This window comes from Streptomyces sp. MMCC 100 (genome assembly GCF_041538145.2).
Lineage (GTDB): Bacteria > Actinomycetota > Actinomycetes > Streptomycetales > Streptomycetaceae > Streptomyces.
This window is the reverse complement of sequence record NZ_JBGORK020000001.1, coordinates 4862651-4917179: the sequence shown is the minus strand read 5'-3', so window position 1 is coordinate 4917179 and position 54529 is coordinate 4862651. Positions and strand designations below refer to the sequence as shown.

The 54529-nt window shown below is 69.1% G+C and carries 57 protein-coding genes and 6 pseudogenes (2 of these 63 cut by a window edge); 23 read left to right on the top strand and 40 right to left on the bottom strand.

Annotated elements, in window-relative coordinates; translation table 11 throughout:
• The 8 genes from ABS735_RS22970 to ABS735_RS22935 form a co-directional block, all read left to right on the top strand.
• On the top strand, positions 1–527 hold the 3' portion of the coding sequence (locus tag ABS735_RS22970; RefSeq protein ID WP_373900699.1) for a hypothetical protein. Its footprint begins 493 nt before the window's first position; the window shows 527 of its 1020 coding nt (coding positions 494–1020); its start codon lies beyond the left edge, outside the window; it ends in the stop codon at positions 525–527.
• Positions 527–1231 carry an ATP-binding protein gene (locus tag ABS735_RS22965; protein ID WP_373900700.1) on the top strand — a complete coding sequence of 235 codons (705 nt, stop codon included), beginning with the start codon at positions 527–529 and terminating at the stop codon, positions 1229–1231. Before ABS735_RS22970 ends, ABS735_RS22965 begins: the two co-directional genes overlap by 1 nt.
• 118 nt (positions 1232–1349) lie before the next feature.
• Entirely contained in the window at positions 1350–1916 is a 567-nt protein-coding gene (locus ABS735_RS22960; RefSeq protein ID WP_373900701.1) for a WhiB family transcriptional regulator, read from the top strand.
• A complete protein-coding gene (locus tag ABS735_RS22955; RefSeq protein ID WP_373900702.1) occupies positions 1913–2977 on the top strand; it encodes a DUF2637 domain-containing protein in 1065 nt (354 codons plus the stop codon). The genes ABS735_RS22960 and ABS735_RS22955 overlap by 4 nt, the downstream gene beginning before the upstream one ends.
• Positions 2978–3079: 102 nt before the next feature.
• Complete coding sequence (locus tag ABS735_RS22950) at positions 3080–3304, top strand: hypothetical protein (protein WP_003972986.1); 225 nt, start codon at positions 3080–3082, stop codon at positions 3302–3304.
• Positions 3301–3966 carry a MobC family plasmid mobilization relaxosome protein gene (locus tag ABS735_RS22945; protein WP_373900703.1) on the top strand — a complete coding sequence of 222 codons (666 nt, stop codon included), beginning with the start codon at positions 3301–3303 and terminating at the stop codon, positions 3964–3966. The genes ABS735_RS22950 and ABS735_RS22945 overlap by 4 nt, the downstream gene beginning before the upstream one ends.
• A complete protein-coding gene (locus tag ABS735_RS22940; protein ID WP_373900704.1) occupies positions 3966–5726 on the top strand; it encodes a relaxase/mobilization nuclease domain-containing protein in 1761 nt (586 codons plus the stop codon). The genes ABS735_RS22945 and ABS735_RS22940 overlap by 1 nt, the downstream gene beginning before the upstream one ends.
• A 106-nt stretch (positions 5727–5832) precedes the next feature.
• Positions 5833–6237 carry a hypothetical protein gene (locus tag ABS735_RS22935; protein ID WP_373900705.1) on the top strand — a complete coding sequence of 135 codons (405 nt, stop codon included), beginning with the start codon at positions 5833–5835 and terminating at the stop codon, positions 6235–6237.
• 71 nt (positions 6238–6308) lie between these two features.
• Here ABS735_RS22935 and ABS735_RS22930 read toward each other — a convergent pair whose 3' ends face one another.
• The 5 genes from ABS735_RS22930 to ABS735_RS22910 all read right to left on the bottom strand — a co-directional run bounded on the left by ABS735_RS22930 (position 6309) and on the right by ABS735_RS22910 (position 7967).
• The gene (locus ABS735_RS22930; RefSeq protein WP_373900706.1) at positions 6309–6542 is read right to left on the bottom strand and encodes a hypothetical protein; all 234 of its coding nucleotides are present in this window, start codon (positions 6540–6542) and stop codon (positions 6309–6311) included.
• A gap of 31 nt (positions 6543–6573) precedes the next feature.
• Entirely contained in the window at positions 6574–6810 is a 237-nt protein-coding gene (locus tag ABS735_RS22925) for a hypothetical protein (RefSeq protein WP_056704972.1), read from the bottom strand.
• Positions 6811–6912: 102 nt separating this feature from the next.
• Positions 6913–7242, bottom strand: a complete 330-nt coding sequence (locus ABS735_RS22920) for an esterase (RefSeq protein ID WP_373901270.1) — start codon at positions 7240–7242, stop codon at positions 6913–6915.
• 76 nt (positions 7243–7318) lie between these two features.
• Positions 7319–7531, bottom strand: a complete 213-nt coding sequence (locus tag ABS735_RS22915; protein WP_030881926.1) for a hypothetical protein — start codon at positions 7529–7531, stop codon at positions 7319–7321.
• A gap of 88 nt (positions 7532–7619) precedes the next feature.
• On the bottom strand, positions 7620–7967 hold the full coding sequence (locus tag ABS735_RS22910) for an SPDY domain-containing protein (protein ID WP_164181804.1): 348 nt from the start codon (positions 7965–7967) through the stop codon (positions 7620–7622).
• A 218-nt stretch (positions 7968–8185) separates the two neighbouring features.
• On the opposite strand from ABS735_RS22910, the gene ABS735_RS22905 reads away from it, so the two are divergent.
• Positions 8186–8449: a hypothetical protein gene (locus tag ABS735_RS22905; protein WP_097930480.1), complete on the top strand. Its 264-nt coding sequence runs from the start codon at positions 8186–8188 to the stop codon at positions 8447–8449.
• Between the two features lie 4 nt (positions 8450–8453).
• Here ABS735_RS22905 and ABS735_RS22900 read toward each other — a convergent pair whose 3' ends face one another.
• From ABS735_RS22900 to ABS735_RS22775, 26 genes and pseudogenes are all read right to left on the bottom strand, one after another.
• Entirely contained in the window at positions 8454–8942 is a 489-nt protein-coding gene (locus ABS735_RS22900; protein WP_373900707.1) for a hypothetical protein, read from the bottom strand.
• Between the two features lie 57 nt (positions 8943–8999).
• Positions 9000–9950, bottom strand: coding sequence for an SPDY domain-containing protein (locus ABS735_RS22895; RefSeq protein ID WP_373900709.1), 951 nt, complete (start codon positions 9948–9950; stop codon positions 9000–9002).
• 115 nt (positions 9951–10065) lie between these two features.
• Entirely contained in the window at positions 10066–10917 is an 852-nt protein-coding gene (locus ABS735_RS22890; RefSeq protein WP_373900710.1) for a winged helix-turn-helix transcriptional regulator, read from the bottom strand.
• 24 nt (positions 10918–10941) lie between these two features.
• Positions 10942–11769: a large ATP-binding protein gene (locus tag ABS735_RS22885; RefSeq protein ID WP_373900711.1), complete on the bottom strand. Its 828-nt coding sequence runs from the start codon at positions 11767–11769 to the stop codon at positions 10942–10944.
• Complete coding sequence (locus ABS735_RS22880) at positions 11766–12431, bottom strand: hypothetical protein (RefSeq protein ID WP_373900712.1); 666 nt, start codon at positions 12429–12431, stop codon at positions 11766–11768. Before ABS735_RS22880 ends, ABS735_RS22885 begins: the two co-directional genes overlap by 4 nt.
• Positions 12428–12904, bottom strand: a complete 477-nt coding sequence (locus tag ABS735_RS22875; RefSeq protein ID WP_373900714.1) for a type II toxin-antitoxin system RelE family toxin — start codon at positions 12902–12904, stop codon at positions 12428–12430. The genes ABS735_RS22880 and ABS735_RS22875 overlap by 4 nt, the downstream gene beginning before the upstream one ends.
• Complete coding sequence (locus ABS735_RS22870) at positions 12901–13680, bottom strand: glycosyl hydrolase (protein ID WP_373900716.1); 780 nt, start codon at positions 13678–13680, stop codon at positions 12901–12903. The genes ABS735_RS22875 and ABS735_RS22870 overlap by 4 nt, the downstream gene beginning before the upstream one ends.
• Positions 13677–14276, bottom strand: a complete 600-nt coding sequence (locus tag ABS735_RS22865; RefSeq protein WP_373900717.1) for a DUF4913 domain-containing protein — start codon at positions 14274–14276, stop codon at positions 13677–13679. The genes ABS735_RS22870 and ABS735_RS22865 overlap by 4 nt, the downstream gene beginning before the upstream one ends.
• Before the next feature lie 93 nt (positions 14277–14369).
• Positions 14370–15275: pseudogene (locus ABS735_RS22860) on the bottom strand (DNA cytosine methyltransferase); the annotation flags it as partial.
• A 121-nt stretch (positions 15276–15396) separates the two neighbouring features.
• Positions 15397–15498 (bottom strand): annotated as a pseudogene (locus ABS735_RS22855) (DNA cytosine methyltransferase); the annotation flags it as partial.
• 152 nt (positions 15499–15650) lie between these two features.
• A complete protein-coding gene (locus ABS735_RS22850; protein ID WP_373900718.1) occupies positions 15651–16823 on the bottom strand; it encodes a DnaB-like helicase N-terminal domain-containing protein in 1173 nt (390 codons plus the stop codon).
• Positions 16820–17050 carry a hypothetical protein gene (locus tag ABS735_RS22845; protein WP_373900719.1) on the bottom strand — a complete coding sequence of 77 codons (231 nt, stop codon included), beginning with the start codon at positions 17048–17050 and terminating at the stop codon, positions 16820–16822. Before ABS735_RS22845 ends, ABS735_RS22850 begins: the two co-directional genes overlap by 4 nt.
• Positions 17047–18835, bottom strand: a pseudogene (locus tag ABS735_RS22840) (type IV secretory system conjugative DNA transfer family protein). The gene ABS735_RS22845 and the pseudogene ABS735_RS22840 overlap by 4 nt, the downstream one beginning before the upstream one ends.
• Before the next feature lie 95 nt (positions 18836–18930).
• Positions 18931–19596, bottom strand: a complete 666-nt coding sequence (locus tag ABS735_RS22835) for a hypothetical protein (RefSeq protein WP_373900720.1) — start codon at positions 19594–19596, stop codon at positions 18931–18933.
• Positions 19597–19687: 91 nt separating this feature from the next.
• The gene (locus ABS735_RS22830; protein WP_373900721.1) at positions 19688–20413 is read right to left on the bottom strand and encodes a hypothetical protein; all 726 of its coding nucleotides are present in this window, start codon (positions 20411–20413) and stop codon (positions 19688–19690) included.
• Positions 20414–20571: 158 nt separating this feature from the next.
• On the bottom strand, positions 20572–21069 hold the full coding sequence (locus ABS735_RS22825; protein WP_200717982.1) for a hypothetical protein: 498 nt from the start codon (positions 21067–21069) through the stop codon (positions 20572–20574).
• Between the two features lie 25 nt (positions 21070–21094).
• Positions 21095–21859, bottom strand: coding sequence for a hypothetical protein (locus tag ABS735_RS22820; RefSeq protein WP_373900722.1), 765 nt, complete (start codon positions 21857–21859; stop codon positions 21095–21097).
• A gap of 97 nt (positions 21860–21956) precedes the next feature.
• A complete protein-coding gene (locus ABS735_RS22815; protein ID WP_373900723.1) occupies positions 21957–22520 on the bottom strand; it encodes a hypothetical protein in 564 nt (187 codons plus the stop codon).
• Between the two features lie 131 nt (positions 22521–22651).
• Positions 22652–23347: a hypothetical protein gene (locus ABS735_RS22810; RefSeq protein WP_373900724.1), complete on the bottom strand. Its 696-nt coding sequence runs from the start codon at positions 23345–23347 to the stop codon at positions 22652–22654.
• 32 nt (positions 23348–23379) lie between these two features.
• Positions 23380–24885, bottom strand: a complete 1506-nt coding sequence (locus tag ABS735_RS22805) for an ATP-binding protein (RefSeq protein ID WP_373900725.1) — start codon at positions 24883–24885, stop codon at positions 23380–23382.
• A 26-nt stretch (positions 24886–24911) separates the two neighbouring features.
• A complete protein-coding gene (locus tag ABS735_RS22800) occupies positions 24912–25364 on the bottom strand; it encodes a DUF6238 family protein (RefSeq protein WP_373900726.1) in 453 nt (150 codons plus the stop codon).
• A 25-nt stretch (positions 25365–25389) separates the two neighbouring features.
• On the bottom strand, positions 25390–26856 hold the full coding sequence (locus ABS735_RS22795) for an SCO6880 family protein (RefSeq protein WP_373900727.1): 1467 nt from the start codon (positions 26854–26856) through the stop codon (positions 25390–25392).
• Positions 26857–26986: 130 nt separating this feature from the next.
• Positions 26987–28396 carry an SCO6881 family protein gene (locus ABS735_RS22790; protein ID WP_373900728.1) on the bottom strand — a complete coding sequence of 470 codons (1410 nt, stop codon included), beginning with the start codon at positions 28394–28396 and terminating at the stop codon, positions 26987–26989.
• 28 nt (positions 28397–28424) lie between these two features.
• A complete protein-coding gene (locus ABS735_RS22785) occupies positions 28425–29105 on the bottom strand; it encodes a hypothetical protein (RefSeq protein ID WP_373900730.1) in 681 nt (226 codons plus the stop codon).
• Entirely contained in the window at positions 29105–29413 is a 309-nt protein-coding gene (locus ABS735_RS22780; RefSeq protein ID WP_142201145.1) for a DUF6112 family protein, read from the bottom strand. Before ABS735_RS22780 ends, ABS735_RS22785 begins: the two co-directional genes overlap by 1 nt.
• Positions 29414–29505: 92 nt before the next feature.
• The gene (locus ABS735_RS22775) at positions 29506–30651 is read right to left on the bottom strand and encodes a C40 family peptidase (RefSeq protein ID WP_373900731.1); all 1146 of its coding nucleotides are present in this window, start codon (positions 30649–30651) and stop codon (positions 29506–29508) included.
• A gap of 580 nt (positions 30652–31231) precedes the next feature.
• Between ABS735_RS22775 and ABS735_RS22770 the strand changes: the two genes are divergently transcribed.
• A complete protein-coding gene (locus tag ABS735_RS22770) occupies positions 31232–31978 on the top strand; it encodes a DNA-methyltransferase (protein WP_373900732.1) in 747 nt (248 codons plus the stop codon).
• A gap of 97 nt (positions 31979–32075) precedes the next feature.
• Here the strand turns inward: ABS735_RS22770 and ABS735_RS22765 are convergent, their stop codons facing one another.
• On the bottom strand, positions 32076–33011 hold the full coding sequence (locus ABS735_RS22765) for a DUF5655 domain-containing protein (RefSeq protein ID WP_373900734.1): 936 nt from the start codon (positions 33009–33011) through the stop codon (positions 32076–32078).
• 552 nt (positions 33012–33563) lie between these two features.
• On the opposite strand from ABS735_RS22765, the gene ABS735_RS22760 reads away from it, so the two are divergent.
• The 8 genes from ABS735_RS22760 to ABS735_RS22725 all read left to right on the top strand — a co-directional run bounded on the left by ABS735_RS22760 (position 33564) and on the right by ABS735_RS22725 (position 42570).
• Positions 33564–34781, top strand: a complete 1218-nt coding sequence (locus ABS735_RS22760) for an acetyl-CoA C-acetyltransferase (protein ID WP_373900735.1) — start codon at positions 33564–33566, stop codon at positions 34779–34781.
• Positions 34778–35536 carry an SDR family oxidoreductase gene (locus ABS735_RS22755; RefSeq protein ID WP_373900736.1) on the top strand — a complete coding sequence of 253 codons (759 nt, stop codon included), beginning with the start codon at positions 34778–34780 and terminating at the stop codon, positions 35534–35536. Before ABS735_RS22760 ends, ABS735_RS22755 begins: the two co-directional genes overlap by 4 nt.
• 74 nt (positions 35537–35610) lie before the next feature.
• Positions 35611–36381, top strand: a complete 771-nt coding sequence (fabG, locus tag ABS735_RS22750; protein WP_373900737.1) for a 3-oxoacyl-ACP reductase FabG — start codon at positions 35611–35613, stop codon at positions 36379–36381.
• Positions 36378–36830 carry a MaoC family dehydratase gene (locus tag ABS735_RS22745; RefSeq protein WP_373900738.1) on the top strand — a complete coding sequence of 151 codons (453 nt, stop codon included), beginning with the start codon at positions 36378–36380 and terminating at the stop codon, positions 36828–36830. Before fabG ends, ABS735_RS22745 begins: the two co-directional genes overlap by 4 nt.
• Before the next feature lie 157 nt (positions 36831–36987).
• Entirely contained in the window at positions 36988–37614 is a 627-nt protein-coding gene (locus tag ABS735_RS22740; protein ID WP_373900739.1) for a TetR/AcrR family transcriptional regulator, read from the top strand.
• A gap of 440 nt (positions 37615–38054) precedes the next feature.
• Entirely contained in the window at positions 38055–39569 is a 1515-nt protein-coding gene (locus ABS735_RS22735; RefSeq protein WP_373900740.1) for an AMP-binding protein, read from the top strand.
• Positions 39570–39597: 28 nt separating this feature from the next.
• Entirely contained in the window at positions 39598–40770 is a 1173-nt protein-coding gene (locus ABS735_RS22730) for a saccharopine dehydrogenase family protein (protein WP_373900741.1), read from the top strand.
• Positions 40771–40923: 153 nt separating this feature from the next.
• A complete protein-coding gene (locus tag ABS735_RS22725) occupies positions 40924–42570 on the top strand; it encodes an amidohydrolase family protein (RefSeq protein ID WP_373900742.1) in 1647 nt (548 codons plus the stop codon).
• A 511-nt stretch (positions 42571–43081) separates the two neighbouring features.
• On the opposite strand, the gene ABS735_RS22720 is transcribed toward ABS735_RS22725, so the two are convergent.
• Positions 43082–44755 (bottom strand): amidase, encoded by a 1674-nt coding sequence (locus tag ABS735_RS22720; protein ID WP_373900744.1) that lies wholly within the window; start codon positions 44753–44755, stop codon positions 43082–43084.
• Between the two features lie 234 nt (positions 44756–44989).
• Between ABS735_RS22720 and ABS735_RS22715 the strand changes: the two are divergent.
• Positions 44990–45345: pseudogene (locus ABS735_RS22715) on the top strand (IS110 family transposase); the annotation flags it as partial.
• Between the two features lie 80 nt (positions 45346–45425).
• Here ABS735_RS22715 and ABS735_RS22710 read toward each other — a convergent pair.
• On the bottom strand, positions 45426–46154 hold the full coding sequence (locus tag ABS735_RS22710; protein WP_373900745.1) for an amino acid permease: 729 nt from the start codon (positions 46152–46154) through the stop codon (positions 45426–45428).
• Positions 46155–46193: 39 nt separating this feature from the next.
• Here ABS735_RS22710 and ABS735_RS22705 point away from each other — a divergent pair.
• Positions 46194–46993, top strand: a protein-coding gene (locus ABS735_RS22705) for an IS5 family transposase (RefSeq protein WP_373901272.1) whose coding sequence is annotated in 2 segments (ribosomal slippage) — positions 46194–46533 and positions 46533–46993 — 801 coding nt in all. Because the reading frame shifts where the segments join, the coding sequence is not laid out codon by codon here.
• Here the strand turns inward: ABS735_RS22705 and ABS735_RS22700 are convergent.
• The 4 genes and pseudogenes from ABS735_RS22700 to ABS735_RS22685 all read right to left on the bottom strand — a co-directional run bounded on the left by ABS735_RS22700 (position 46972) and on the right by ABS735_RS22685 (position 49629).
• Positions 46972–47697 (bottom strand): amino acid permease, encoded by a 726-nt coding sequence (locus ABS735_RS22700; RefSeq protein WP_373900746.1) that lies wholly within the window; start codon positions 47695–47697, stop codon positions 46972–46974. The two genes, ABS735_RS22705 and ABS735_RS22700, sit on opposite strands and share 22 nt — an antisense overlap.
• A gap of 160 nt (positions 47698–47857) precedes the next feature.
• Positions 47858–48124: pseudogene (locus ABS735_RS22695) on the bottom strand (IS481 family transposase); the annotation flags it as partial.
• Positions 48125–48557: 433 nt separating this feature from the next.
• Positions 48558–48953 (bottom strand): hypothetical protein, encoded by a 396-nt coding sequence (locus tag ABS735_RS22690; protein ID WP_373900748.1) that lies wholly within the window; start codon positions 48951–48953, stop codon positions 48558–48560.
• 439 nt (positions 48954–49392) lie between these two features.
• Positions 49393–49629: a hypothetical protein gene (locus tag ABS735_RS22685; RefSeq protein ID WP_373900749.1), complete on the bottom strand. Its 237-nt coding sequence runs from the start codon at positions 49627–49629 to the stop codon at positions 49393–49395.
• Positions 49630–49860: 231 nt separating this feature from the next.
• On the opposite strand from ABS735_RS22685, the pseudogene ABS735_RS22680 reads away from it, so the two are divergent.
• A pseudogene (locus ABS735_RS22680) lies at positions 49861–50190 on the top strand (transposase); the annotation flags it as partial.
• On the opposite strand, the gene ABS735_RS22675 reads toward ABS735_RS22680, so the two are convergent.
• Complete coding sequence (locus ABS735_RS22675) at positions 50187–50792, bottom strand: TetR/AcrR family transcriptional regulator (protein WP_373900750.1); 606 nt, start codon at positions 50790–50792, stop codon at positions 50187–50189. The pseudogene ABS735_RS22680 and the gene ABS735_RS22675 overlap by 4 nt on opposite strands.
• Positions 50793–51856: 1064 nt before the next feature.
• A complete protein-coding gene (locus ABS735_RS22670) occupies positions 51857–52465 on the bottom strand; it encodes a TetR/AcrR family transcriptional regulator (RefSeq protein ID WP_373900751.1) in 609 nt (202 codons plus the stop codon).
• A gap of 63 nt (positions 52466–52528) precedes the next feature.
• On the opposite strand from ABS735_RS22670, the gene ABS735_RS22665 reads away from it, so the two are divergent.
• Entirely contained in the window at positions 52529–53890 is a 1362-nt protein-coding gene (locus tag ABS735_RS22665; RefSeq protein ID WP_373900752.1) for a flavin monoamine oxidase family protein, read from the top strand.
• 25 nt (positions 53891–53915) lie between these two features.
• Positions 53916–54529, top strand: partial view of an aldehyde dehydrogenase family protein gene (locus ABS735_RS22660; RefSeq protein ID WP_373900753.1) — the start only. The gene runs 1117 nt beyond the window's last position; 614 of the gene's 1731 nt are visible here — the first part of the coding sequence; its start codon is at positions 53916–53918; its stop codon lies beyond the right edge, outside the window.

The window sequence follows — 54529 nt, the reverse complement described above, 5'->3', positions numbered from 1 at the left end:
AGGCAGACGGGTCAGCCGCCGGCCGACAGGAGGCCGCCGACGGAGCCATCAGCGCACCCGGGCGGACTGGAGTAAGAAGTGCAGGTCAGAGGGTTGTCCCCGACGGCTCCCCGAACCTTCCGCGAAGCCTCTCCGAAGGCTCGGCGCCTGGATCTAGGATCTTGGATCCTGGATCTCTTGTCCCTACGGGGCGCACAGCGCCCGAAGCCGGCGTCTCCGCCAAGGACCTCGTCGGGGAGTACGTCGCCGGGTGCGACCAGCGCCCCCCGAGCGACGTGATCGGGCACCTCGGGCGGATCATCAAGAAGCTCCTGGACGAGGGCATCGCACCGGCGCACATACGAGCCGGGCTGGCGAACTTTGCGGCCAACCCCAAGCACCCGAGCGTGCTGACCAGCATGGTCAACGAGGCGATGAACGCTCGCCCCGGCGGTTTGGCGCGGCCGGGAATCCGGCCTAACGTGCCCGCCCACCAGGCGTGGACCAACCCGGCCAACGCGTCTGCCGCCTACGCCGAGGAGCTGTGATGCACACCCGTCACCGCGAACCCCAGCTCCTCGGCAACGAAACCGTCCTGGAGCGCATGGCCAGGATCCTGGCCGCCCGCAACATCGACCCGGCCGACGCCGCGCTGCCGGACGACGCCGAGCCCTTCTCACCGCTGGACGCCCTGCTCGCCGGGCTGCCCCCGCGCTATCAGGCGGCTGTCGTCGACCACCCCACGGTCCTGGAGTGGGTCCGGAAGGTCACCGACGCGGCCGTCGCACCCAGCCGAGGAGCCCGACGACAGGTCACCACCGGACCTAGCCTGCTGATGGCCGGGGTCGTCGGCGCGGGCAAGACACACCAGGCGTACGGCGCAGTCCGAGCGCTGGTCAACAGCGGGGTCGGTGTTCGCTGGCGCGCGACCACCGCTGCCGACCTCTACGCCAATCTCCGCCCCCGGCCCGGGGTCGACAGCGAGCGGGAACTGGCGGCGGTCAGCCGCTGCCCGCTGCTGATCATCGACGACCTCGGCGCGGCCAAGGCGAGCGAATGGGTCGAGGAGATCACGTACCGGCTGATCAACCGGCGGTACAACTACGAACTCCCCACGTTGATCACGACCAACCTGGCGATCAAGGACCTGCGCTCCTACCTCGGGGATCGCGTCGCCAGCAGGCTCGCGCAGATGACCACCCGAGTCGAGTTCGAGGCCGTCGACCGCAGACGCCACGGCGCCGCCGCCTGACCCTCCACAGGCCACCCCGCCGGACCGCGCCCTCGTAGCGCCGTCCCCCCGGGCACTTACCGCCAGCGCACCTCTCCGCCGACGCCCCTGCGCGCGGAGAGCGATCGGAGCACCCCGCATGACCAGCACGATGAACAGCCCTGCCCACCACCGTCAGCTCGGCGACCAGACCTGGCAGGCCGACGCCGTCTGCCAGAGCACCGAGTACAACCCAGTGGACCCCGAAGTCTTCTTCCCCGAGCCTGACGAGACCGCCAAGATCGCCACGGCCAAGGCTCTGTGCGGCCAGTGCCCGGTCCGCCGAACCTGCCTGGACGCCGCTCTCGAAGGGGGTGACACCGACGGGATCCGTGGCGGCCTGACAGAGGAGGAGCGCGGGCCGCTGCACGACAAGCTCGCCAGCCGCCTCGACTACAGCCGCGTCAATGCGACCATCGCCGGGCGCGACGTGCACCTCACCCACGCGGAGCGCCGCGCGGTCGAGTACGCGGCCTACCGCCACGGTGTGAGCGAGCAGCGCCTGGCCTGGCTTCTGAAGGTCACCGAGGAGCACGCCAAAAAGCGATACCGCGAAATCCGCCGGGCCGAGCGCAACCGAACCCTGAACCAGCCCACCACGAACACCCCATCCCCCGAGACCACCGGCGAGCGCCTGATCTGCGACGACTTCGGGACGGCGGCATGAACACCGCAAGCGCGCCGAAGACGGCGCACATATCCGGGTGGGACCGCGCGGCTGTCGTGGCCCTCGGGGGCGCGGGATGCGCGCTGTCGTATGACGCCCTGCAGCAGATGGCCGTCGCCATCCATATCCGAGGCTTCCTTACCTACCTGTTCCCCCTGGTGATCGACGGGTTCATCGCCTACGGCATCCGAGCCCTCCTGGTCCTGCGCAACGCACCACTGCGCGCCCGGCTCTACGTCTGGACGCTCTTCGGCACGGCCACCGCCGCCAGCATCTGGGCCAACGCACTCCACGCGGTGCGCATCAACCAGGACACGGTCGCCGGCACCGGCCTCCAGCTCGGTGACGCGGTGGTCGCGGTGCTCTCCACCATCGCCCCGCTCGCGCTGGCCGGAGCGGTCCACCTCTACATCCTCATTGCCCGGGGCCCGGTCGAGGACACTGACCGGCAGAACCGCGGTCAGCCCGGTCGCCTCGGTCAGACCGACCGGGGCGACGCCATCGAGGTCACCCGGACCGACCGAGCCGGTCAGCAGCGGTCAGCGGCCGGTCAGGTCAAGTCCGGTCAGTCGGTCACCGCTCTGACCGACCGGCTGCCGCTGTCCTCGCCCGACGAGGACACCGCCGCCCGGTCAGTGACCGGAGACTCGCCCCCGGCGACCAGCGGCCAGTCGGTCACCGACCACCACAACCACAGCCACGGTGCCCCTGACCTGCCGGGACAGGCGGACAAGGGTCGGCCGGTCGCTGACCGCCCCGGCAGTGCGGCCCCGGTCGGCGATGACCAGGGCAGCCCGGCGGGGGTCAGTGCCCCGCCGGTCACCTCGCTGCCGGTCACTGACCGGGCCGCTCGGCCGACTGGTGACCGGCGTCCTGACCCGGACACCGAGGAGCTGCTGGCGATCGCCCGGTCGGCGGTCAGGGCCGAGGACAAACTGACCCGCAAGGTGGTCGCCCAGGCGATCCGAGGTCAGCAGATCCCGCTGTCCAGCGACACCCTGACCGCGCTGATGGCTCAGCTGCGCGAGCAGCACCGCCAGCCGGTCACTTACCGGCCCTGACCGAACCTCCACGGAGTGGGTGACCGAACCGGTGGCCCCGGCCGGTCACCCACTCCGCATGTCACCGACACACCCCGCCACAGCAGAAGCGGAGAGCACCCGATGCGCACTCACCCGGCCACGCCCGCCGAAGTCGACTCCTGGCTGACCGTCCTGCACCAGCACGGACACCTCCACCGCGCCCAGTCCGGCCCCGACACCACCTGGATCGTGCAACGCGAGCAGCACGACCGGCCCTGGACCCTGCACCACCCCGTCCTGGCCATGGACTGGATCGAGGAACTCGTCCGCGAAATCCAGCAGCAGGACCCGGAGACGAGCCGGTGAACACCGACGACCCGGTGGCCACCTCCGCTGGACAGCAGCGTGACCCCACCACGGCTCCTGGCGGAGCAAGCTATCGCGTACGACGGTCCTACGGCCCGACGTACGCACTTGCCCCCGCCCAGGAGGGCGGGGGAAGCCCGGCTGGTTCCCGAGCGAGGGCGCACGGGGACCAACCGGGCAACCGGCACCAGGGGGCGCCGGTCACCGGGGGAGAAGCCGATCGCGACGACCACCGCGAGCAGCCGAGCCCGAGCACGCCCGCCTACCCCGACCGCAAACCGCGCCGCCGCACCCGCAACCCCAGCGAGCGCACCCGCAAGACGACCACCCGCCTCTCCGACACCGAGAAGACCGAGATCGCCGAGGCCGCCACCAAGCGCGGCGTCACCGTCGCCCGCTTCCTCGCCGTCTCCGGCCTGAGCGCCGCCCGCGGATGCGCCGCTGTGCACAGCAACGACCAGCTCGACACCGCCATCGACGAACTCGCCGCTCTGCGCACCGCGCTGGCCCGCATCGGCAACAACATCAACCAGATCGCCTTCGTCCTCAACAGCGGTGGCCAGCCGCGCGCCGGTGAACTCGAACACGCCCTGGGCGCGCTGACCGGACTTCTCGCCCGCGTCGATGACGCGGCGAACGACCTGGTGACCCGGCGGCTGTGATGGTTCCCGACATCGGACGCGGCTCCCGCACCCACGGCCTCCTCGTCTACCTGTACGGCCCCGGACGGCGCGAGGAGCACACCGACGCACACCTCGTCGGCTCCTGGGACGGCTTCGCCCCCGACCCCGGCCGCGACCCCGACCCGAAGGTCACCCTCGCCCGGCTCACCGCCGCCCTGGACCTGCGGGTCAAGCAGGCCGGCGACCGCGCACCCGCCAAGCACGTCTGGCACTGCTCGGTCCGCACCGCCCCCGGGGACCGGCGGCTGGACGACGAGGAGTGGAACGCCGTCGCCCAGCGCATCGTCCACGCCACCGGCATCGCCCCGGCTGGAGACCCCGACGGCTGCCGGTGGATCGCCGCCCGCCACGCGGAGGACCACATCCACATCGTCGCCACCCTCGTACGCGGCGACCTGCGCAACCCGCGCCTGAACTACGACTTCAACAAGGCCCAGGCCGAATGCCGCCGCATCGAGAAGGATATGGGCCTGCGGCGCCTGAACGCGGGCGACGGAACCGCAGCGAAGAATCCCAGTAGCGCCGAGAGGTTCAAGGCCGAGCGCACCGGCCGCCCGGAGACCTCGCGCGAGACGCTCCGCGAGGCCGTTCGTCGAGCCGTGGCGGGAGCGGATTCGGAAGAGGAGTTCTTCACGCGGCTCCGAGAAGCGGGGGTACGGGTGAGGCTGCGGCACGCACCGTCCGGTGACGCGCTCGGCTACAACGTGGCCCTGCCCGGCGACCGCAACCGCGACGGAGACTCGGTCTGGTACCCCGGCTCCAAACTGGGCCCCGACCTCTCCCTTCCGAAGATCCGACTACGCCTCACCGACGGGGCCGCCGAGCCGAGCGCGCCCGCGGTCGGCGCTGACCGGACGAACTGGTCACCGCCCGCCCGTCAACGACGCAACGCCACCGTCATCGCAGAGCGCTCGGCCACGCTCCTGGAACGCGACGAGGACGGCGAGGCCGCCCCCCAGCTCGTCGGCGTCGGAGAACTCCTCGACGCAGTGGCTCAGACCTCACCGGCCACTACCCGCACCGAGCTGGCCGCCGCAGCTCGCGCCTTCGAACGGGCAACCCGCAGTCATGTCCGCGCCGAACGCGCCGACACCCGAGCCCTCCGCTCAGCCGCCCGAGGCATTGTCCAGGCCGGCGGGGCGCTCGGCCGAGGCGAGGACGGCGGCACCACCGCCATGCTCGTCTCCACCCTCGTCCTCGTCACCCTCGCCGCCGCCCGCTGGCACTCCGCCCGCGGACACGCCCAGCAGGCCCACGCCGCCCGACAAGCCGCCGCGCACCTGCGCACCGCCTACCGGCAGGCCGCCGCCACCCCGATGCGCATGCTGCACGACCAAGGCCGTGCCCTTCCTGACGCCCAGCGCCTCATGCACGAGGCCACCCTTCGCGCCGTCCTGCCCGAGAACGTCGTACGGACGGGAGGCACGGAAGCGAGGACCGACGCCTTGGTCGCCACCCTCGCCCAGGCCGAGCGGGCAGGGCACGACTCCGAAGCCCTCCTGCGCCAGGCCGTCGACATGCGCGAACTCGACAGCGCCGATGACGTGAACGACGTCCTGGTCTGGCGCCTGCGGCGCATCGCCCAGCTCCCGGCACACCCGGGTGACGGTGCCCATCGTCCGCAGGCCGCCACCCGCCAGGCCACCACGCCGAGCAGCCGCACCAGTGAACGAAACGCGACGGCAGCCGTACCGCTTGGGACTGCTCAAGACCCCAACCGCCGCTCGCCACGTCGCTGACCACGTCGAACCGGACGTGGACCACCGTCCGAGCGGACGCCGCGAAATGTATGGACAGCCGGTTCCACCGGCTGTTACGGATGAAGACAGGACCAACAACCGGGAGATGACGCTCGTGCTCAGAACCACTACCCGCACCACGGAGCCGGCACCCGTCCTGCCCGTCGTCCCCACTGGCACCGACCCCCTGCTGCAGGTCCAGGCCGAGATGCGGTCGGCCGACGGCCCCGGGGCAATTCGCTGCGTCGGCCACTCACGCGAACTCGCTCTCGGCGGCATCCCCGTGATGTGCTCCGCCTGCCGTGCCCGACGCGACTGGCTGCTCATCAACCACGGGCGCAACGTCTGGGTCCGGTGCCGATGCGGCAACCAGTGGCTCGAGCCCGAGATCAGTCGCGCCGACTTCGATGCCCTGGTCGGCGGCCCGCACGGGACGACCTACCCGAGTGTCGAGGCGGGCTTGACCGCGCTCGGGTTCGACGGCGTATTCGCCGGCATCTACCTGGAGTAGGCGAGCACCAGACGGAACGCCGAAGGGCGCCACCGGCATGTCGGTGGCGCCCCTTGGCGTGCAGGTGAGGTTCAGCTGCGTGCGCTGTCCTTCGCCAGCCCACCCCGGAAGTCGCACCCCGGGCACTCGTCTTCACCCTGGACGTGTCCCTCGTACCAGCCGTGGACCGCCGCATGCAGGATGGCCTCCTCCACGGTGGCCTCGCCGCTACGGACTGACTCGATGGCTCCGCCGACGATCAACCCGAGTACGGCGTTGTCGGTCGAGGGGAACGGGGGCGAGGACATCTGCGAGTCGGGTGTCATGCCCGCAGCCTACGGGCGAGCACCCGCTCGGTCAGTCGGTCGACGTGGTCTCCTGTCGGGGGGAGCTGTGCAGGTCGCTGCGAAATCCCCGGCCGACCGGCCTCCAGTTCTGGAACGTGGACGGCTTCCAGCGGGGACGGTCCGGAACGCTGTCGTCGTCGGGCGAGGGCAGGCTGCCCCGGCTCTTGCGGCTGCGGGTCGCGCCGACGCTGATACCCAGGTGGGCGGCGACCTCCGGGTATCCCCAGAGCCTCTGGTCGTCGGCCATGGTGTTCTCCTTCGTCAGGTCGAGCGTACGCAACGAACGGGTGGACGCACGACGAGGCCGCCCCTGCCTGAGCGGCATGGGGCGGCCTTCGGCGGTCCTCGGTCAGACTCCGGAGAGCCGGTTGGAGAGGTCGAGTGCGTCGGTCGCGAATGAGAGGGCGGCGCACAGGCCGGTCACCTCGTACAGGGTCGGACGGACCAGGCGTGGCCAGTCGTCCGGGGCGGCGAGCCAGGAACCGAGGAGCACCTCGGTCGTGGTCAGCCCCAGGTACGCCGTGACGTCCCAGCCGCTGCGCGAAGCGGGCTCCCAGCGCAGCCGGATGCGCCCGAGGGGAAGTTGGGGGGTTTCGGCAGCGAGCCAGGTGATGTCGAGGGGGCCGTCGGGGCGGGCGGAGATGCGCTGGAGAAGCGCGCTGTGCACGCCGTACGGCATGGGGCGCACGGCGACATCGTGCAGCGCGGGGCGCGAGAGGGACGAGATGGAAGCCTCCGTGGTGGTAGGGAAGCGATCAAGCCCAGGTGAGGGCGTCGCGCGCCCCCACCGGGAGGTAGTCCTCCTGGCCGTCGTCGGCGATGTACGCCTTGCCGTCGCGGACGACGACTTCGGCTCCGACGAAGTGGGCGAAGGGGAAGTCGGGGTTGATGGCGAGACGGACAGGCAGGTTGGGGTCGAGTTCCTGGAGCTGGCGGAGCAGGTGGCCGACGGTCAGATACTGAGGCAAGGGAAACTCCGAGAGCAGTAGGGGACAGGGCCGGAACCAGCGCGGTGCACGGGGTGGGCCGTCGTCGGCCCGCCCCGTGGTCCGGCGGTCAGCGCGAGGAGTGGGTGACGAGGGCGGCGAGGAATCCGGCGACGGCCTCGGAAGGGGTGTGGACGCCGAACTCCTGGACCCATACCTCGCCGTCGGCGGGCAGCACCTGGACGCGCCAGACGATCTCGCGCGCCCAGGCGGAGGGGTCTTCGGGAAGCCAGCCGACGTAGACGCCGCCCTCCGGGCTGGTCATGTGAATGTTGGCCTCCGGGGTCTCGGCGATCGTCCAGCCGAGACCGTCCAAGAGGTCGAGCACCGGAGCGGCGCAGTGGTCGGAGGAGAGCCATTGGCGGTCTTCCACGGCGGGGCGGACGACGGCGGGCAGGAGGGTGGCAGAGGCGTTCACGGTTGGACGATCCCTTCGTTGACCTGCGGTTTTCCCGACACCCGTACGTTGGCATGCGACATGACGAAGTGCGTAGTCGTTTCCCCGGGGATGCCGTCTGCCGTGGGCGAACTGGAGACCACCAGCGAGCGGTCGGCGGGACGGGAATGGATCGGCGACCGCGGTTGTCGTACCTGGGTTGCGGTGAGGGACCGCACGTCGGTGAAGGAGAGCAGGGGATGGCCGAGGCGAGCAGACACTGGGACGGCGCCGGACTGGAACGCAAGATCCGCGCCGCCGGACGGCCCTGGACCGTGGGCGACATCGCGATGGTCGCCGACGGTCAGTGGGGAGTCGGCGCACAGCCCGACCGGTGGCCGGACGAGGAGACGGTGGAGCGCCGGGTCGCCGAAGGCCGGCGCGTGGAGCTGACGGTGGAGGAGCTGGCCCGCGCGGTGGGCCCCCGGGCCGAAGAGGGCCACCGCGACGAGAATCGGAGCTAAGCGTTCAACGTCGGGGCCCCGTTGTGGGCGCTGACGGCCCTACGACCGCCGCCGGAGAGGACGGTTTGGGCACGGCCCCCGGGGCGTGCCGCGTCTGCCCGGAGCGGGCGACAGCGGCCTGAGCCAGCCGAACCGCCGGTGCCTCAACCTCGGGTGCGGCAGCCTCCCGAGCCTCCACCACGCGCCGGATCGCCTGGAGGTACGCATGGCTCTCCGCGTGGGCGACGCGGAGGCTGACCGCCGTTTCGGTGATCCGGTCGAGTTCGTAGAAGTCAGGCACGTACCCATGCCGGGACAGGGCGTGAAGACGGTCCTGGTGGACGGTTACCGCGCTGTCCGTGATGGCCAGGGCCGCGCGGGTGTGCATGGCGCAGCGCAGGAGCGGGTCCTCGCTGGGGCGGCGGACCCCTAGGACCTCAAGAGCTTCGATGGGCTGGCCCCAGGCGTTCTCGATCACGGCCGTGGCCTGGTCGAGCATGGTGGTGGTGGGCATGGTGGAACTCCTGTTGGGCGGGGACGGTCGCGAGTGGAGTGCGGCCTGGGGTGGGAGTCAGCGTCCGCGCCGGGGCGTCGGCGAGCTGGCCGGCAGCCGGTCAGAGGTCGCGGGCGCGGGGTGTCCCGTCCGTTTCTGCGCCGCCCCCGTGGAGCGGCTCTGCGCGGCCATCACCCGGAGGTCGGCTGCTGTGCGTGGTGCCCGCGCGGCACGGTGTACGGCCTGGGTGACCGCGGTGCGGCGTACGTCCAGCGGAGTCGGAGCGCGCGAAACCTGAGCCTCGGCGATCGGCGTGGCCGAAGCGACAGGGGTCATCGTGACAAGGTGCTGCATCCGCCGGTCGACTTGGTGGCGTTCACGGACCACCGGGGTCGACTTCGCCATCACAGCGGCGGTTGCGGCGATCAAATGCGATGGGGTGCGGGCCGTGAACGTCGCTTCGGCACGAGTGCCCCAGCCCGGCGGGCCAGCCCACAGCTCGATGGTCGTGCGGTCGGAGCCGTAGCCGCGCCGATCGATAAGGATGCCCGCTTGGTCGTCAGGAGCGGTGATCTCGACGGTGCCGAGTTCAGCAGCTCCGTCAAGGTTCCAGCCGGCATCGGTCAGCGGCCGGACGGTGTCCCTCCAGGGGACGGTTGGCCCTGTCAAGAAGCGGCCGGGGGTGTCGGAGGCGATGGCTTCGTCGTAGTCCTGGACCAGTGCGGCGGTGAGGCCGGCGACCATCTCGGCCGGGGTGACGTGGTTGAACGTCGCCGTCCAGCGAGGCGCCGAGAAGGCGTCCTCGGCTGCGCTGATCTTCCACAGTTCGAAGTCGTCGCCGAACCAGCCGATCCGAATCCGTTGGTCGGGAGAGGTCACGAGGAGCTGGCAGGGGCCCTCATCGAGGTACTGATGGGGCCAGTGGGCGACGGGCGCGAAGCCAGCCTCGCCGGTCCCGTTGGAACCAGCCAGATACATGGGGCTGACCAGTACCTCTTGGTACCGGGTCGGGTCATCAGGGGCGTACATGGTCGAGTCTCCGGAAGCGAAGGAGGGGGACGGATCCGCGTGAGCAGCGGCGGGAGCCGCTGGAGCGCACACGCATGCCGTGGCGGCGGCGAGTGGCCTCTAGTTCTCACCGCCGTCACCGGCCCCGGCCCGGTGCCGACTGAGCGGTCACGGCCGCCGGCACCCGCGGTTCCGGCTGAGGCGCGTGGCTGAACATGACGTTGGACGCGGCGGCGCTCCGCCGCAGGGCCGCCGCGGTCCGGGCGCCGTCGGCCCCCGCCCCCAGCGGAATGCCGACGTGGCTGCGCGTTGCTGCCGCTGCCGGACGCGGTGCCGCTGTTCCACCTCGCAGCGCGAAGGGCTGGCTCCAGTGCTCGACACTCGCGTAGACGGCCCCCAACGCCTGGCCGGCATCGGTGAGCACGTAAGGGTCTCCGTGCCGGGAGCCCGTCCGCGTGACCAGGCCATCGGCCTGAAGCCGGACAAGTCGCTGCCGTGCGAGGCCGTTGTCCAGACCGGCCGCCTCGGCGATGTGAACGAACCGCATCTGGCCGTCAGCCGAGTCGAGGGCCTGAATCACGGCAGTTGAGTGCCGAAGATGCAAGCGGCGCAGCGCGTCCTCGACACGCTCGGCTTCGGCCATCGGTTCCTGTGTCAGGTGGGTGCGGGACCAGTCCGACACCGTGCGGAGGACGGGGGCCAGAGACGTGCCTAGCGCGCTGAGTCGGTACGGCGCGCCCCGCCGGTCGTCATCGCGGATCACCAGTCCGTCAGCGTGCATCGTGGCCAGCCGTTTGCCGACGAACTGCTCACTGACGAAGGGGAGCTGCGCAGCAACGTCGCGGACGCGCACGGGGCCGTTCACCTGGGCCAGGGTCATCGCGGTCCAGGTGGTCCACTTGGGCCCGATCCGGGCGAGAGCCTCCTCGACGCGCTGGGCGTCGATGGAAGCGATGGAGAAGGTGGGAGGCAGGCCGGGGGTAGGCACGGTGGGGTCCTTATCGGGATGAGGTCAGCGTGAGCGGGGGGTCGCGAGGGAGGTCCTGGCGACGGGCGCGGCGGCCGAGTCGGCGAGCGCGCCTGACGTGGTCTGCGTGGTGGTGCGGCCGAGGGCGGCGGACACCCGTGAGGTCGTCGCGCGACCGTCACGCAGGGCGGCTTCCCCCCGCGAAGTGAGCGAGAGGAGCTGGCCCGGCCGGTACACGTTCTCGGTGATGTCCTGATGCAGTAGCCCGTCGGCGACCAGCCGCTGCACGGTCTGCGGGAAGACCGCCGGGTCCTGCCACTGGGCCTTCTCCCGCGAGATGTACGGGTCCTCGCCGATCGCGTTGCGGCGAAAGCGAACACCTCCGGCCGCAACCGCTTCGAGGGCTACCAGCCCGCGCTCCCCGGCGACGGCCCAGTCGTCGTCCCGGTGGGGCCTCGTCTTCTGGCCCTGCCCGTGGCTCTTGTTGCTCGCGTGTTGAGCAGGCTCGGGCGAGGAAAGAAGCCGACGGTAGACGGACAGGGACTCGACGAGCTGGCTGTATGCCCGGTCCTGCTGCGCCAGGCCGTCTCCGAGTTCGGGGAGCGCGGTCCGCAGCAGCGCGTACGAGACCTGGGCGCGGCCGACTTCACCGCGACCGATGCCTTCGAGCAGCCGCTGAGCGCGCTGGACCGCGTCGAGCACGCTCTCGTGTCGCTCGTCCAAAGCCGCTGCGGCTTCGATGACGCGTGTAGCGGCCTGGTGCAGCGGCTCCTCCGGACCATGCGCGAGGGCGGGCAGGCTGAGATCGCCGATACCGAGCACTTCGACGACGAGGTAGGGCCCAGGGTGTGTGTCTGCGTCGTACGGGTTCACTCCGTTGCCTCCATCCGAGAGAGCAGGGAGCGGACCAGAGCGGGCAGGCTCCCGGGATCGTTGTCGAGCCGAGGGCGGTCGCTCGTTTCGCTGAGGAGATCGGCGTCATCGAGCAGGCCGCTGGAGATCTCCATGCAGGCGTCGGTGATCCGGGCGGCGGCGAGCAGCGACTGAAAGAGAACCTCGACGTAGTCGTCCGGCGCGAGGCCGGCGGCCTCGGCTGCGTTGCGGACCGCCTCCAACTCAAGTGCGCTGAAGGCGAAGTCGAACTCGTCGTCCCGCTCGGTTCCGCCGGACGTGGCGGCGATCGGGGCGCAAGGCTCCGTAGGGATGCCCACGCGGGTACAGATCTCGTCGACCGAGGAGGTCAGCTCGGCGAACGACTCGGTGAGCCACCCCAGCGCGGAGGCGTAGGAGGCCAGAGCGAACAGGCCCGCCGAACCAGCGGGGCGTGGCTCGGTGGCCACGAAGCCCTCGAACCGGTCGTTCAGCTCGGTGATCACGCGGGGCCCAGCGGCCAGCGGACCCAAGACGGGATGCAGGTAGGAGCGGGCGGCAGCCGTCGGGTACTCGGCGGCAGGGATGCCGCCGACGTTCTGAGCGGCCTCGGTGAGGAGATCCGCCAGCTCTGAACGGGTCAGCGCAGTACGGTCGTTGGTCATCGCTGGGCAGCCTTTCGAGGGGCGGTGGCCGAGGGCGGCGCTGGTGACGGGGCAGTCGCGCGGCCCGTTGTCGGCCGTTCGGTGGTGAGCGTCGAGCGAGACCGGGCGGCCTGCACGCGGGCCTCCGTGGCGGAGTCCGGGCCGACCCCTTGCTGGGGCTCGGTCCGCAGGTGGGCCGCGCGGTAGACCGCGTAGTCCTTCCGGCTGCCAGCCGCCACGAGGTAGATCTCGCGCTTGTGGGTCGAGGTCGGTGGCGCTTGGCGGAACTGGATGACCAGCCGGTAAGAGACCTCCGGGTCGACGTACACCTTGTGGAAGCCGGCGAGGCGGCCCTTCAACGGCAAGCAGTCGTCGCTTCCGTGGACCAGGTTCTGCAGCTCCAGCAAGGCCAAATCGCGCATCTCAGGAGGGAGTTCCCGCAGGTCGGCGATGGCGTCAGGGTGCGCGGCGAAGGCGAAGCGGGCGCGGCTCACAGCAGCCTGCCCTGGACCGGGCGCTGGACCGGTACCGCCGCTGTCGCGCGGGGCGCGTCGAGCCCGGTCTGCGGTGTCGGAGAGGTACCGGCGGACCGGGAGAGAGCGATGCGGGCGATGCGGGCCCGGACGACAGCACCGTTGTGGTCGCTGTACTCCGGAGGCTCGGGCAGCGGTTCGCTGCGCTCGTCCAGCCAGGTCTGGGCGACGCCGACGTCAGGGAAGGCGCCTTCGCGCATCGTGTACGTGCCGGCATCGTGGTTCCACTCCTCGTAGAAGAGACGAACCGGTGCCTGGGTGGCCTGGGAGTCGTTGACGAGTGTCCACGCCTCGCTGGGGTTGTCGTCGGAGGTGTAGGTGTCGAGGACCTCGTAGCGGGTGCCCGACTTCTGGATCTGCTGCTCCACCTGGACGGTGAGGTCGTCGGCGGGCTCTATGTAGTCGCCACCGCGCAGTGTGATCGGTTCGAGCGGGCAGCCGCGTTCTGCCAGCCAGTTCTGGGCGAAGGACGCCGTGGCGTGGTGGCTGGTCTCGAACGTGAACGTGGACTGCCGCAGATCCCGAGCGACCGCGATCGCAACGAGCTGTGGCTCGCCGGGTACCCCCCAGGTGACCGATCGGTCGTGGGCGAGGACGAAGCTGTGCGAACCGGTGGGCTTGGTGTGGTGTTGGGACAGGACCGTCAAGTCGCCAGCCCGGAGAGCCTCCATCGCCTCCTCGGAGTCGTCGTCGACCGGCGAGAGGTCGTCGAGGTCGAAGTCGAGGATGTCGTTCACGCCGCCACCCCCGACTGCTCGGGCGCCGGGGTGGCCAGCACCCGGTGATTGGGGCGAGTTGCGCTGGTCGTGCAGGCCGCGAAGGGTCCGTCGGGCGCACGCAGGTGCGCCAGGGTCTGGTCCAGGTGGTCGCGGTGCCAGGTCGACGGGCCGGACAGGCCGGCCTCCGTGTCGGTGAACTGCTGCCAGGCGAGCCAGAGTGCGTGGAGCCGGGCGACGGCCTCGGGGTGTTCGTGCCAGTGCGCGCACCAGGGACGGCTCGTGCTGATCTCCCGGCCGTACACCGGCAGGAAGAGGTAGTTCACCCAGTCGCTGAGGGCAGCGAGTTCGACGGCGTATTCCTTGCCGCCCAGGGCGAGGATGAACACCGAGGCGGGGCCGTCGGTCTTCTTGCCGTCAGCCGCCTCGGCTTCCGGAGTGCCGTCCGGCGGCTGGATGGCGACGGATTCGGGCTCGGAGCCGAGGCGGTCGAGGATGACGCCGTGCTGCCTGACCTCGGCCATGGTCTTGGCGAGGGTGCTGGCGAGGTCGTCAAGGTCTGCGTCGGGCACGCGGTACAGCTCGGGGCCGGGGGAGGTCGGGCTGGTGTCGGCCATGGGGGTGTGCTCCATCTGTGAGACGGCGACATGCCCGAGAGGATCCGGAGAATCAGCGGTTTGGTCCGGCCGGAAGAACGCGGTAGTGGAGCGCTATCGGTCGGCGCAGCGGGGACAGCGGGGAAAGGGTGGTGCCAGCAACTGCAAGGCGCGCGCAGCCTGTTGTGGGACGACGCCGTTGCCGAGCGCGGTGAGCTGCGCTGGACGGCCGAGCCCCGGAGTCGCGGTGACCCAGCCGGCGTCGAGGCCCTGCATCCACTCCACGAAGTCCGCGCGGAGCCGACCGGCCGCGTCCGTGGGGGCCGGGGCCGGGCGGGTGAGGCTCTCCCATCGGGTGATGGCGGATCCGTACGCTCCCCATCGCCGGTCCGCGCCCCCGCCTCCGGCGTCTCCTCCGCCCAGAGGGGCAGGACCACCGCCGACAAGGGAGGCCGCCATCCCTTCCCGGGGTGGCGGCCCGGGGTGCCCGTGTCGCTGGCCTTCGGGGTCGGCAACAGAGACGCAGCGGCACTGGGCAGGGTCATGTCGCCATTGCCGTGCCGCTGGTTCGGCGAACCCTTGATTCCGTCCGACGCCTTCGGGGTCGGCAGCAGCAGCCACTCGACCTCGTCGGCCAGGTTCGGACCGTGCCCCCCGCTCTTCCGCTTCGATGGATGCTGGCTGCCGCCGTTCTTCCCGATGTTGCTGGTCGGCGTCTTCAGCAGGGTGCCCGGCGGGCCATGCGGCGAGGAAGGTCCGCTCGCGGCGGTGCGGGGCCCCGACGTCGGAGGCGCGAAGCACGAGCCACTTCGCGTCGTACCCGAGGTCGGCCAGGGATCCGAGTACGGCACCGAGTGCCCGCAGAGCAGGCTGACCTGCGGTGTCTCCCAGACACCACGGGCAGGGTTCCACGTCGCCAGGGGAACCGGCGGGGGAGGTGAGGAGGCCGCGCACATTCTCGATCACAACCAGGCAGGGTCGGAGGGCTGAGACCGCACGGGCGACGTGCAGCCAGAGCCCGGAGCGGGTCTGGGCGTTGAGTCCGGCCCGGCGGCCGGCGACCGAGACGTCTTTGACAGGGGAAGCCGGCCGTCAGGACGCACACCCGGGGGACGGTGGACCAGTCGACGGCGGTGATATCGCTCAGGTTCGGGACGCCGGGCCAGTGGCGGGCCAGGATGCGTGAGGCGTTCGGGTCGACCTCGGCGTGCCAGGCGAGCGTGCCGCCGAGCGCGGACTGCACGCCCAAGCCGAGGCCGCCGTACCCCGAGCAGAGAGACCCGATCAACGGGGTGGCGAGGCTTGGGGCCGTGACGCGTAGGTCCGGCGCGGCTGCGGAGATGGGGTAGATCAAGGCGAGTTCCAGGGGCAGAAGAGGCTGATGGGGAGGGGGCCTCACGGGTGGCCGCGCGAGGGTGGTCGGGCTGCTGACAGCGTGGGGAGACGGCTGGCCGGGGCTGGGGGTGACGCGCCTGTGCGGGGTGTGCTGCGGGCGCGGGCGGCCTTCACTCGGTCGGGTGGCGGCTCGGCCGCCGACGGAGCGGATGCCGTGGTCTTCGGGGCCGGACTGCTGTTCGCGGTGGCCCAGCGGGCACGTACCTCGTCGAGCGGACCGAGTTCGTGCAGGGCGTGGTTGATCAGCCGGCCGGGCCCCAGAACCTCGTCCTGGGCCAGGGTCCGGATGGCTCGCGCGGAGGCGGCGGCGGTGCGGGTGACGGAGGAGCGCATCACCCGCTGCCCGAACCAGTCAGCGCTGCCGGGGACCATGCCTTCGCAGACGGCGGTCAGCTGCTCGCTCGACACAGAGCCGTCGGCCAGCAGACCGCGTCGCTGGGCCTCCCAGAGCAGGGTGATTCGGTCGATGGGTTCGCCTCGGTGGTGCAGCGCGCCCAGGCACCGGTAGAGCTGCCCGTGGGTAGGGTCGGCGAAGTCTCCCGGCCGCAGCCAGGCCACCACCTCGCCCATGGCCCCGGGCTGTTCGGCGAGGACGGCCAGGAGGAACCGCTCGTCCTCGGCGACTTGGCCGCTCTGCGCCGGAGGCGGGATGTCCGTGGCGGCAGAGGGCCCAGCGGTGGGTGGGACCGGTCGAGGATCGGTTCCCCAGCGTCGCGCAAGGTCGGTGAGTACGCCGGTCAGGACGTCCGCCGTGCGCAACGCTCCCTCGACCTCGCCCTGGACGGCGTCGGCCCGAGCCGCCTGGTGGAGACGGATCGCGTGCTGGGCGACGGTGCGGTGAATCGCCCCCTCCAGCACCATGCGGCCGTACACCGGGGCGTGCTCGGTTCGGGGACACGCCTGGATCAGGGTGTGGGCGTACGCCGCGGTCAGCCCGCGCACGTGCTGTCCGGCCTCCTCGACCGCGTCAGTCACCCACGACAGCGGCAACGGACCATCGGCCGAGAGCGCGGGATGCCCGTCGTTGCGCAGCTTGCGGAGGGCGTCGAACAGCGCTTGGTGGATAGGCCGATAGAAGTGGTCCGCAGCGAGCCACTCCAGGTGCGTGAGCTGCTCGGGGTCGAGGAGTGCGGCGCCGAGGACCGCCTGCTCGGCGCTCATCAGCGGGTTCACTGCCGGCCTCCGGGATCAATGGAGGACGCCTCGTCCTGCCGGATGAGGAGGTTGGCGACTGCCTGGTCGGCAGCGGCCATCGACAGCGCGAAGTCGTCCAGGACGGCGGTGAAGGCGGGATCGGAGGCGGGGACCGAGCCGGCCCCGCCGTCAAGCCACCACCGGCCACCGCGCAGGACGACCGGAGCGTGGGCCAACCGCCCCTGCTGTGGTGTGGACGCGCTCATGCCGACAGTCCAAGATCGTCCTGGCCGATGCTCTTCGCGAGGGCGCGCTCGGTGATGGCCTTCGTTGCGCGAGCGGAAGCCGGGCCGACCACCTTGGCGGAGGGCTCCTTGTACCAGGGCTTGAGGTTGAGCATGGCGACCCGGATGCCGGTGGCCAGCAGCAGCACCTTGCCCTTGGGCAGGGCGCGGATGGCGTCCGGCGGCAGGATCCGCTCCGTGCGCATGCTCACCGAGGTGGACTTGCCGCCCTCGCTCGTCGACACCGAGGTGGTCTGAACGTCGTGATCGCCGACCTGACGGCTGAGCCGGTCGGCGAAGTCCGCGTCATCGATGCCAGACCCGATGATCTTGATGGTGGCGGCGGAGTACAGGGCGTCCATACCGGCCTCGCCCCAGCACCGCTGACCCTGACGGTAGGACTGCAGGATCGTCATCGGGATGACGCCTCGGCTGCCCAGGTGGCTGTAGAGATCAGGGAGGTCCGAGATGCGGCAGACATTCGCCGCCTCGTCGAGGACGCACAGGGCGGGCGGGTCGAGTCGCCCGCCGGAGCGCTCGGCCACGATCACGGCTGCGCGCATCACAGCGTCGGCCGCTGCCGCGATGATCGCGGACGCGCTGCCGCCGCCGTCCTTGCTCAGCAGGTACAAGGTGTCGCGGGACGTGGCGAAGGCGAACGGCTGGAACTCGGGAAGGTCGTTGTTGGGGGTGACCCAGGCGGCGACGTCCGGGTCGAGCAGGCAGCTCGCGTACTGCCTCGCCGTCTCATAGATGCCGTCGCGCGTTTCGGTGGCGCCGGAGACGGTGCCCTGGAGTTGGGCGGCGACCGCGTGGTGGCCGGCGTCGGTGAGCAGGTCCACCGGGGTGCGGTCGGCCGGCATGGCGAGCCAGGCCAGGACGTCGGTGATCGGCCGCCGGTGGGACGCGGCGGCGAGGAAGAGGGCGCCGAGGGTGTTGCTCGCGGCAGTTGACCAGAAGTCGGAGCCGCTGGACTCGTCCACGCTCGCCGTCACGAAGTGCCCCGCCAGCCTCTTCGCCCCGGCGAGATCGCGGGCGTCAGCGAGGATGTCCCACCACATCTCGCGCGGGTGGTGGGCGATCTGCTGCGGATCGAGGGTCCAGATTGTGCCGACCTCGGCGCGGGCGTCCACCGTGGTGGTGAAGGCGTCGTTCGCGGCTTTGTTACTGGTAAGTAGGACCGGACCCGGTGCCGAGAGGATCGCGGGGATCGCCAGCCCGGACGTCTTGCCGGAACGCGGAGCCATGATCGCGACGATCACGTCCTCCCAGGACGCGCGGACCTCCGCACGACCGGGGGCGAGGGTGCCGAGCAGGATGCCACGGTCAGCGGGCAGGACCTCTTTTACTCTCCCGGCCGCCCAGGCTCGGGCGGAGGCTCTTCGCCTTGGCGACGATCTCCTTGTCCAGCAGCGGCGCCAGGTCCGCCTTGCGGGCGAGGCCGGACTTGGACCCGGCACGCCAGCGCATCCACATCACCGCAGCGGTGACGACCAAGGCAACGGTGAGCAAGCCGGGGACGACGCGGGCACCGACCATCAGCATGCTGGTGCTCAAGGTCGGCCACAGCAGCTCCGGGTGCAGCAGCGCGTCCGTGACGCGGAAGGGGGCCCATGTCCCGCTCCCGACGAAGTTATTGGTGAGATTTCCGGTCAGCCAGGCCAGGGAGCCGAAGGCCATGGCGGCGCCGAGGATGCCGAACAGGAGGTAGAGGAGCGCGTCCGACCCGGTGGTGGTCGAGGGCGCGCTGGTGCGCGGGGAAGGCACGTCGGTTCCTTGGGTGTGCGAGCGGGCGGGGGCGGGGCGCGCTCGGCTCTCATGCAGCTCATAGGTGTACTCCTGGACGTCTGAGGCGGAACGCTTCAGCGGGGTCGGCCGGCAGAACGAGGCGCGGGCGGAGGTGCTGCGGTGGCCGGCGGACTGCCGGTCGACGGCGATGTTCCGGCGCGCGGCGAGGAGGCGCGGGCCGCCCGCTGCCGGTCTGAATCGACGTTCCGGGGAGCGGACGGCACAGGAGCAGCCTCGGCACCGAGGACATCGTCGAGCAACTCCCGGCTGCGCAAGACGTTGACCATCTGGTGGTGCTGGGGGTCCGTGCGCTCTGCGGGACAGGCAGCGAGACCGTCCTCGGCGACTTCTAACTGCTCACGGACGTCCTGGAGCATCCTGTACGCGGCTGCCAGTCGTGTCCACGTCTCGAAAGTCGGATGGTGATGCGGGTCGTCGAAGTCGAGACGGGCGCGAGTCCAGTCGGCGGCAGAGGCGACGAGTTCGGTCAGCTCGGGCAGAGCCCCGACCAGTGCGCCGTTGACCTCCTCGATGATGCCCGCCACCTCATCGGGCGAGGCGTCCTCGTGGAGGCGAGAGATCATTCCGCGGACCGAGTACGGATCGGCGGAAGCGCTGAGCAGGCGCCTGACCTGCAGCGGCTTGTCGGAGCCCGGTGCCGCGCTGCGGTGGGCGAGCCGGATGTTGTGCTGCATGGCCGCACCGACAGCCTCGCCGATGCTGGAGTAGTACTCGGGCACGTTTGCCTCTTCGGGTGGGCGGTCTTTGACGGGTGAGTCGAGCGGGGGCGCGCGACGTACTGGTGGCCGACGGCGGAGAGAGCGGCCGGGGTCACCGTCGGGGGGTTGAGGCGCGCGGTGGGTGACCCGTCACAGAGCAAGGCGCCGGCGCGGAACTGGACGCCGAGGAGACCTTGGCCTGGTTCGCCGCAGGAGAAGTGGCCAGAGCGGCACCACGGTGATCACGGACGGTCCGTGCTGCCGAGTAACTCGTCGAAGGGGCGCCGACGCGGCGTAGCTCGGCCTCGGAATCGACGAGTTCGGACTGGGCCGAGCTGATGAACTCCGAGGCGAAGCCGAACCGGTCAGCGAGCGCATGCGCATCCTCGTCCAGGTCGTTGACCTGTTCTCCCGCTGCTTCCAGCGCCTCCCGGACACGCTCCAGCGCACCGTGCTCGGGGTGAAGGAGGTGGTCAACTGCCCGCTGAAGGCCGGCTCCGTCTTCGGCCGCACGGATCTGGTCCGTGATGCTGAGAAGTTCGGCTCCGGCGGCGTAGGGCCCCAGCGCATGCACCGGAGGGCTCATCCGGGCCGTGTCGAGAGACGGCGGAAGGGTGACGTCATAGCGAGCGGCTCGAAGCATCTCGGCCGCATGGCTGGCGATGGCGACCTGGTCGGCGAGCGGAGTGGTGGTGGGCAGGCGATGGCGTCGGCCGTGCCAGTCGTCGATCTGCTTGAAACCGGCGTGACGGAGGAGCTGCGCGGAGAGGTCATCAGTAGCGCCCTTGGCAACGACGCTGCCGCTGAACTCGGACGTGATGGTGATCGAGGTAGGCACGGAAGTCTCCGGGGCAGAGGGAGCGAAGGACCCGTTGGAGGTGGGCCAGTGGGCAGAGCGTCCGGCAAATCCGGGGTTTGGTCCGGCCGAGAATCGCTGGTAGAAGCCGCACGGTGGCGGTCAGCCGGGTGCCCCGCCGCAGCAGGGCACCCGGTCGGTCAGAAGAAGGGATTCTCTGTCGGCCGGTCGGCCCCGGTGGCGGCTCGGAGCAGTTCGGTGAGGTCTTCGGGCTCGGACGACCTCTGGTCTATCCACCACCCGGCACGGGTCACCGTACGAGCGTTCTCCTCGATCTCCGCCCACTCCGCTTCGCTGGTCGTGCCTTCGGTGACCAGTGCGGTGTAGGCGTTGGTCAGGATCTGGTGACGACAGCGCACGCCCCAGGGAACGGCCCGCTCGGTCCCCTCCAGGGGAGGCATCCGGTACTGCTCGGACCAGGCTTCGGACGCCGTCTGCTCCTCGGCACGCTTCGCCTTGAGCCAGGCGGCCTTGTCCTGCTCGTCGCCCTCGTTCGAGGCGCGCCAGCAGTCCGTGCACTCCTGCCTGGCGAGCCACTCGGCGAAGCCGGCGCGGCGGTCAGCCGGTCGGTCGGACAAGTCGCGGTCGGCATGGTGACCGCAGGTGTGGTCGATAGGCCAGATCGTCTTCACGGCCATGGAAGGGCCTCCTTGAGGAGTTGGATCAGCGGTCGCGGGAGTACGCGATGCGAGGGTCAACCGGCCGGACCGCCGGTGTGATGACGGCGGCGGCGGGGACCGGCGCCCTGCCCGGGATACCGGCACGGGCCGGGCTGGCGGCGAGCGCGGCGGCGCTCAACGGAGACGCGCGGGCGGGACCACGACCGCGCTCACGGCCGGCGGTCGGCGTGGCAGCAGGGCGGGGCCGAGCCGTCACCTCTTGAGCGAGGCGGGGCTGCACTGCGACCTGGAGCCCTGAACGGTGCAGGGCCACCGTGGCGTCGGCGACTTTCCCCAGCGCCTCGACGCGATCGGTGGTCGCGGGGAGCGTGTAGATGTCCAGGCTCGAGTTGTGCCGCCAGCCGTCCTCCACCAGCGCCAGCCCGCTGAGGCCGGAGACACGGTCGTCAAGGGCTGCGACGATGCCGAGCTGCGGGTGATCGGCGAAGGCGACGTCTGGTTCACCGAGCGGACCGCGGTCGCGTACCTGTGCCGTGTCGGGCGCCGGTGCAGGGTCAAGTGCGACGTCCACATCGACCTGGTAGCCGGCCTTGCGCAGCAGCTCGATGGCCCGGCTCGTACGGCCGTGTCCGTCACGGTTCTGGTCGGCCAGCGCGTACAACGTCGGCTGGTCGGGGACGGGATGGAAGTCGAATCCCTTGAGCATCCAGGTGCTGGCCGTGAGGTTCTTCGGGTTCGCGGCGACGATGCCGTGGACGGGGTGGTGACCGAAGGCCAGGTCGGGCAGCACGTCGTAGTGGCTGGGCATGGCAGATCCATCCGAGGCGGGTGCGGTTGCAGGTGCGGGCGACGGGCGGATCAGTTCTGAGGGTGCGGTGCACGGAGGACTCCTGGATCGCGGTCGGTCAGAGCCGGGGAGCGGATGAGGAACTGGCCGACGGCGGCGCGGCCCGCGCGGAAGACTCCGGCGGCGGACCGGTCGGGAGCACGCGCTGGCCGACCGACGGCGAAGAGGCGAGAGCGACACTCGCCCGGGATGGAATGGAGTCGGGCGGGAGCACGGTGGCGGCGCGCGCCTTGCCGGAACGTTCCTGCTCCTGGCGTGGCGGTACGCCAAGCAAATCCAGGCGGGCGTCGACAGCGGAGAGGAGATCCGGCAGGCTGCCGCCGTGGCGCGCATGCGGACCGTCCGGCTCGGAGTCGTAGATCACCTCGTAGACGGCAGGCTCGACGGACCGGTGGCGGGTGACCATCCAGCTTTCCGGGGACTCGGGGTGCTCGGAGGGTGGCTCCTGCGGCGGCGAGATGATCAGTGAACTGCCGTCGGGAAGCTCGGCGTGGACGATGTAGTCGCTGAGGCCGTACTCGACGGTGCCCTCCAGGCCGCGCTGCCCGAGCGCGGAACAGAGGGCAGCCTGAAGGCGACGCGGATCGGACGTGGCGGTCGGGGGCGGGGTTTCGTGGTGCATGGAGTTCTCCGTTGCGAACGCCCCGCCGCACGGCGGGAGCCGCCGGGGGGCGTGGAGCTTGAAGGGTTGCGGTGGTCCATGAGGATCCGGTGATCGGGCAGTTTGGCGCTGCCGTGACTGCGTGCTAGGGATCACCGCGAGCGACCGGGAGCCGGCGGATGCGATGCCGGCGGGACCTGGGGCGAAGCAGTTGATACGGCAGGGGTGTTGTGCGTCGAGCGAGTCAGGGCGACGCGAGCCCACTCGGTCTGCGCCGGCCGTTCGGTGTCCGCCCGGTGAGCTAGGTATTCACCTACACGCACCAACGCCGGCCCCTTGGAACCGAGTTCATGTGAGTAGTGCCAGCCCTCGGTGTTGCGGTGCTCCTCGGCACGCTCCTTGTAGAGGTGGAGCACGCTCGGCTGCGAACCGCCCATAAGCGCCATGACGCCGTCCCATTCGTGCCGCAGCTCCTCCGCCCGGAACAGGATGGTGTCGATCCCGCGTATCCGACGGAGGTCGTCACTGATCGGCCCCTCGACGTAGTCGGGGCCGTCGGCGGCGGCGCGGACCCCGGCCAGCACCTCGGGTCCGTGGTCGAGGAACACCTCGGCGTGCTTCCACGCTTCGGCGTCCTGCTTGACCTTCCCGTCCCCGTAGACCTTGTCGTCCAGCGGCCAGCCGTCCGCGTCGCAGAGCGAGTCCGAAACCGCGTCCCAGGCGTCGCACGCCTCGTTGATCCCGGCGGCGGCCGAGGCCAATGCCGGGAGGTGCCGTCGCCACGCCAGAGGGTCAGTGGCCTGCGACGGCTGGTTGTCACCGGAGGAAGGAGTGGAAGAAGAAGACATGATCGATTCCCGTTGCTGTGCTGGTCGTTGGGCTAGGCCGCCATGCGGGCGTCTGTGTCGAACAGCTCCCGCTCAGCCGGGTGGAGGATGTGCTGGGTGATGAACGAGCGCCCGGCGACCTTCCACAGACCTCGGCCCCTGGTCAGAGCGGACACCGCCTGGGTCTCGACGCCGGTCAGGCCGAGCAGAGATGCAGCGGCGGCGAGCTGGTCAGGCTCCTGGCGGTAGATAATGCGCGTGCTGCAGTCCGCGAGGAGCCCCTCGGCAAGGACCCGGCCGCGAGACCCGGCGTCGCCCGCCGAGAGCAAATCGCTGAGGCGGTGGATCACCATCAGGTTCGCGATGCCCAGCCCTCGGGAGAGCTTCCACTGGCTCTGCATCCGCTCCAGCAGCCCGACGTGCCGCATCAGCCGCCACGCCTCGTCGTAGATCACCCAGCGCCGACCGCCATCGGGATCACTGAGGGCTGACTCCATCCACGCGCTCGCGCACGTCATCGCGAGCACCAGTGCCGTGTCGTCACCGGAGCCGCCGAGACGGGAGAGATCGATGGACAGCATCGGTGTGGTCGGGTCGAACGAAACGGTGCTCGGCGCGTCGAACATGCCGCTCAAGTCGCCGTGCACGAGACGTCGCAGGGCGTGGGCGAGGTCCTGGGCGGCTGAACCGAGGTGCCCCGCCTGGTGGCCGAGGGCGTGGTCGAGGCGTTCGGGGGAGCCAAGTACGTGCGCGATCTCGCCGAGCAGCGGCACCGTGCCCCGGGCGGCGGCGTCAGCGACGACCAGATCCAGGGCCAGGTCGAGGGCGGTGTGCTCCATCGGCAGCAGGTCGCGCTTCAGCACGGTGCGGGCGAGGCTGGCCAGCAGCAGCAGACGGCGCTTGCGAACCTCCGTGAACCAGTCCTCTTCGCTCACGGAGGCGGGGCGGTCCGGGGCGTCCAGTGGGTTCAACCGGCCAGGGAGCCCCGGGCCCAGGGCGATGCTGTAGCCGCCGAGGGCCTGCGAGACACCGGTCCACTCCCCCTTGGGATCGCAGGGGATGTAGATCCGGTAGCCGTGGGCGATCGACCGGGTGGCGATCGACTTCGCCAGCGCCGACTTGCCCATGCCGATGATGCCGGCCAGGACCGCGTTGGGGTTGGTGAAGCCCTCCACCCTGCCGCTGTTGTAGAGCGAGAAGGGGTCGAAGCAGAAGGCCGCTTCCGCGTGCACATCGCGGCCGATGAACACCCCTTCGGCGCCCAGGCCGCCCTCGGCCACGAACGGGTACGCGCCGCTGGCCGTGGCAGTGGTCATCCGGTGGGCGGGCAGGTCGAGCTTGCCGCCGCGGGCGGAGGCCGGACCGGGGCGACCGGCGAGCGGATAGGTGGGCCGCAGATCCGGGTCGAGGATCTGCTCGGCGCGGTGCCTGGGCGGGTTTCCGGCGAGGCGTGCCTGGCGGCGGGCCTCAGTGAAACCGGCTCGGGCGGCCCGCTGCTCGGCGCGTGTCGTCTTACGGGGCACGAACAGAGGGGAGGCACTGGCGCGGGTACGAGGCATGAGCGTTTCTCCAGGTGAGGGGTGGGTCAGCGGCGGACGAGGCCGGTGAACGGGGCGTGCAGGTCGGCCGGGGTGGTACGCCGCCGCACGAGATGCGCGGTGCGCTGGTGGCGCTGGCAGATGGTCAGTTCCGGCGCCCCCTCTGGACGGCCGGCCTGGCACGCCTCCGGTTCGGGGATCTCGCCGGAGTCCGGCCGGGGCGCCGCGTGGTAGGCGGCGTGGACGTGCTCGGCGGCCTGCCAGATGCGGGTGCGGGCGGTACGGAGCTGGTCGCCCTCGACCGCGACGAGCTGCCCGGTGCGACCGGCGTGGGCGTCGAGCAGCCCGTACAGCGAGACGAGGTGGGCGTGCAGGGCGCCCAGCTCGGCCCGGGTGGTGACCAGCGGGCCGCCCGGGATGTTGAGCGCCCGGTGAAAGTCGAGCGCGGCGGTGGCGAAGGGCACGAAGTCCTGCGCGGTCGGGCTGGCGGTGCGGGACATGAGGGTGCTCTTTCGAAGGGAAGGGTCAGGCAGCGAGCGCGAGCGGCAGGGCGGCGGCGGTGAACGCCTCGGCCTGCTGCCAGGTCAGCGGCCGGAGATCGAGCTGGGCGCCGACAGCGGCGGTCTCCACGACGGCGCAGGCGGTGCGCAGCTCGTCCTCGGTGTCGGCCGAGACGGTCAGCAGACCGGTCAGGGCGACGTCGGCGTGCCCGGCGATGAGCTGGCGTTCGCGGGACTTGATGTCCTGGTACTCGATCGAGTCCGCCTCGGAGTCGACCTGGCCGCGCCGAGCCCGCTCGGCGGCGTCGGCGATCACGCTGGACTTCTTGCGCTGCACGTCGCGCAGGGCGGCGTCGAGGTTCTTCGGCTCGTAGGAGAGCGACAGCGTGCGCCGGACGCCGCCGGTGAACAGGAGCTGGTGCAGGAAGCCGGCGCTGGTCTCGGTGCGCGGCCAGTTCTCCACCCAGTAGGTGGCGTGCACGGCGGAGTCGGTGGCGATGCGGTCCGCCTTCTCGACGACCACGACGGGTCCGGCGGCGGCGGGCTCGGCCTCGGGGCGACCCGCCGTGGACCAGCGGTCGAGTGTCGCCAGCGCCTTCGGGTCGTAGGAGGTGCGCACCACGGCGGCGATCTCGCGTGCGGTGAGCCAGCCCGTCGGGGTGAGACCGGCGGTCCGCGCCGCCTGGTCGAACGTCGAGGTGAGCTGGGCGAGGACACTGAAGGCACCGGTGAGACCGCCGCCCGCCTGGTTGATCAGCCGACGGGCCGCCTTGGTGTCCAGGGAAACCGCGACGTACGCCTCGTGCGGGGCTGCTGCGGGACCGGCGCTCTGGATCAGCTCGTTGTAGATCGCGCCGGCCATCGGGGTGTCGGGTCGGCCGTGCTCTTCCCAATAGCGGCGCAGCGCGTCGCCGGAGTCGGGGATGGTGCGCTCGATCACCTGGATGCGGGCGATCTGCCCGGTACGGGCGAGGGCTGCCAGCGCGCGTCCCCAGCCGCCGACGTTGGCCTGCTGGGTGCCGGGGTCGAGCAGGGCGTAGGCGCGGGAGGAGACCTTGACGACCGCGGTCAGCGTCCCGGTGTGCGGGTTGTGGACTGCGCCGTACTTGCCGTCGGGAGCAGTGGTCACGCGCAGGCTGGCGGCGGTGCCGGGGAGGTGGAGCAGTCCCTCGCGGGTCGGCCGGCGGGAGGGCCGGGTGAGCCAGACGAGCTGGCCTCGCATCCGGCGCAGCGTGTATCGGACGACGATCGGGGCCCAGTCCGCCAGAGCACGGCCTCGGTGGCGGACGAAGACGAGCAGGGCGATCACGGCCCACAGTGGGATGAGCTGGAGGGCGCCGACCACACCGCGGGCGAGGATCACGGCGAGAAGGAGAAGGCCGGTGAGCCCGGCGACGGCCAACTGCGGGACGGACAGGCCGAGCAGGACGCCGCGCCTGCTGCGGTGCGGGAACTTCACGGTAGGCGTGGAGGACTGGTGCTTGCCGGACATGGTGGTTCCAGACGGTGGGAACGGGCGGAGGACGGGGCGCGCGGCGCTCTTCTGGACGTCATGGCGAAACCTTCCTGCGGGTGGGGGGCGGGGCGGGCCGTGGAGTGCGGCCCGCCCCCGGGGATGTGGGTCAGGAACCCGACGGCGGCTGGGTGGGATACACCCAGTTCGTCGGCGTCGCGGAGCCGGTGGCCGACGGACCGGACGCGGACGCCGGAGTGCCCGAGGCCGAAGGTCCGGGGTCGGCTGGCGGCATGGAGGTCATGTCGCCGCCCGGAGCCGATGCGGCTGCGAGGTGACCGGAGCCGCCCGCAACGCCTTGGGCAGTCGATTCGGACCCTTCCGGTTCGTCCTCGCCAGGACGTGTGATCAGCGGCGGGATCCCGGGGCGCTGGATCAGAGCCCGGCCCTTGTCGCCGCTCGCGTCCGGGTCTTCGCCGTACCGGAAGCGGGTCTGCTGCTTGGGCGGACCAGCGTCGATGCCCTCCTTGCTGAGGTTGCCGCCGGAGGGGTTGATGCCGGAGGCGACGCCATCGGTGCCCGCGCCCGGGACCTGGTTCGGACCCTGCGGAGCGGGGGCGCCGGTACCGGCCCGCAGTGCGAGGCTGCCTGCGGTCTTCGCGGCTCCTGCGGCGACCGCCAAGCCGGCGACACCGGTGCGGTGCATGTCATCGTGGCCGCCGCCGTCACTGGCCCAGTGGACGAACTTGTACGTCGCGTAGGGGCAGAGCAACACCAGGACCATCACGACGATGCCGGCCATCGCGTCGGACAGGGCCGCCATTCCGTCGCTGGCGTCGCTCTTGCCCATGGCGGAGACGCCGATCAGGAAGACCACGGTCATCAACAGCTTGGAGACGATCAGGGTGCCGGTGGCCTCGATCCAGCCGCGCCGCCACCGCTTGGCGACCTCCCAGCCGCCGCCCGCCCCGGCGAACACCGCCAGCGCGACCATGATCAGGACGCCGACCTTGCGGGCCACCATCACGCCCCAATAGAGGAAGGCACCGATCGCGCACCCGAAGGCCACCAGCGCGGGCACACCCCAGCCGAGGCCGTACATGGCCCCCATCTGATCAACCTTGATCACACGACGGATCGCGTCGTCGATCGAGGTGTTGGCGGCTTGGAACAGCCCGTCGGACAGCGCGTCGACCACGGTGATGGCGACGGTCGTGAAAGCGATGGCGGAGAAGCTGAAGAGGACTCCGGTCATGGTGCCGAACGCCGCCTTGGCGAGGGCACGTTCGTCGCGGCGCCAGGCCGCAGTCATGAGCTGGATGCAGAAGATGCCGACGGTCAGGGCGAGGCCGATGGGCAGCAGCAGCTCGTAGTTGTCGCGGAACCACCCGGCGTTGAGGTCGATGGCCGTCGTCTTGTTGACGGCTTTGGCGGCCAGGTCGGCCGCGCTGGACGCCAGCTCGGCCGCCGACTTCGCGATCCACGCGCCGAGACCGTCGGTGACGGTGCCGGCGGGGTTGGTGGCGAAGTCGACAGCGCCGCACACCTTGTCCATCAGCGGGAAGTCGCAGACTCCCATGGGTCGTACCTCCGTTCTGGGGCGAGGGTCAGGGCGCGACGGACGGCATGACGCCGACCAGGGCGCAGGGGTCATTGGGTCGGCACTGGACCGCGAGGGTGGTGGAACGGCTCTCCGCGCCGCCGGCGGCCGAGCCCTTCCAGCGAATCGACTGCTTGCCGGAGACCGTGACGGCGTAGATGTACGCCTGGGTGATCGCCCCGGGGTCGTCCTGGAGGGCCTGTGTGAAGGCGTGGGGGAAGTGCCCTTCGTTGATCTTGGCGGTGGCGACCTGCTTGTTGGCGGCCATCTCCTTCCACAGCACGGCCGAGGGGACCACCTGGTCGACGGAGGCCGGATCGGCGTACTTCGACTCCGTGGTTAGCCAGCCGCGCAGCGCCTTGCGCAGCTCGGGCTGCGAGTACGCGCGGGTGTCGTACGACCACAGCGCTGCTGCGGCGGCCTTCCCGTACGTGATCGGGTCGTGGGTTTTCGGCGGAATGGGGAGAGCGCGGGGGCGGGTGTACGGCCCGGGCGGTGCCGCGGACGACGAGGACGCCGTGGGCGAACTCGGCGCTGGCGTCGCCGTATCGGAGGGGCTTCGGCCCTCGCGGGTGAGGTAAGCGGCCAGGCCGGCGAGGGCGACGAGCACCGCCAGGACGGCAGTGCCGAGCAGCGCCCGGCGGCGCACGCGAGAAGTGCCGCCGGGGTGGGAGGAGTGCTGAGCCATCAATGGACCTGCGTCCCGAGCGTCGAGAAGAACGCCACCACACCGTTGGCCGCACCGAGCAGAAGGGCCGCGCCCGCACTTACCAGCACGCCCTTCTTCCCGTTCGCCTCGGCCTGGTGACCACCCGAGTGGTGACCCCAGGCCCACACGCCCGCACTGACGGCAAGGGCGCCGACCACGGCGACGAGCCCGAAGAGGTTGATCGAACCCATTACCTGCTTGAGGACGTTGAGGCCAGGGAGCCCGCCCTCGTTCGGCTTGATTCCGGGGTCGTAGGCAAGCTGTATGACCTGGTCAGCGAGATACATAGGAACTCCAGTTCGAATGAGCGCACGCCAAAGCCCGGCGGGGCGAACCAGCGGCGGCGCGAGGGGGAGGTGAGGAAGGGGAGGAGCGCCGGTCAGACAACTCGGCGGGCCGCGAGAATCCGCGATTTCCAGGACGCGACGGTGGTGATCCGTACGACGTCACCGGTGTGCGGGGCGTGGACGATCAGGCCCTGCCCGATCGCCATCCCGACGTGTTCCGGTACGGCGGCCGTCCCCTCGGTGAAGAGGAGGTCGCCCGGCTTGAGGGCATCGACCGAGACGGCCTTGCCGTCCTTGACCTGCGTGTACGTGGTCCGCGTCAGGGCGACCCCGGCGGCCTTGTACGCGCCCTGCATCAGGGAGGAGCAGTCGCAGCGGTCCATCGGCTTTTTGCCGTGGGAGTCGGTGCACGTGCCGCCCCATTGATACGGGGTGCCGAGCTGGCCGAGCGCCCACCGGATCGCCGTCTGTACCTTCGGCGGCGCGGAGGCGGGAATCTTGTACTCCTCCGGCAGTGCGCCCGCCGGGATGGTGCCGAAGTCCGTCCCATCGCCGTGCGCCGAACAACCCCCCGCGGAATCGGGAGAGGGGCTGCCGGTGTCGGCAGAGCCGGACGGCGACGGGCTCGGCGATGCGCCGCCGGCCTTCTGCAGCAGGGGCTCGATGGCCTTCTGCAGGGCGGTGGCCAGCGGCTCCCATTTGGCGTACGCCTCCGGGAAGCCCGACTTCTGTACCGCTTGGGCGGCCTGGGTGACAGAGAGGGACTGCCAGCCGGAGACCTTCTTGAGCCCCTCGTAGAACTTCGTCGAGGCGTGCACCGGGTCGAGGATCTGGCTGGCCGTACCCCAGCCCATCGACGGCCGCTGCTGGAAGAGACCCAGCGAATCGCGGTCGCCGTAGGTCAGGTTCCGCAGGCCGCTCTCCTGCAGCGCGGTCGCCAGGGCGACGACCTGCCCTCGGGCGGGGATGTTCATCGCGACGCCCGTGGCCTGGATCGTCTTGGCGTTGGGCACTTGGTCGGCAGGCGCGTCCAGACCCGGCACGGAGACCGAGCCCTTGTCGCCGCCGTCCAGGATGGCCTTCACCTGCTTGGCGACGGCGGAGGCGTCCACACCCTGTGCACCGTCGGTCGAGCACGAAGCCGAGGCGGTCCCGGCACCGATGCCAAGGATCGGCAGTGCCAGCAGGAGTGGTCCGATGGCGCACAGACCGACGAGGGCTCCCGTCGTCTTCTTCACGGCCGCCGCCGTTCAGCGCGACGGTGGTGCGGACCGGTCGAGGGAGGTGGGTCGGGGCGCGGGTGTGTCAGGGCATGCTGCATCGCAGCGGCTCCTCGGTGTTCGAAGGAGACGCGGTGCCGACTTCTCGTGCAAAGCCGTCGGCACCGCGCCGATGTGCATCCGCCTCTCGGCGGGCCCGGGTCAGAGGAGTTGGTAGCTCCAGGACGCCGGTTTCTGGTCACGCGCGGCAGCCAGCCGCGCTCGTAATCTCAGGCAGTGCACAGGGGCCTCCTCATGGCGCTCGCGGGCAGATGGACAACATGCCTCCGACGCTGCTCGATTGGACGAGATAGCACGGATGAGCACAGCTCAACGGGGGTGGAGCAGCGCTCCTTCCCGGTGGTACGGCGAGACAGTAGACCGGGATTCCGGCCGCGCCAAACGACTGCCATCCAGGGGCCCGAAGCAGGGAGCCACCTCGTTAGGCGCGGCCGGAATTCGCCGTTAACCTCCGCTGCAACCTCGCACCGGATGCACGCCGTTGAGCGCTGTCCGGAGCAGGTCCAGACTCCGCCGCGCCCGAAGAGAGGCCCTCCCCATGAGCTACACGCTGCACCGAGGCGACGCCCTGACCGTCCTGAAGTCCCTCCCGGACGAGAGCGTCCAGGCGGTGATCACCGATCCGCCGTACAACTCTGGGGGCCGCACCAGCTCCGACCGGACCGGCCGTACCGCACGTGCCAAGTACGTCACGAGCAACTCGGCGCACGACCTCGCCAACTTCCCGGGTGAGAACCGTGACCAGCGCTCCTACCGCTCCTGGCTCACCGAACTGCTCACCGAGGCGTACCGGGCCTCGACCGAGCACGCGGTCGCCATGGTCTTCACCGACTGGCGGCAGGAGCCGACCACCTCCGACGCCCTTCAGATGGCGGGATGGACCTGGAGCGGCACGATCCCGTGGATCAAGCCGTCCAGCCGACCCCGCAAGGGCGGGCCGAAGCAGGACTCGGAGTTCATCATCTGGGGCGTCAAGGGCTCCCTCGACAACACCCGCGACCTCTACCTGCCGGGGCACTACATCGCCTCCCAGCCCCGCAAGGGCCGGGTTCACATCACCCAGAAGCCGGTTGAAGTCATGCAGCAGCTCGTCCAGGTCTGCCCCGAGGGCGGCACCATCCTCGACCCGTTCACCGGCAGCGGCTCCACGGGCGTCGCGGCCCTGCGCGAGGGACGCCGCTTCGTGGGCGTCGAGCTGTCCGAGCACTACGCCGACGTCGCCGAGGAGCGGCTGCGGGCCGAACTGACGAAGGAGGACTTCGAGCTGGCCGGACCGGAGGCATGAGCGTGAGAGCGGAGAGGCCGGGGCCGGCGGCCCGCAGACGCCAAAGGGGCGGCTGGTGCAACGACTAACCGATGCACCAGCCGCCCCTCCTGCTGTGTCAGGCCGCCTCGAACGCCCGCCGGATCAGCGGCGCCGCCTTCTCCAAGTCGGCTGCCGAGACGACGCGCACCTCCAGATCGCCGGTCCCGAGGTGTCCGATGCCGCGCATGTCCCGGGTGAAGCCCTCCTCCAGCTCGACCGAGTCCGGGTCGAGTCTGAGGTACACCAGGATCGCCTCGTGCTTCGGACGGAAGATCACCGACGCCACGTTCACCAACCGCCGGTAGGCGATGTAGTGCCGCAGCGGCGCCACCTCAACCTCGCCCCATGCCGTGAGCGCCTCGTCCAGCTCTCTGTACAGGCCCCGCAGACACTCCGGGACGCGGCCGAGCCTTGCTGGCGAAGGCGTCACCGGTGCCGTCGGAGCGCTGTCAACCACTATTGCTCGCTCCCGGCTCCGGCGAGACGAGGTGGCGCTCGGGAGGCCGGGTGCCAAGTCGACGAGCAGCAGGCCCAGCAGGCCACCCTCGAAGATCCGGTAGCGCACCAGGTCGATCCGCTCGGGCAGACGCTGCACGGCCACCCGGTCGTGGTGCGAAAAGCCGGCCGCGATGCAGACCATCCGCGGACGACGCCAGTCGATCGACTCGGCGGCCTCCGCGCCCAGCATCTTCCGTACGAGCGCCTCGAACTCGTGGTGCGCCGACTCCAGCCAGGACAGGTACGAAACGGCCTGCGACAGCACCCCGCTGTCCGAGCCCTTCTTGAACTCGATCACCACCGGGCTGCCGTTCTCGTCCAACCCGAGGGTGTCGATCCGCCCCCGGTGCCAGGGCCCGGTCGCGTACTCAGACGCCAGGAACCGGATGCCCAGCATCTGCTCCAGGCCGGCCTCCACCCGCCGCTGCAGCTCCACCTCCAGCGCCACCGTCGAACTGGAAAGCTCGACGTCCCGCCCGTCCGCGGCCCGTCGGAACATCATCAGCTCGGCCACCAGCGCCCCTTCCGCGATCTCTGCAAGGAGACCAATCGAACGAACGCGCTGGATATTCCACCTGCGGGCAGTCCGATCACTCAGGGGGGCGCCGCTCAAGGGGCGCGTTGAAGTCGAAGTGGATGGGCTCAAACCGACCGCTTCACCTTTGGCAGGGCCTCTCCCGCCGAGTTCGAGACATCGCCTCCGCCCACCGCGGATGCCTGCTCTCGGCGCTGCCCCCAATCAGCGAGACCGGTCCCGCACCGGTCGAGGAGCCCGTCGGGTAACACCGTCGCGGACACGCGAGCCGGGCGCCACGCCCGAAGGCTTTTCGAGGCTGTGCACGCCCTGACCCGTTCTGGTCGGAGCCACAGCTCAGTAGCCCGGGAGCTGGGCCTGAATCGCCACACCGTCAGCGAGTGCCCGGGCCCGCACCTAGCAGGAGGTGGTGCGTCGCTCGCCTCGCAAGCACTCCACTTCCGGACGTGGCGGGCGCCACGTGGTGTTGACGAGTGGCTCCAGGTGCGGCAGTGTCGGGCACTAAATGAACAATCAATAAGTGGAGCTTCCATGCCTGAAGCCGTCATCGTCTCGATCGCCCGTTCGCCGATCGGCCGCGCTGTCAAGGGGTCCCTCAAGGATGTGCGGCCCGACGACCTCGCCGCCCAAATGGTCCGGGCGGCGCTGGACAAGGTGCCCGCCCTCGCGCCGACCCAGGTGCAGGACCTGATCCTCGGTGTGGGGCAGCCTGCGGGGGAGTCGGGGCACAACCTGGGCCGAGCCGTTGCAGTCCTCGCCGGGTTCGACCATCTTCCCGGTGTCACAGTGAACCGCTACTGCTCCTCCAGTCTCCAGACCACGAGGATGGCGCTCCATGCCATCAAGGCGGGGGAGGGTGAGGTGTTCATCTCCGCGGGTGTGGAGTCAGTGAGCCGCTACTTCGTTGGTGATGCGGACAGCTTCCCGGCCAGCAGGAACCCGCTGATGGACCAGGCGCAGGAACGTACCGAGCGGTTCTCGGCAGGCGGCCAGGTCTGGGAGGACCCAAGGCAGCTTGGCCAACTGCCCGATCTCTACATCTCGATGGGCCAGACCGCCGAGAACGTCGCCCAGTACAAGGACATCTCCCGCGCGGACCAGGACGCTTTCGGTGTGCGAAGCCAAAACCTTGCCGAGAAGGCGACGACCGACGGCTTCTGGGCGCGGGAGATCACGCCTGTGACACTGCCTGACGGCACCGTCGTCAACGCCGACGACGGGCCGCGTGCCGGCGTCACGCTGGAAGCGGTATCCCAGCTCAAGCCCGTCTTCCGACCCGACGGCACGGTGACAGCAGGCAACTGCTGCCCGCTGAACGACGGAGCCGCGGCCATGGTCGTGATGTCCGACATCAAGGCCAGGGAGCTCGGCCTCACGCCGCTGGCGCGCGTCGTTAGCACCGGTGTCTCCGGGCTGTCCCCGGAGATCATGGGCCTGGGCCCGGTGGAGGCCACGAGGAACGCGCTGCGCATCGCTGGGCTGCACATCGACGACATCGACCTCTTCGAGATCAATGAGGCGTTCGCCGCACAGGTCATCGCCTCCGCGCGCGAACTCGGCATCGACGAGGACAAGTTGAACGTCAATGGCGGTGCTGTCGCTGTCGGTCATCCCTTCGGCATGACCGGCGCCCGGATCACCGCAACCCTCATCAACTCGCTCCAGTCGCAGGACAAGGAACTCGGCGTCGAGACCATGTGTGTCGGGGGCGGCCAGGGGATGGCGATGGTCCTGGAGCGGCTGTCATGAGCCGCCGCTTCACAGGAAAGACCGCGATCGTCACCGGCGCCAGCCGCGGAATCGGGCTCGCCATCGCGGAGCGGCTCGTTCGCGACGGGGCAAAGGTCGTCGTGACGGCTCGCAACCAGGATGCTCTCGACGAGGCCGTCGAGTTCCTGGGCGGCTCCGATGTCGCGCTCGGCATCGCAGGGAAGGCAGACGACCCGGCACACCAAGACGGCGTAGTACAGCAAGCCCTCCGGGCATTCGGCAGCGCCGACTTCCTCGTCAACAACGCCGGCATCAACCCCGCACACGGCCCGCTCATGGACCTGGACCTCGGTGCCGCCCGCAAGACCGTCGAAGTCAACTGCGTCGCAGCGGTGTCGTGGGTGCAGAAGGTGTATCGGCACTGGATGAAGGAGAACGGCGGCTGCATTGTCAACCTGTCGTCGGTCACGGGCATCCGCCCGGCGCCCGGCATCGGCTTCTACGGCGCCACGAAGGCGATGCTCAACTCGCTGACCGAGCTGCTCGCCGTCGAACTCGGGCCCGACATCCGAGTGAACGCGGTGGCCCCCGGAGTAGTGAAGACCAGGTTCGCGACCTCCCTGTACGAGGGCAAGGAGGAAAGCGTGGCCGAGGCCTACCCCCTCAAGCGACTCGGCGAGCCTGCAGACATCAGCGGCACGGTCGCTTTCCTCCTCTCCGACGACGCCGCCTGGGTCACCGGCCAGACGGTGGTCATCGACGGTGGCCTGACGCTGTCCGGCGGCGTCGAGTAACGCCGCCGCCTCGGTACACCTCGTGCTCGCCGCCAGAGCGCGAGCCGACATCGATCACCACACAGGAGCTACCCATGCCCCCATCCGTCCCTGACTACCCGCGTACGGCAATCGTCACCGGCGCAGCGCGCGGTATCGGCGCAGAGGTCGCGCGCAGGCTGGCAGCAGACGGCCTTGCGGTTGCGGTCGTCGACCTCGACGAGACCGCCTGCACTGCCGTGGTCGACGAGATCAAGTCCGCAGGCGGATGTGCCGTCGCAGTTGGTGCAGATGTCGCCGACGAGGCCGCGGTCGAGAAAGCCGTGAAGCGAGTCGCCAACGAGCTCGGCGACCCGACGGTCCTCGTCAACAACGCCGGCATCATCCGCGACAACCTGCTGTTCAAGATGACGCTGTCCGACTGGGACTCCGTCATGAACGTCCACCTGCGTGGCTCGTTTCTCCTCGCCCGTACCGTCCAGCGTTACATGACTCAGGCCGGCTGGGGCCGCATCGTGAACCTTTCCAGCGTCTCAGCGCTCGGCAACCGGGGCCAGGCCAACTATGCGGCGGCCAAGTCCGGGCTCCAGGGCTTCACCAAGACCCTCGCCCTGGAGCTCGGCCGGTTCGGGGTCACCGTTAACGCCGTGGCACCGGGATTCATCGAAACGGAGATGACCGCGGAGACCGCCGCACGGATCGGCATCTCCTTCGACGACTTCAAGGAAGCGGCCACCAAGGAGATCCCGGTCGGCCGCACCGGCGTGCCCGCCGACATCGCCCACGCCGTGTCCTTCTTCGCGAGCGAGGACGCCGGCTTCGTCTCAGGCCAGGTCCTCTACGTCGCCGGAGGGCCGAAGGGATGAGGGTCTTCAACGGTGTCGCAGAGCTCGATCAGGCTGTCGGCAGCCACCTCGGTCACTCCGAATGGCACACAGTGACCCAAGACCAGATCGACACCTTCGCCGAGGGCACGGGGGACCATCAGTGGATCCACATCGACGCCGAGCGAGCGACTGAGGGCCCCTTCGGCACAACCATCGCGCACGGCTACCTGACGCTCAGTCTCGTCCCGATGCTGACGTGGCAGGTCTACCGCGTCGACAACATCGCGATGAGCGTCAACTACGGAGCGAACAGGCTCCGGTTCCCCTCCCCCGTCCCTGTGGGCTCGCGGGTGCGTGCCGGCGTGGAACTCCTCGAGGTGACGCCCGGTAGTACAGGGATCAAGATCGTCACCCGCGTCACGATCGAGCGGGGCGGGAGCGAGAAGCCGGCCTGCGTCGTCGACACGGTCAGTGTGCTGGTCCCGTGATCGTAGCGGGGGGCCGCGCGAGGCCCTTCGTTGAACGCACGATCAGTTGGATAGGATCAGTTCTACCCGCATTGTCGTGCCGAGAGCCTCTGCCGCGGCAGTAAGCCGGCCATTGCCCAGAGCGACGCTCTGTTCGGAGCCAATGAGAGGGGATCGAGTGCCAGCCAGGACCTCGCGACGGACGAGGACCGCGGAGGAGACCCGCGACGTCCTGCTCGATGCAGCCGCCCATTTGTTCCGTCAGCATGGCTACGAGTCGACCTCTCTCAAGGCGCTCGGCACGCAGGTAGGCGTGTCGCCCTCGGCGATGTACTGGCACTTCTCGTCCAAGAGCGACCTGCTCTTCGCGGTCGTGGAACGGACCCTCCTGCGATTCCGTGACAGACTCGTCCAGGAACTGGCTGCGACCGACGGCACCCCGAGGGAACGTATCCGCGCCTTCGTCCGGTTCTACGTCCACACACAGCTCAACGAGACGGTCGACGTCGACGCCTACACGTCGTTCCTCGCGACCGCGCACATCGCAGACCACCTCCCCGCCGAAGCCTGTCGGCAGCTGATTGGCTACGAGCGCGAGATCTACGCCCTGCTCCGGACCGCCATCGAGGAAGGCATCGCCTCTGGGGAGTTCGGAGTAGACACGCCCTCCTCGGCCGCCTTCGCGATCGTCGGCATGTGCGAGAACGTCCAAACCTGGTGCCGCCACGGCGACGCCGACGCGGTGACCACATCCGAGCAGTACGCCGACTACGCACTGTCGATCGTTCGAACATCGCCGGCCTAAAAAGCCGCTGCCTCGCCTTCTGACGGGCGATGGGCCCCCTCCCTCGGGTGGCGACCGCAGAAGAGTGCCGCACGACGTCGCGGTTGTCGCGATGGCCCCTTGGCCACGCCTCGACGCGCCGAAGCACGCTTTCACTCGGGCTGATTCGCCGGTCCGCGCCACATTCCTTCGATGGCTCTTGACCCACGTATGTGTCCGGCCACACACTGCTTATTGAACGACCAATAAGGAGTCGGGACGGGTGCGCTTTCTGTAGGCGTGATCTACGGAACCGTCCACGCCGCGACCCGACCATCACTGCGGCATCGACGTTGCTGGTCGCCGTGATCCGGCTGGTAGACATCGTCGCCGCGCTCCTGCTTCAGAGGCGGTTTCTGGCAGCCGTCGCGGGCGCTGCCGAGCCCGATTCCAACTGGACCCGAGGCCCCGAAGGAGTGAGCATGCAGTTCAACCTTGCGCGAATCCTGATCGAGTCCGCGCAGCGCCATCCAGACCGCGACTTCCTCGTCGTGAACGATCAGGTCCACAGTTACGCGGAGATTGATCTCCTCTCCGGGAGAGTCGCTGCCGCTTTGCGCGCGGGTGGCTACGAGCCCGGGGCTGCGATCGGGCTGCGGCTGCCGAACAGCGTTGACTTCGTCGCAAGCTACTTCGGCCTACTCAAGGCTGGGCTGGTCGTCGTTCCTCTCAATCCGCTGCTGAGCGGCCAGGAGATCGCACACATCGCGGAGGACGCCAACCTCCGCGCAATGATCGCCGCTCCCGACGACGTTCTGCTCACCGAGTACCAGTTGCCGATACTGACCTGGGGAGAGGCCGAGGGGCGCCATCCATCCGGAGACGTCGCAGACCTCGCAGCGTCGGTGACCGACGCTGTCGTGGCGGGCGCCGTGCACCGAACCGACGGTGACGACACGGCGGTCATCATCTACACCAGTGGAACCACGGGCCAACCGAAGGGCGCGGAGCTCTCGCACCTGCAGTTGTTCCTCTCTGCGCGACTGGAGTCCGAAGATCTCGGGCTCAACACAGACGACGTGATGCTGGGCGTGCTGCCGCTCTTCCATATCTTCGGACTATCGGGCGTTCTGAACAGCGCAACCGTCCACGGGCAGTCAATCGTTCTCCTCCCGCGCTTCAGCACGGCGTCCGTCCTCAAGGCGAGTCGTGAACGCCGGATCAGCGTGATCGTCGGCGTGCCGACGATGTATGTGGAGCTGCTCGAGTACGGCCTTGCTTCTGCAGATGTCGCGACATGGCGTGTCCTCGTCTCGGGTGGCGCGCCCATGCCGCAGAGCGTCATCGAACAACTGGAAGCGGTACTACCGGGCGCGTCCTACGTCGAAGGCTGGGGGATGACGGAGACCTGCGCCTCGGGGAGCCTCAACGGCGGCCGCAACCCCCGCCGGGTCGGGTCGATCGGTCGCCCGGTCTGGGGAGTGGAGCTCGCCGTCCTCGACGACGACCAAGTCGCCGGCGCCCCCGACGTCGTCGGTGAGCTACTGGTGCGCGGTCACAACGTGATGACGGGCTACTGGAACCGCCCCGACGTCACCGCTGATGCGTTTCACGACGGTTGGCTCCGCACGGGAGACCTTGCGCGCCTGGACACCGATGGCTACGCCTACATCGTCGGTCGCGTCAAGGACCTGATCATCCGAGGCGGATACAACGTCTACCCCAGGGAGATCGAGGACGTCCTGTTCACTCACCCTGCCGTCGTGCAGGCGGCCATCGTGGGGCGTCCCGACGAGCGCCTCGGCGAGGAGATCGTCGCCTACGTCGTGCCACGCGAGGGGCACCAGGTCACGTCCGACGAGTTGCGGGAGTACATGCGTGCGCGCGTCGCGCCGTACAAGTACCCCCGCGAGGTCCACCTCATCGACCGGCTCCCGACCACTGCCACCGGCAAGGTGGACAAGCGCTCGCTGGGCGCACCGGTCGATGCGGGCTGAACCCAACCCAACTGAGAGAGGTCTCGAAATGATGTCCGCCAACCAGGTCAGCGTGATCGTGATCGGAGGTGTCGGCCAGATGGGTCGGCACGTGTGCCGGCTCCTCGCGAGGTTCGAGAGCGTCGCACGCGTCGATGTCGCCGACATCGCCCAGGACAAGGCCGCGCTGCTGGCCTCAGAGCTCGGTCCGAAGGGCAACGCCGTTGTTCTCGACGCCACGGACGTTGACGCGCTGCGGGATGCGTTCGCGGACATCGACTTCGTCGTCAACGCGCTGGGGCCGTTCAATCACTTCGCACTGCCCATCCTGACCACCGCCATCGAGGCCGGCGTCGACTACATCGACGTCTGCGACGACTGGGAGGCCACCGTGGACCTCCTCGCGCTGGACGGGCGAGCGCGCGAACGGGGAGTCAGGGCGATCATCGGACTCGGCATGAGCCCAGGTCTCACCAACCTGCTCGCGAAACGGGCCGCCGAGGAGCTCGACGAGGTCGACCGGATGGTGACCGGCTGGCCTGTGGCCGGCACCCGGGTCGAGCACGAGGATCAGTACGACGTCGGCCGTTCCGCAACTGCGGCCGCCGAGCACTTGATCCTGCAGTGCAGCGGCAAGATCCGCGTATTCGCGGGTGGCGACCGCGCCGAGGTGACCCCGCTGCAGAAGGTCGAGATCGACTACCCGGGCATCGGCGCGAAGGACGCCCGGTCGCTCGGCCACCCGGAACCCATCACCCTGCCGATGACCTTCAGGGGCATCGATGAGTCCCTCAACGTGATGACCGGCCCGACGTGGGTTTTCGACCGGCTCGCCGAGATCACCCGTCGCTATGAGGCTGGCGAGATCGACCTGCGTGAAGCGGCATCCCTCGCCTCCGGCATGAGCCGACCGGCGGACGCGCCCCGCGAACCGCGCGACAACATGCCCACCGCCTGGGCACAGGTTACGGGGACCACGAATGGTGAGCGGCGCGTCGTCTCCGCCCACCTTTCCGCGTGGCCACCGCACTTCATGGGCGGTGCGACCGGCTATCCGGCGGCAGTCGGCGTGGACCTGCTGGCGCGGGGGGCATCCGTGGCGCCCGGTGTCGTTGCGCCGGAGCAGGCGTTCGACCCCACCGAGTTCTTTGCCGCTCTGGGTGACCACGTCGAGAACGGCCCCGTCCGCGATTATGTGGTCGTGGTCTCCGTCCCCGCTTGACGTTCAGAGCTCGTCCTCACCTGCCATGGACCCGGGAATCACCCGGCGTGCGTCTGCCCGGCGGCCGGATCCACGGGCGGGCGCTGAGCACGCCGTGACCGGATCGTTCCGGCTCTCGCAGATTCCGCAGTTGACCCGGAGATGGATGACACCGTGAACAGTCTGATGATCAATGCGACCGTCTGGGGCGGTCCGGAATGCGTCCCAGAAAGTGGCTGGGTCCACCTGAAGGACACCCGCATCGCCGACACTGGACCGGGTGATCCGCCGCCACACCTGACTGAGGGCGTAGACCGAATCATCGATCTGACCGGCAAGCACGTACTGCCCGGATTCGTCGACGTCCACACCCACGTCTCGGCCAGCGCCTGGCTCCCGTCAGCCGGCGACGCCGCGGACTGGACATCTCTGCGTCACTGCCTCGCGCAGATCCGCAGGGACGCAGCCTGTGCCGACGCAGGGGAATGGCTGCTGTACCTCAACGCCGATCCCTATGGTTGGAGCGACGAGGCCCGGTTGCCGAGAGCGGATGAGCTCGACGAGGCTGCCGGAGGCAGACCCGTGGTCATCGCCTGCATCGATCTGCATCGTGGCGCGGTCAGCAGCGAGGTGCTGTCCGGGCTCGGAGCCGTGACGTCGTCGCTGCTGCACCCTGAGGATGTCGTCCGCGGTCGCCGCGGTGCAGCCACTGGTGAACTGTACGAGGCGGCATTCTCGGCGGCGATCGCGATGGCGCAACGCAGTATCGCGGAGCGACTGGGCGATGAAGGCATCAACCGGCTTCTGGATCGAGAGGCCGGCCGGCACCTCGATCACGGCATCACCCACGCCCACGACCCCGGCGTCGCGCCCGATGCCGCCGATGCTCTGGCCGAGCTTGCCGGACGGACGCCCTTGCGACTGTCGTGGGCGGCGGCGCCTGCGACCGGGCTCCTTGCCCCAGCCCCGGAGGCTGGACAGATGGCGCCAGGTGCCTATGGCATTGCGCCCGCCGAGGTGAAGATCTTCACCGACGGAGCCGATCGATGCGCCGTCCGTCTTCCTCCCGCGGCCGCGCTGCGCATGGTCGTTGACACGATGAGGGCTGCGGCGCGGAAACGGTCCTTGTCACCGTTCTCGGGCACCGGGACGATGCGGCTTGCTGACGGTCACTTCAGCACCTCATCTGCGCTGCGTTACGACGACGCGGAACTGGAGCGCGTCCTGTCTGACCATGCTCGGGCCGGACACCGCGTGCGCATCCACGCTCTGGGCAACCTTGCCGTCGATCAGGTCACTCGCACCGTCCGACGGGTGGGGATGGCGGCCGACTCGGTGACCATAGAGCACCTGACGCTGCTCAGCCAGGCCGACGCGGCAGCGTTGGCGGCCGTCGGAGCCTGGGCCAGCTTCCAGCCGGGTTTCCTGTCGGGCTACGCGAAGAAGATGACCGACACCGGCATTCACCAGCATCTCGCCGTGCTCGGCGGAAGACGCCTGCTGGATGCCGGAAACCGCCTGATTTTGTCGAGCGACCAGCCCTGTGGACCTCTGGACCCGCTGCACAACATCCGCTGCGCGGTCCAGCGGCTGGACGGTAACAACGGTGCCATCCAGGCCGAGCAGGCGCTCACCGTTCAAGAAGCGGTCAAGGCCAGCACGACGACTGCAGCGGCCAGTCTCTTCAGCCCTGCTGCAGCCGGCATCACGGCCGGAGCCCCAGCTGATCTGGCGATCCTCAACAGTCATCCCGTCGATGACCGATGTCGCGTCCTCAGTACCTGGGTCGGTGGCGAGGAGCGGGCGGCCACAGCTCGTTGAGCTCCGGGAGGCTCATCGGCATGTGCTGCCCGCACCACCCTAATCCCTGGGTAAGGACGGTCCGGCCAAACGAGAACGGGCGGGCTGTTCGAGAGCACCAGGGCCGTCACATCTGTCTCCATCCAGGCCGGTGAAGCCTTCCCGTAGATCGGTGGGCGGTCCTGCTGCTCGTGGTGCTGGCAGTTGCGTGGGCGCCGGGCGGACGCCTTCGGTACATCCGGGCTTGACACCTCGTACGAGACGGGCGGCGTACGGCGTCTTCGCAGCCGCCACCACCGTGGAGTGAAGTGTGCTGGCGCCCATCGGCGCTGGGCGGACGGCTCTCCCATCCCATCGTGCCTGGTTCGTCGCCGGCCGAGGGCCGCGTAACTTATCCTTGCTTCAACTCACGTTCGGCAGTACGACGAACCCCACCGCAGAGCAGCTCGACGGTGCCGAGCTCGCGGGCCAGCAGTAACCTGAACACCGCTCCTCATCTCGTCTGGCTCCAAATGAGTATCCGCTGGTCGCTTCACGCATGCCGCGGCGCCGCGGCGGAAATGAGCGGCGGCAGGTCGTCCCGCACGAACCGAGCCCTCCGCTCCCACGCGGCGGCGAATTCCATCAGACTGAAGTCGTCGTGGTTGCGACCGATCACCTGCAGGCCGATCGGCAGGCCATCGCTGCTGAACCCGGCAGGGACGGCCAGCGTCGGCGCACCGATCAGCGTGCCGATCGCGGTCACCTCCATCCAGCGGTGGTACGACGACATCTCGACGCCTTCGATCTCGTGCGGCCAGTCTCGGTCGGCATCGAAGGGAAAGATCTGGGCGGTCGGCAGCACGACGTAGTCGTAGGTTTCGAAGAGCTGCCGGAACGCCTGATACATCGCGGTGCGTTTCACCGAGCCCTCCCAGGAGTCGAGGCCGGTGAGCGCCGGGTTGCCGTCCGCGCCGCTGATCAGGCCCTCGACCTCGTAGATCGCTTCGGGCTTCATCTCCCGCCGGAACTGTGGGATGTCGTAGAGCGGCTTGAGGGAACCGCCGATCAGCCAGTGGCGGAAGATCAGCCAGGTCGGCCAGAGGTCCTCATTGCCGCGGAACGCCCCGTACGACGGGAGCGCGTCGACCTTCGTCACGCCCATCCCGAGATCGCGCAGCAGCTGCACCGCCCGACCGGTCACCTCGAGCACCTCCGGGGCCATCGGCAGGTAGCCGCCGAGGTCGCCCATCCAAGCGACCTTGCGACCGGACAGGCGTGTGTGCCCCAGCCTCGTCAGCGGCGCGGGGTCCCGCTCGATCGAGAGTGGCGCGCGGACGTCGTACCCGGACATCGTGCCGAGCAGGAGCGCAAGGTCGCGAGCGTCGCGGGCGATCGGGCCCTCGATGCCGCCCTGCTGCACGAACTGCTCTTCGCCGAGAGACGGAACCCGGCCGAACGATGGCCGCAGGCCCATCACATTGTTCCAGCCCGGAGGGTTGCGCAGCGAGCCGAAGAAGTCGCTGCCGTCGGCCACGGGCAACATCCGGAGCGCCACGGCAACCGCGGCGCCGCCGCTACTGCCGCCGGCGCTCTTTGTCTGATCGTAGGCGTTGTACGTCGTCCCGAAGACCTTGTTGTAGGTGTGCGAGCCCAGGCCGAACTCGGGCGTGTTGGTCTTGCCGATGAAGATCGCGCCCGCTGCCCGCATCCGCTCGACGATCAGCGCGTCGGCCGTGGCGACTGCGTCAAACGGCGGCCGGAAGAATCCCAGCGTGGTCTTCATGCCTCTGACGTCGGCGAGGTCCTTCGGCGCCTGCGGGAAGCCGTGCATCCAGCCCTGGTACTCCCCGCGGGTCAGCAGCCGGTCCTTCTCCTTGGCCTCGTCGAGCAGCTCCCGCCGCGGCCGGAGGGCGACGATGGCGTTGACCTGGGGGTTCACCGTCTCGATGTGGTCGAGATAGGCGGTCATCACCTCGACGCAGCTCACCTTGCGGCGGCGGATTGCAACCGAGAGCTCCGCCGCCGACCACCACACGATGTGTCCCAGGTCCTTCGGGCGGCTCACCGAGGGCCAGCTGACGTCAGGCGCGGCGGCTGCCACCGATCCCCATGCCCCGACGGCCATGCCGACCGCGGAGGCACCGACGACGACGGACCGCCTCGAGACACCACCAAGGCGCCGATCCTCGGGCTGGGGGGAAGCTGTCGTCTCGTCCATCGTCATGACGTGTCCATACCTTTCTTCGTGGGTTGATCCGGGTCATTCGTAAGTTCGGGACACCCAGAAGTGCCGGGTGTGGCTGTCATGTTGTTGTCGCATTGATGGCTTGAGCGGATTGGCCGCCCGGAATCCCGCGACGACTCGACTGCTGATGGGGATGCGCGAACCGAATCGCTCGTATGGACGTGACAGCGAGGTCGTCTGCTGGGACAACACAGGAGCGTTACGAGGGAGGGGCTGACGCCCCAACTGTGGGCAGGGACAGACGCGGGCAAGGCCGAACACCACTGCACCGTGATCGACCCGGACGTCACCAAGGTGCTCTCCCGCCGAGTACCGAACAGCGAGAACTGCTCCAACTCCTCGGCGACGTACTGGAACTGGCCGACGGCGACCCGGTGGTCTGGGCGGTCGACCTGAACGCCGGCGGAGCCGCGCTGTGGATCGCCCTGCTGGTCAGCCACGGGCAGCAGCTGTTCTACATCCCTGGCCGCACCGTGCACCACGCCTCCGGTTCCTACCGGGGCGATGGGAAGACCGACGCAAGGGACGCCTACGTCATCGCCGACCAGGCCAGGATGCGCCGCGACCTGTAACCCCTGCAGGAGACCAGCGAGATCGCTGTCGACCTCCAGGCCGGATGCCCCGATGGGTATCTGACACCTTTGCTTCTTCATTCACCAAGTTGGGCGTACACGCCCGGTCTGGATGCGCGCAGCCAGAGTCCATAACCCATGCCGAGAAGCGCGACGACAAGTAGGGCCCACGGAACGATGTCGATCGCCCCCGAATCAATTTGGGCCAGAGTCCTGAAGTTGCGAATCGTCAAGATGACCACGATGATAAGCATCACCAAAGCCAGAGCAGGCGCAACGATATAGACTAGCTTTTCGCGGTTTCTGATGAAGTACATCGTGATCGCCAAAGCGGCGAGAGTCTCCAGCAACAGAATCCCGAGTGTGCCCACCCCGGTCATCGTCGATCCGAAGCCGAAGTACGGGTCGGCGCCTGCGTTCGCGAAAACGAGGATCACGGCGACGTTAATACCCGTCTGTACCAGGCTTGCCCGTGACGGAGTGCCCTGCGTGCGGTGCGCGACGCCGATCCAACTGGGGAGCAGGCCCTCGCGCCCAGCGTTGAACATATATCGGCTCGCCGCATTGTGGAGCGCGAGCAAAGAGGCCAACAGGCTGGTCAGCAAAATGAGTGCCATAATCCCGGTAAGGGATTCCGATGCATACTCCGAACTCAGCTTGAAGTACATGTCGCCTTTGTTATCGGCTCCAAATTCGCGTACGGCGTCCGGGCCAAGCGCCCCCACGGTGATCCACGTGGTCAAAAAGTAGAACACCGTGATGATTGCGATCGCGCCGTACGTGGCACGCGGGATTGTCTTAGACATCATCTCATTTGGCCCAGTAGGCTGTTGGTCGTGGCGGGGATTGTTGAGCGGCTGGTGCCGGACGAGTTGTGGGAGCTGTTCCAACGCGTGGTGCCGGAGGCGCCATCGCGGCCGCAGGGCGGCGGCCGACGTCGGCACGGTGACCGTGAAGTGCTGGCCGCGATCGTGTTCGTGGCGACGTCGGGCTGCACGTGGCAGCAGCTGCCCGCAGCGTCGTTCGGGCCGTCCGGAGCGACGGCTCACCGCAGGTTCACCGAGTGGTCAAAGGCCCGGGTCTGGGCCAAGCTGCACCGCCTGGTCCTCGACGAACTCGGAGCCCGCGGCGATCTGGACTGGTCCCGGTGCGCGATCGACTCGGTGAACATGCGGGCCTTGAAAAGGGGGACCTGACAGGTCCGAATCCTGTCGACCGGGGCAAGTACGGCTCGAAGATCCACCTGATCACCGAGCGGACCGGTCTGCCCCTGTCCGTCGGAATCTCGGGCGCCAACGTCCACGACAGCCAAGCCCTGATCCCGCTCGTGAAGGGCATACCGCCCATCCGCTCCCGCCGGGGTCCCCGCCGGCGCAGGCCCGGCAAGCTCCATGCCGACAAGGGCTACGACTACCGCCACCTGCGGAAATGGCTGTCTCAGCGGGGTATCCGGCACCGCATCGCCCGCAAAGGCGTCGAGACCTCGCAGCGGCTCGGACGGCACCGGTGGACCATCGAACGCACCATGTCCTGGCTCGCAGGCTGCCGACGGCTCCACCGTCGCTACGAGCGCAAGGCAGAGCACTTCCTTGCCTTCGCGAGCATCGCCTGCACCCTCATCTGTTATCGCAGACTCGCCAAATGAGATGACTTCTTATGAGGGTTCTTGGCCTCCTCTCGGTACAGGGCAGTCGATTCGAACCCGATGAAACCCAAGAACGCGAACATCGCTGCCAGTCCGAAGCTTCCGAAATTCAGTGCATGGTCTGCAGCAAAGATATCCAGCGGAAACGCGGACCATCCCTTGTGGATAACCATGGCGATATCGAGAATAATCAGGACACTGACTTCCAGAATGAGCAAGACCGTGAGAACACGTGCGGCCAGATCCACCTGGAGATAGCCGAACACCGCGATGATGGCAACGCCGACAAGCGCGTAGACGACCCATGGAATTGATATTTCGAGCAGTTCGCCGATGATCAGATCGCCGAAGTAGCCGAGGCCTGCGACGATCACTAGCGCGGTTGCGTTGTAGGCGATGATCGCCAAATACGATGCGCCGACCGCTGGTGTGCGGCCAAGACCCTTAGCGACGTACACATAGAAGGCTCCCGCCGACGAGATCCGTTGGCTCATCGCGCCGTACCCGATTGCGAAGAGCAGGAGCGTGACACCGGCGATCAGATATGACAGTGGTATCGCGCTTCCACCGGCCAGGGCGAACGCCATCGGAATGGTGCCGAGGACCGCTCCCATGGGTGCGGCGGCGGCCACGACCATCACCACGATCTTTGAGGCGGAGAGGCCTCCTGCCAGGACGCGGGTGGAATCTGAGGTGGATGTCATGGGGGACGGACCAGCCTTCCGTAGGCGTCGTCAGTGATCTGAGTCACTGATCGGCGCAGCGTACGGTCGGTCAGTTGAACCTGTCAATCGACCAAGTTGAGTGACCTTCGACACCCGGTCACCCCCGCTGCGTGCTGAGAAAGCGGACCGCGCCGGGGTGGTAGTTCCAGGCGTTGTCGATCATCACGCGTTCGATGCGGGCGATGTCGTGGCCGGTGAAGAAGGCGGCCGCGCGGGTGAGGAAGCCTGTGCAGGTGGTGCTCCCGGCGTAGGCCAGACAGGAGTGATCGTCCACGGCGGTGTGTAATCAGTCGTAGCCGATGCCCCGGCCGTGGACGTCCTCGCTGCGGCCGGGGGCCTGCCAGCCGCCGGCGCCGGGAATCCTGCCGGCCTACTTCACGTCCAAGTGGACTAGGCCGCCGAGGTGGGCGTACTTCGTCCTTGGACCAACGGAACAGCCGTTAAAGGCAAGCACTTGATCTTGAGTCGGTGCGGGTACTCCGGCATCCGGGGATCAGCGCGACACCTTCGATCCGAGAGCTACTCGCGGGCTACTTGTCATCTGGATCGTCGCTCGTTAACGGCTCGCACATCTTGGGCGGGTGCGTCCAGGGCGGCCATGTGCGACGCTCACCGAGAACCCGCGCGTGCGTGTGCCGCTCCGGGCTGTCCGGGTAGGCGACGACGATGCCACTGCTCACGGCTCCGTCCGTTCGACGTCCTCTGGCGTGAACGCGGCCAGGACCAGCCCGCCCGTCTCGTCTCGTCCTGGTCCACCACCCACCGCTCGTCAGGGGACTGAATGGCCTCTGCCGGGCGGTGCCGGAGAAGCGCCGCCGCTTCCCGCAACACCTCGTCCTTCATCGCGCGTCGCCCATCGCGTGGAACCTCTTCCTGGTCTGGCTCTGAAACCGTACCGACGCCACTGCCATCACCACACTCACGGCGACCAGTTCGGCGCCCAGAGCCGTGGTCGTCTGGCCAGGGACCAGGACGAACACCGCGACCACGAGAAGGGCGACCAACTGGAACACCGCCTCACGGGCCCGTCCACGATGCTCCGGATCCTTCAGAATTTGCCGCGGCCCGAGCGGAAGCGCGGTGAACAACAACCCCGTCAAAACAGCCGCAGCGCCACTGACCATGGCGTACAACTCCGACCAGTCCTCAATTCTGTATGCGACATGACTCTCGATTCTGCTCAGCAGCGCCGCTCGGTAGCGGACCCAGAAGGCGCGGTGGTACCAGGCGTTCATCAATGGGGAGCGCACAGGTGTACCCAGCCAGCCGGGGTCAACGACACCGGGCCTAGGCGGTTCCGGTTGGCAGGGGTAGAGGCTGCCGGGCCGGAAGGGGGCCCAACAAGACCGGCCGGTCCGGCAGCCTCGGGTGGCCGGGCAGGCTTCGAGGCTGCCGGCCGGTACAGCGGGTGCGGGCCGTGGGGCGACCACCGCAACCACGCTGGTCTCTATCGCCGGGGCCACGGGCAGCTGCCCGCCAGCATGGCCCACTCCCGATCCACCTGACCGGGTACGATACGCCCCGCCGCCGCCCGGCGCGCGGCCAGTGCCGCGAAGACCGGCTCGTCCGTCGGGGCGGAAGCCGGCGTCAGTTCCGGTGCCCTGCGGCCGACGACTGGGGCGAGCTGCGGCGTCATCGTGGTCACGCAGGTCTAACGCGCGGATCCGGCTGTGGTCACCCGTGGCGGGTGCGGCGTTCCCTCAGCGCAGTGCGGGCCTGGGTGATGCTGAGGAGGAGGCCGAATTCGTGGAGCGCGATGTACTGGACGTCCTCGGCACTCGCGGGCCGGCCCTCTTCGCTGCGCGCGTGGGCGAGCTCCGCGGCCCCCAGGGCCAGCAATTGCTCGCGGTCCTGCTCTTCGTACTGGTCAGTGGTGTATGCGGCCAGGACCTGCCGCCAGATCCCGCTCACCGCTCTCGTCCATCGCGCGGGCCTGGGACAGCAGCAACGTATTCATCCTGCATCGGCTCGTCCGTCTCCTCGTCAGGGCGGTGAACACCGAACGGACCCGGGGTGCCGCGGGCAATGCCGAGGACCGGCGGGCCCGTCATGCGGTGCGGATGAGCTCGACGTCGTCCATGGCCCTCATGATGCCAAAGCCGGGCCGCGTGCTCGTGTGGCCAACATCAGGGGTCAAGGCCCGGTGTCCAGGTTCACCTCATCCTGGACAACTACGCGACCCATAAGACACCCGACATCAAGAAGTGGCTGCTGGCGCATCCCGGTTCCATCTCCACTTCACGCCGACCGGCGCGTCCTGGCTGTCCTGGTGGAGCGGTGGTTCGCCGAATTGACCCAGAAGAAGCTCAAGCGCGGCGTCCACCGCTCCGCCCAGGCCCTCGAATGCGACATCCAGGCCTGGCTCGTCGACTGGAACGAGCACCCCTGACCGTTCGTCTGGACGAAGACGGCAGACGAGATCCTCGACAAGTCGTCGCCTACTGCCGACGAATCTCAGACTCAGATCACTAGGTTAGAGGTGAGGGTTCGGCGGCAAGGGCGGCGAGCTGTTTGGCTGCGACGCCCAACATCTCCTTGGTCTGTTCCGTGTTGCGATCGGCCAGCCAGGAGAGGATCGCGCCGTCAATCAACGCCGTGAACAACCGCGCGACTACGTCGATCGGCAGGGCCCACTGGAAGTCGAACCTCTTGGTGAGGTCGCGGAGCAGAACGTCGATCGCGCCAAAGTACTGGTCGTACTGCCAGCTGGCGAGCTCGGCTAGCTCCGGATCCCGCAAGACAGTCGCCGTCAGTTCGTACAACACGAGCTGCTGATCCGGGGCGCCGGCCGCAGCGCTGAACAGGTGGTCGAACGCTTGGACGAGGGAAGACTCCAGATCCGCCGCGGTTGTCGACGGTGCCCGCGACCCCATCTCGACGACCACCGAACGAGTCAGTTGCCGTAGCAAGTCCTCCTTCGTGTGGAAGCAGTAGTGGAAGGCGCTCTGGGCTACGCCTGCTTCATTGCAGATGGCCCGGGTACTCGCAGCGGCTACGCCGTCGCGAGCCATCACCCGAAATGCAGCAGCCACCAAATCTTGGCGTCGCTGTGTCGCCGGGATCCGAGCCACCATGCCTCCGAGGTCTTGCAGAAGCGAACGATTGAGCTATTCGCGCGGGCTAGTCCTAGAGAGCCAGATTAGTGGAGGTTCGTATGCTGACCAAGTCACTCGACCATGTCCAAGCGGCCGATGTCCGGTCACGGTCGACGAACGCTGCGGCATGGCCGACTCGGCGACCCTGCGAACAGAGGCTCCGTTCGCCTCCAGGCTTCGAGGTCGCCCCTGGGGCGATTGGTGCGCGCGATGTTCGTTGTCACGGAGAAGGTGACAGGGCTGTGGTCGGGCGTCACCCGGCGGCCTGGCTTGTGACATGACCATCAAGGTCTCGGCTAGTTGAACCAGCCCGGTCAGGACGGGTGTCTCAGGATCGTTCCCGGGCGTGATGCCGACCTGCTGATAGGCGCAGTGCGTAGCCTCGCACTCGGCCGGGGGGCGAGCCGATTTCGCCGTGGAATCGTCGGTGGTTGTGCCAGTCGACGCACTCGGCGACGGCGATCTCGACCTCGGTCACGTTCCTCCAGGCGCTCTTGGTCGCATCACGGGGTTACGGATGCACTGGGCCTTGAACAGCGAGTTCAGCGCCTCGGCGCGCAGACAGGCCGGTCACGTCCTGACGGTCCCCTGCCGGGTCCACAAGCTCGTGCCGAGGGCATCAACGGCGAGGTCAGTGCGTAGCGTCATGGAACCTTGCCAGCCGTCGATCATTCGACTGAAGACGTCCACGAGAACGCGACATAGGTCAAGCCGGGGTGGGTGCGGACATAGGTCAGCTCGGCTACCCAGAGCTGGTTCGGCGCGATGGTGACGAAGTCTGGTGGACCAGGGCCTGGGGGATGTCGTGATCAGCTCTGCCGATGGAGGGCGGATCGGGTGGGAAGGCGATCGCGAAGTGCAGGCAACTGACTGTTGCGCAATAGGAGTTGATCTAGCAGTTCCTGCCGATAGGCGAATACGGCCCGTACCCCGAGCGGCTGCGGGATCAGTTCGAGGGGGTGATCTGACGGCTCAGGGCCAGCGCGCCGTGGCGTGAGATGCCGGCCGAGTTCGGGCTGTTGCCCCAGTAGGGGCGTGACGGGTCATGCCGACGGTGCGCTGTTCCTGTTCATCACCCCACTGATGAGATCGCGGACGAGTTCGGCCGCCTGGGAGCGGGCCTGTTCCGGCTCGTCGATTTCCGCGATTCTGATGGACAGCTCCGTGAGTGCTCCGTAGAAGGCCCCGGCGACCAGATTGGCCGGATAGGGCCGGAACCGGCCGGCTTCGAGTACGGCATTAACGACGTCGAGGAGCAGGCCGCCGAGGTGAAGCTGGTCGAGTTCGCGCCACCGCTGCCAGCCCAGGGCGATCGGACCCTGCTGGAGCACGATGTGCCGGTAGGTACCGTCGCCGCAGACGTCGAGGAACGCGTCGACCGCCCGGGAAGCGCGCTCGCGCGGATCGGGTATGGGGGCGATCACCGCCCTGATGCGCTCGGTGGCCTGCCGCTCCAGCTCCTCGAAGACGGCTTCGAAGAGCCCGGCCTTGCCGTCGAAGTGGTGGTAGAGCGCTCCCCGCGTCAGCCCCGCGGTGCGCACCAGCTCCTCCGCGGAGACGCTCGCGTAGTCCCGCTCGGTGAAGAGCCGCAGCCCTGTGTCGAGCAGGGTACGGCGGGTGTTCTCCGCATATTTCTCTCGCAGCGTTTCCATGCACCATGGATATCACATACACTGCGTATGCGAGATGCGCTCTGTATGGAAGGTGGATGTGTGATGGAGAAGTCAGTGGACGTCGTGATCGTGGGGGCCGGTGTGGCGGGCCTCGTGGCCGCCCGCGACCTCGTACGGAACGGAGCCGACGTACTGGTCCTGGAAGCACGGGACCGCGTCGGCGGCCGCCTCCTCAACGGGGAACTGCCCGGTGGCGCCCCCATCGAGGTGGGCGGACAGTGGGTCGGACCGACGCAGCACCACACCATGGAGCTGATCAGGGAACTGGACCTGCGTACCTATCCCACCTACGGCGACGGCGAGCACATCGGCGAGTTCAGCGCCACCCGGGCCCAGTACACAGGCCGCCCCAAGTTCAACCCCCTCGTCCTCGCCGACATCGGACAGGCCCAGTACCGCCTGGACCGGATCGCCCGCCAGGTCGCCGCGACCGATCCGTGGCTGGCTCCCCAGGCCGAGGAACTGGACCGCCAGACCTTCGACACCTGGCTGCGCAGGGCCGCGCACACCGCGGGCGGCCGGGACTTCTTCCGGTTGATGACCGAGGCGGTCTTCTCCGCCGAGCCCGAGGACATGTCCGCGCTCTGGGCCGCCTTCTACGTCGGCGCCGCAGGCGGCCTCGACCAGCTGATCAACGTCGCCGGCGCAGCCCAGCAGGACCGCGTCGTCGGCGGAACACAGCGCATCGCGCTCGAACTGGCCAAGGAACTCGGCGACCGGATCGTCCTCGAAGCGCCCGTCACCGACATCGACTGGCAGCCCACGGCGACCACGGGCGTCCGCGTCACCACGCGCAGCGGCCTGACCGTCCGCGCACAGCGGGCCGTCATCGCCGTCCCGCCGCCGCTCGCCGCCCGCATCCGCTACACCCCGGGCCTGCCCGGCGACCGCGACCAGCTCGTCCAGCGGATGCCGATGGGACGGGTCATCAAGATCAACGTCGCTTACGACGAGCCCTTCTGGCGCCACGCCGGCCTCAGCGGCCAGGCCAACAGCACCCACCGTCCCTTCGGCACCGTTTTCGACAACACCCCCCACGACGGCTCGTGCGGCGTGCTCGTCGGCTTCCTCGAAGGCCGCCACGCCGACACCGGCTCACGCATGAGCCCAGACGACCGCCGCGCCCTGGTGATCAACGACCTCGTCGGCTACTTCGGCCCCAAGGCCCGCAATCCCATCGCCTACATCGAACGTGACTGGGCGGAGGAGGAGTACAGCCGCGGATGCTACGGAGCCTTCGCCGTACCCAGCACCCTCACCCGCTTCGGCCCGGCCCTGCGCCGCCCGGTCGGCCCCCTGCACTGGGCCGGCACCGAAACAGCCACCCGCTGGGCGGGCTACATCGACGGAGCCGCCGAATCCGGCCACCGCGTTGCCGACGAGATTCTCCCCAAGTTCGCCTGACCCCGACACTGAGCGAGGCCCCACCATGACCACCACACCCGCCACCGACGGCACCAGCCCCACCCCCGACCTCGACGCCCTCGTCGACCGGCTCGCCACAGGTGAACGCGCCTGGGCCCGTACGAGCCTGTCCGAACGGCGCGAGCTGCTCCTCGACGTGGCGGCCGCCACCGCAGCCGCCGCCGACGAATGGGTCCGCACCGCAGCCGGGATCAAGCAGCTCGACCCCGCCTCCCCCCTCGTCGGAGAGGAATGGCTGAGCGGCCCGTACGCGCTGCTCACCTACCTCCAGGCCCTCCAGGAGACCCTGCGGCGCCTGGACGAGGGAACCTGCATCCTGGCCAACACCCGGATCACCCAGGCCCCGGGTGGCCGCCTCGCCGTCCAGGTCCTGCCCCACGACAACCACGACAAGCTGCTCATGAGCGGCTTCCACGCCGAGGTCTGGACAACCCCCGGCATCACCGAGGACCAGCTGCGGGCCACGGCCGGTCTCACCCAGCGGACACCCCGCCGGACCAGGGGAGTGGCCCTGGTCCTGGGCGCCGGCAACGTCCTCTCCATCCCGCCCCTGGACGTGCTGTACCAGCTGTACGCCGAGAACCGCACCGCCGTCCTCAAGCTGAATCCCATCACCGA

What these genes read in the sequence shown, in the direction of transcription:
- ABS735_RS22720 (WP_373900744.1), bottom strand. Translation starts at nt 44,755, where the DNA reads ATGACGATGGACGAGACGACAGCTTCCCCCCAGCCCGAGGATCGGCGC.
- ABS735_RS22670 (WP_373900751.1), bottom strand. Translation starts at nt 52,465, where the DNA reads ATGGAAACGCTGCGAGAGAAATATGCGGAGAACACCCGCCGTACCCTG.
- ABS735_RS22895 (WP_373900709.1), bottom strand. Translation starts at nt 9,950, where the DNA reads ATGTACGCCCCTGATGACCCGACCCGGTACCAAGAGGTACTGGTCAGC.
- ABS735_RS22730 (WP_373900741.1), top strand. Translation starts at nt 39,598, where the DNA reads ATGATGTCCGCCAACCAGGTCAGCGTGATCGTGATCGGAGGTGTCGGC.
- ABS735_RS22935 (WP_373900705.1), top strand. Translation starts at nt 5,833, where the DNA reads ATGACGCTCGTGCTCAGAACCACTACCCGCACCACGGAGCCGGCACCC.
- ABS735_RS22930 (WP_373900706.1), bottom strand. Translation starts at nt 6,542, where the DNA reads ATGACACCCGACTCGCAGATGTCCTCGCCCCCGTTCCCCTCGACCGAC.
- ABS735_RS22790 (WP_373900728.1), bottom strand. Translation starts at nt 28,396, where the DNA reads ATGGGAGTCTGCGACTTCCCGCTGATGGACAAGGTGTGCGGCGCTGTC.
- ABS735_RS22700 (WP_373900746.1), bottom strand. Translation starts at nt 47,697, where the DNA reads ATGACATCCACCTCAGATTCCACCCGCGTCCTGGCAGGAGGCCTCTCC.
- ABS735_RS22735 (WP_373900740.1), top strand. Translation starts at nt 38,055, where the DNA reads ATGCAGTTCAACCTTGCGCGAATCCTGATCGAGTCCGCGCAGCGCCAT.
- ABS735_RS22760 (WP_373900735.1), top strand. Translation starts at nt 33,564, where the DNA reads ATGCCTGAAGCCGTCATCGTCTCGATCGCCCGTTCGCCGATCGGCCGC.
- ABS735_RS22815 (WP_373900723.1), bottom strand. Translation starts at nt 22,520, where the DNA reads ATGCACCACGAAACCCCGCCCCCGACCGCCACGTCCGATCCGCGTCGC.
- ABS735_RS22955 (WP_373900702.1), top strand. Translation starts at nt 1,913, where the DNA reads ATGAACACCGCAAGCGCGCCGAAGACGGCGCACATATCCGGGTGGGAC.
- ABS735_RS22825 (WP_200717982.1), bottom strand. Translation starts at nt 21,069, where the DNA reads ATGGCCGTGAAGACGATCTGGCCTATCGACCACACCTGCGGTCACCAT.
- ABS735_RS22965 (WP_373900700.1), top strand. Translation starts at nt 527, where the DNA reads ATGCACACCCGTCACCGCGAACCCCAGCTCCTCGGCAACGAAACCGTC.
- ABS735_RS22780 (WP_142201145.1), bottom strand. Translation starts at nt 29,413, where the DNA reads ATGTATCTCGCTGACCAGGTCATACAGCTTGCCTACGACCCCGGAATC.
- ABS735_RS22845 (WP_373900719.1), bottom strand. Translation starts at nt 17,050, where the DNA reads ATGAGCGCGTCCACACCACAGCAGGGGCGGTTGGCCCACGCTCCGGTC.
- ABS735_RS22770 (WP_373900732.1), top strand. Translation starts at nt 31,232, where the DNA reads ATGAGCTACACGCTGCACCGAGGCGACGCCCTGACCGTCCTGAAGTCC.
- ABS735_RS22820 (WP_373900722.1), bottom strand. Translation starts at nt 21,859, where the DNA reads ATGCCCAGCCACTACGACGTGCTGCCCGACCTGGCCTTCGGTCACCAC.
- ABS735_RS22925 (WP_056704972.1), bottom strand. Translation starts at nt 6,810, where the DNA reads ATGGCCGACGACCAGAGGCTCTGGGGATACCCGGAGGTCGCCGCCCAC.
- ABS735_RS22950 (WP_003972986.1), top strand. Translation starts at nt 3,080, where the DNA reads ATGCGCACTCACCCGGCCACGCCCGCCGAAGTCGACTCCTGGCTGACC.
- ABS735_RS22805 (WP_373900725.1), bottom strand. Translation starts at nt 24,885, where the DNA reads ATGCCTCGTACCCGCGCCAGTGCCTCCCCTCTGTTCGTGCCCCGTAAG.
- ABS735_RS22710 (WP_373900745.1), bottom strand. Translation starts at nt 46,154, where the DNA reads ATGTCTAAGACAATCCCGCGTGCCACGTACGGCGCGATCGCAATCATC.
- ABS735_RS22900 (WP_373900707.1), bottom strand. Translation starts at nt 8,942, where the DNA reads ATGCCCACCACCACCATGCTCGACCAGGCCACGGCCGTGATCGAGAAC.
- ABS735_RS22810 (WP_373900724.1), bottom strand. Translation starts at nt 23,347, where the DNA reads ATGTCTTCTTCTTCCACTCCTTCCTCCGGTGACAACCAGCCGTCGCAG.
- ABS735_RS22800 (WP_373900726.1), bottom strand. Translation starts at nt 25,364, where the DNA reads ATGTCCCGCACCGCCAGCCCGACCGCGCAGGACTTCGTGCCCTTCGCC.
- ABS735_RS22690 (WP_373900748.1), bottom strand. Translation starts at nt 48,953, where the DNA reads ATGAACGCCTGGTACCACCGCGCCTTCTGGGTCCGCTACCGAGCGGCG.
- ABS735_RS22880 (WP_373900712.1), bottom strand. Translation starts at nt 12,431, where the DNA reads ATGACCAACGACCGTACTGCGCTGACCCGTTCAGAGCTGGCGGATCTC.
- ABS735_RS22905 (WP_097930480.1), top strand. Translation starts at nt 8,186, where the DNA reads ATGGCCGAGGCGAGCAGACACTGGGACGGCGCCGGACTGGAACGCAAG.
- ABS735_RS22745 (WP_373900738.1), top strand. Translation starts at nt 36,378, where the DNA reads ATGAGGGTCTTCAACGGTGTCGCAGAGCTCGATCAGGCTGTCGGCAGC.
- ABS735_RS22755 (WP_373900736.1), top strand. Translation starts at nt 34,778, where the DNA reads ATGAGCCGCCGCTTCACAGGAAAGACCGCGATCGTCACCGGCGCCAGC.
- ABS735_RS22960 (WP_373900701.1), top strand. Translation starts at nt 1,350, where the DNA reads ATGACCAGCACGATGAACAGCCCTGCCCACCACCGTCAGCTCGGCGAC.
- ABS735_RS22920 (WP_373901270.1), bottom strand. Translation starts at nt 7,242, where the DNA reads ATGCCGTACGGCGTGCACAGCGCGCTTCTCCAGCGCATCTCCGCCCGC.
- ABS735_RS22940 (WP_373900704.1), top strand. Translation starts at nt 3,966, where the DNA reads ATGGTTCCCGACATCGGACGCGGCTCCCGCACCCACGGCCTCCTCGTC.
- ABS735_RS22865 (WP_373900717.1), bottom strand. Translation starts at nt 14,276, where the DNA reads ATGGCCGACACCAGCCCGACCTCCCCCGGCCCCGAGCTGTACCGCGTG.
- ABS735_RS22675 (WP_373900750.1), bottom strand. Translation starts at nt 50,792, where the DNA reads ATGGTGGCTCGGATCCCGGCGACACAGCGACGCCAAGATTTGGTGGCT.
- ABS735_RS22795 (WP_373900727.1), bottom strand. Translation starts at nt 26,856, where the DNA reads ATGTCCGGCAAGCACCAGTCCTCCACGCCTACCGTGAAGTTCCCGCAC.
- ABS735_RS22665 (WP_373900752.1), top strand. Translation starts at nt 52,529, where the DNA reads ATGGAGAAGTCAGTGGACGTCGTGATCGTGGGGGCCGGTGTGGCGGGC.
- ABS735_RS22785 (WP_373900730.1), bottom strand. Translation starts at nt 29,105, where the DNA reads ATGGCTCAGCACTCCTCCCACCCCGGCGGCACTTCTCGCGTGCGCCGC.
- fabG (WP_373900737.1), top strand. Translation starts at nt 35,611, where the DNA reads ATGCCCCCATCCGTCCCTGACTACCCGCGTACGGCAATCGTCACCGGC.